Annotated in this window: 48 protein-coding genes, 3 tRNA genes and 3 pseudogenes; 39 read left to right on the top strand and 15 right to left on the bottom strand. The window is 68.1% G+C overall.

Annotated features, from left to right (window positions below; genetic code table 11):
• Positions 1-22: 22 nt before the first annotated feature.
• The 9 genes from HNO80_RS03025 to HNO80_RS02985 all read left to right on the top strand — a co-directional run bounded on the left by HNO80_RS03025 (position 23) and on the right by HNO80_RS02985 (position 10,717).
• Complete coding sequence (locus tag HNO80_RS03025) at positions 23-1,483, top strand: FAD-dependent oxidoreductase (RefSeq protein ID WP_175321365.1); 1,461 nt, start codon at positions 23-25, stop codon at positions 1,481-1,483.
• Positions 1,484-1,599: 116 nt separating this feature from the next.
• Entirely contained in the window at positions 1,600-3,015 is a 1,416-nt protein-coding gene (locus HNO80_RS03020) for a GAF domain-containing protein (RefSeq protein ID WP_175321364.1), read from the top strand.
• A 165-nt stretch (positions 3,016-3,180) separates the two neighbouring features.
• Positions 3,181-4,704, top strand: coding sequence for an acetaldehyde dehydrogenase ExaC (gene exaC, locus HNO80_RS03015; protein ID WP_175321363.1), 1,524 nt, complete (start codon positions 3,181-3,183; stop codon positions 4,702-4,704).
• A gap of 88 nt (positions 4,705-4,792) precedes the next feature.
• Positions 4,793-5,200, top strand: a complete 408-nt coding sequence (locus HNO80_RS03010; protein WP_175321362.1) for a DUF779 domain-containing protein — start codon at positions 4,793-4,795, stop codon at positions 5,198-5,200.
• 174 nt (positions 5,201-5,374) lie between these two features.
• A complete protein-coding gene (locus HNO80_RS03005) occupies positions 5,375-6,943 on the top strand; it encodes an amino acid permease (protein ID WP_175321361.1) in 1,569 nt (522 codons plus the stop codon).
• 274 nt (positions 6,944-7,217) lie between these two features.
• Entirely contained in the window at positions 7,218-8,204 is a 987-nt protein-coding gene (locus tag HNO80_RS03000; protein WP_175321360.1) for an ABC transporter substrate-binding protein, read from the top strand.
• A 14-nt stretch (positions 8,205-8,218) separates the two neighbouring features.
• Positions 8,219-9,061, top strand: a complete 843-nt coding sequence (locus HNO80_RS02995; RefSeq protein WP_175321359.1) for an ABC transporter permease — start codon at positions 8,219-8,221, stop codon at positions 9,059-9,061.
• Positions 9,058-9,831: an ABC transporter permease gene (locus tag HNO80_RS02990; RefSeq protein WP_175321358.1), complete on the top strand. Its 774-nt coding sequence runs from the start codon at positions 9,058-9,060 to the stop codon at positions 9,829-9,831. The genes HNO80_RS02995 and HNO80_RS02990 overlap by 4 nt, the downstream gene beginning before the upstream one ends.
• Positions 9,821-10,717: an ABC transporter ATP-binding protein gene (locus HNO80_RS02985; protein WP_217500514.1), complete on the top strand. Its 897-nt coding sequence runs from the start codon at positions 9,821-9,823 to the stop codon at positions 10,715-10,717. The genes HNO80_RS02990 and HNO80_RS02985 overlap by 11 nt, the downstream gene beginning before the upstream one ends.
• 101 nt (positions 10,718-10,818) lie before the next feature.
• Here the strand turns inward: HNO80_RS02985 and HNO80_RS02980 are convergent, their stop codons facing one another.
• The 4 genes from HNO80_RS02980 to HNO80_RS02965 all read right to left on the bottom strand — a co-directional run bounded on the left by HNO80_RS02980 (position 10,819) and on the right by HNO80_RS02965 (position 16,147).
• Complete coding sequence (locus HNO80_RS02980; protein WP_349627181.1) at positions 10,819-12,840, bottom strand: DUF6541 family protein; 2,022 nt, start codon at positions 12,838-12,840, stop codon at positions 10,819-10,821.
• Positions 12,841-12,847: 7 nt separating this feature from the next.
• On the bottom strand, positions 12,848-14,053 hold the full coding sequence (locus HNO80_RS02975) for a polysaccharide pyruvyl transferase family protein (RefSeq protein WP_175321356.1): 1,206 nt from the start codon (positions 14,051-14,053) through the stop codon (positions 12,848-12,850).
• Positions 14,054-14,146: 93 nt separating this feature from the next.
• Positions 14,147-15,655, bottom strand: a complete 1,509-nt coding sequence (locus tag HNO80_RS02970) for a catalase (protein ID WP_175321355.1) — start codon at positions 15,653-15,655, stop codon at positions 14,147-14,149.
• Positions 15,656-15,679: 24 nt separating this feature from the next.
• Positions 15,680-16,147 carry a Fur family transcriptional regulator gene (locus HNO80_RS02965; protein WP_175321354.1) on the bottom strand — a complete coding sequence of 156 codons (468 nt, stop codon included), beginning with the start codon at positions 16,145-16,147 and terminating at the stop codon, positions 15,680-15,682.
• Positions 16,148-16,228: 81 nt separating this feature from the next.
• On the opposite strand from HNO80_RS02965, the gene HNO80_RS02960 reads away from it, so the two are divergent.
• Positions 16,229-17,500, top strand: coding sequence for an MFS transporter (locus HNO80_RS02960; RefSeq protein ID WP_175321353.1), 1,272 nt, complete (start codon positions 16,229-16,231; stop codon positions 17,498-17,500).
• 64 nt (positions 17,501-17,564) lie between these two features.
• Entirely contained in the window at positions 17,565-18,437 is an 873-nt protein-coding gene (gene htpX, locus HNO80_RS02955; RefSeq protein ID WP_175321352.1) for a zinc metalloprotease HtpX, read from the top strand.
• A gap of 24 nt (positions 18,438-18,461) precedes the next feature.
• On the opposite strand, the gene efeB is transcribed toward htpX, so the two are convergent.
• The 4 genes from efeB to HNO80_RS02935 form a co-directional block, all read right to left on the bottom strand.
• Positions 18,462-19,733 (bottom strand): iron uptake transporter deferrochelatase/peroxidase subunit, encoded by a 1,272-nt coding sequence (efeB, locus tag HNO80_RS02950; RefSeq protein ID WP_175321351.1) that lies wholly within the window; start codon positions 19,731-19,733, stop codon positions 18,462-18,464.
• Complete coding sequence (gene efeO, locus HNO80_RS02945; RefSeq protein WP_175321350.1) at positions 19,730-20,917, bottom strand: iron uptake system protein EfeO; 1,188 nt, start codon at positions 20,915-20,917, stop codon at positions 19,730-19,732. The genes efeB and efeO overlap by 4 nt, the downstream gene beginning before the upstream one ends.
• A 36-nt stretch (positions 20,918-20,953) precedes the next feature.
• A complete protein-coding gene (gene efeU / locus HNO80_RS02940; protein WP_175321349.1) occupies positions 20,954-21,817 on the bottom strand; it encodes an iron uptake transporter permease EfeU in 864 nt (287 codons plus the stop codon).
• 203 nt (positions 21,818-22,020) lie between these two features.
• Positions 22,021-22,512, bottom strand: a complete 492-nt coding sequence (locus HNO80_RS02935; protein ID WP_138768479.1) for a YajQ family cyclic di-GMP-binding protein — start codon at positions 22,510-22,512, stop codon at positions 22,021-22,023.
• A 199-nt stretch (positions 22,513-22,711) separates the two neighbouring features.
• Here HNO80_RS02935 and HNO80_RS02930 point away from each other — a divergent pair, with 199 nt between their 5' ends.
• Positions 22,712-22,966 carry a hypothetical protein gene (locus tag HNO80_RS02930; RefSeq protein ID WP_175321348.1) on the top strand — a complete coding sequence of 85 codons (255 nt, stop codon included), beginning with the start codon at positions 22,712-22,714 and terminating at the stop codon, positions 22,964-22,966.
• 150 nt (positions 22,967-23,116) lie between these two features.
• Positions 23,117-23,198: transfer RNA gene (locus HNO80_RS02925), tRNA-Tyr, on the top strand.
• Between the two features lie 101 nt (positions 23,199-23,299).
• Here HNO80_RS02925 and HNO80_RS02920 read toward each other — a convergent pair.
• A pseudogene (locus HNO80_RS02920) lies at positions 23,300-24,014 on the bottom strand (alpha/beta fold hydrolase).
• A gap of 146 nt (positions 24,015-24,160) precedes the next feature.
• Here HNO80_RS02920 and HNO80_RS02915 point away from each other — a divergent pair.
• The 8 genes from HNO80_RS02915 to trxA all read left to right on the top strand — a co-directional run bounded on the left by HNO80_RS02915 (position 24,161) and on the right by trxA (position 28,804).
• A complete protein-coding gene (locus tag HNO80_RS02915; protein WP_175321347.1) occupies positions 24,161-24,553 on the top strand; it encodes a DUF7793 family protein in 393 nt (130 codons plus the stop codon).
• Positions 24,554-24,673: 120 nt separating this feature from the next.
• A complete protein-coding gene (locus tag HNO80_RS02910) occupies positions 24,674-24,850 on the top strand; it encodes a DUF1059 domain-containing protein (RefSeq protein WP_175321346.1) in 177 nt (58 codons plus the stop codon).
• Positions 24,847-26,004, top strand: coding sequence for an EAL domain-containing protein (locus HNO80_RS02905; RefSeq protein WP_175321345.1), 1,158 nt, complete (start codon positions 24,847-24,849; stop codon positions 26,002-26,004). The genes HNO80_RS02910 and HNO80_RS02905 overlap by 4 nt, the downstream gene beginning before the upstream one ends.
• Positions 25,997-26,551, top strand: a complete 555-nt coding sequence (locus HNO80_RS02900; RefSeq protein ID WP_175321344.1) for a GNAT family N-acetyltransferase — start codon at positions 25,997-25,999, stop codon at positions 26,549-26,551. Before HNO80_RS02905 ends, HNO80_RS02900 begins: the two co-directional genes overlap by 8 nt.
• 21 nt (positions 26,552-26,572) lie before the next feature.
• Positions 26,573-26,977: a VOC family protein gene (locus tag HNO80_RS02895; RefSeq protein WP_175321343.1), complete on the top strand. Its 405-nt coding sequence runs from the start codon at positions 26,573-26,575 to the stop codon at positions 26,975-26,977.
• 30 nt (positions 26,978-27,007) lie between these two features.
• Positions 27,008-27,736, top strand: a complete 729-nt coding sequence (locus HNO80_RS02890; RefSeq protein ID WP_175321342.1) for a Type 1 glutamine amidotransferase-like domain-containing protein — start codon at positions 27,008-27,010, stop codon at positions 27,734-27,736.
• A 47-nt stretch (positions 27,737-27,783) separates the two neighbouring features.
• A complete protein-coding gene (locus HNO80_RS02885) occupies positions 27,784-28,329 on the top strand; it encodes an acyl-CoA thioesterase (protein ID WP_175321341.1) in 546 nt (181 codons plus the stop codon).
• 67 nt (positions 28,330-28,396) lie between these two features.
• Positions 28,397-28,804 carry a thioredoxin gene (trxA, locus tag HNO80_RS02880; protein WP_175321340.1) on the top strand — a complete coding sequence of 136 codons (408 nt, stop codon included), beginning with the start codon at positions 28,397-28,399 and terminating at the stop codon, positions 28,802-28,804.
• Between the two features lie 110 nt (positions 28,805-28,914).
• On the opposite strand, the gene HNO80_RS02875 is transcribed toward trxA, so the two are convergent.
• A complete protein-coding gene (locus HNO80_RS02875; protein ID WP_175321339.1) occupies positions 28,915-29,193 on the bottom strand; it encodes a putative quinol monooxygenase in 279 nt (92 codons plus the stop codon).
• A gap of 112 nt (positions 29,194-29,305) precedes the next feature.
• Between HNO80_RS02875 and HNO80_RS02870 the strand changes: the two genes are divergently transcribed.
• Complete coding sequence (locus HNO80_RS02870; RefSeq protein WP_175321338.1) at positions 29,306-30,982, top strand: AMP-binding protein; 1,677 nt, start codon at positions 29,306-29,308, stop codon at positions 30,980-30,982.
• Between the two features lie 335 nt (positions 30,983-31,317).
• A complete protein-coding gene (locus HNO80_RS02865) occupies positions 31,318-32,034 on the top strand; it encodes a putative endonuclease domain-containing protein (RefSeq protein ID WP_349627179.1) in 717 nt (238 codons plus the stop codon).
• Positions 32,035-32,114: 80 nt separating this feature from the next.
• Here HNO80_RS02865 and HNO80_RS02860 read toward each other — a convergent pair whose 3' ends face one another.
• Positions 32,115-33,095 carry a DNA-3-methyladenine glycosylase family protein gene (locus HNO80_RS02860; RefSeq protein ID WP_175321337.1) on the bottom strand — a complete coding sequence of 327 codons (981 nt, stop codon included), beginning with the start codon at positions 33,093-33,095 and terminating at the stop codon, positions 32,115-32,117.
• A 174-nt stretch (positions 33,096-33,269) separates the two neighbouring features.
• Here HNO80_RS02860 and HNO80_RS02855 point away from each other — a divergent pair, with 174 nt between their 5' ends.
• Positions 33,270-33,722, top strand: a complete 453-nt coding sequence (locus HNO80_RS02855) for a VOC family protein (protein WP_175321336.1) — start codon at positions 33,270-33,272, stop codon at positions 33,720-33,722.
• A 7-nt stretch (positions 33,723-33,729) separates the two neighbouring features.
• On the opposite strand, the gene HNO80_RS02850 is transcribed toward HNO80_RS02855, so the two are convergent.
• Positions 33,730-34,863: an SLC13 family permease gene (locus tag HNO80_RS02850; protein WP_175321523.1), complete on the bottom strand. Its 1,134-nt coding sequence runs from the start codon at positions 34,861-34,863 to the stop codon at positions 33,730-33,732.
• A 131-nt stretch (positions 34,864-34,994) separates the two neighbouring features.
• Here HNO80_RS02850 and HNO80_RS02845 point away from each other — a divergent pair, with 131 nt between their 5' ends.
• The 6 genes from HNO80_RS02845 to HNO80_RS02820 all read left to right on the top strand — a co-directional run bounded on the left by HNO80_RS02845 (position 34,995) and on the right by HNO80_RS02820 (position 41,750).
• On the top strand, positions 34,995-36,380 hold the full coding sequence (locus HNO80_RS02845) for a cystathionine beta-synthase (RefSeq protein WP_175321335.1): 1,386 nt from the start codon (positions 34,995-34,997) through the stop codon (positions 36,378-36,380).
• A gap of 17 nt (positions 36,381-36,397) precedes the next feature.
• On the top strand, positions 36,398-37,612 hold the full coding sequence (locus HNO80_RS02840) for a cystathionine gamma-synthase (protein WP_175321334.1): 1,215 nt from the start codon (positions 36,398-36,400) through the stop codon (positions 37,610-37,612).
• A 6-nt stretch (positions 37,613-37,618) separates the two neighbouring features.
• Positions 37,619-38,896 carry a glycosyltransferase family 87 protein gene (locus HNO80_RS02835; protein WP_175321333.1) on the top strand — a complete coding sequence of 426 codons (1,278 nt, stop codon included), beginning with the start codon at positions 37,619-37,621 and terminating at the stop codon, positions 38,894-38,896.
• A gap of 145 nt (positions 38,897-39,041) precedes the next feature.
• Positions 39,042-39,557 carry a winged helix-turn-helix transcriptional regulator gene (locus HNO80_RS02830; RefSeq protein WP_175321332.1) on the top strand — a complete coding sequence of 172 codons (516 nt, stop codon included), beginning with the start codon at positions 39,042-39,044 and terminating at the stop codon, positions 39,555-39,557.
• The gene (locus tag HNO80_RS02825) at positions 39,554-40,918 is read left to right on the top strand and encodes an MFS transporter (protein WP_175321331.1); all 1,365 of its coding nucleotides are present in this window, start codon (positions 39,554-39,556) and stop codon (positions 40,916-40,918) included. The genes HNO80_RS02830 and HNO80_RS02825 overlap by 4 nt, the downstream gene beginning before the upstream one ends.
• Positions 40,919-40,940: 22 nt before the next feature.
• Positions 40,941-41,750: an SDR family oxidoreductase gene (locus HNO80_RS02820; RefSeq protein ID WP_249777133.1), complete on the top strand. Its 810-nt coding sequence runs from the start codon at positions 40,941-40,943 to the stop codon at positions 41,748-41,750.
• 15 nt (positions 41,751-41,765) lie between these two features.
• Here HNO80_RS02820 and HNO80_RS02815 read toward each other — a convergent pair whose 3' ends face one another.
• Positions 41,766-42,953, bottom strand: coding sequence for an acyl-CoA dehydrogenase family protein (locus HNO80_RS02815; protein WP_175321330.1), 1,188 nt, complete (start codon positions 42,951-42,953; stop codon positions 41,766-41,768).
• Positions 42,954-43,127: 174 nt separating this feature from the next.
• Here HNO80_RS02815 and HNO80_RS02810 point away from each other — a divergent pair, with 174 nt between their 5' ends.
• From HNO80_RS02810 to HNO80_RS18125, 6 genes and pseudogenes are all read left to right on the top strand, one after another.
• Complete coding sequence (locus tag HNO80_RS02810) at positions 43,128-43,775, top strand: MOSC domain-containing protein (RefSeq protein WP_175321329.1); 648 nt, start codon at positions 43,128-43,130, stop codon at positions 43,773-43,775.
• A 430-nt stretch (positions 43,776-44,205) separates the two neighbouring features.
• On the top strand, positions 44,206-46,239 hold the full coding sequence (locus HNO80_RS02805) for a DEAD/DEAH box helicase (protein ID WP_175321328.1): 2,034 nt from the start codon (positions 44,206-44,208) through the stop codon (positions 46,237-46,239).
• A gap of 271 nt (positions 46,240-46,510) precedes the next feature.
• Positions 46,511-46,582 (top strand) — tRNA-Thr (locus HNO80_RS02800).
• Positions 46,583-46,643: 61 nt separating this feature from the next.
• Positions 46,644-46,720, top strand: a tRNA-Met gene (locus HNO80_RS02795).
• Positions 46,721-47,398: 678 nt separating this feature from the next.
• Positions 47,399-48,058, top strand: coding sequence for an SDR family oxidoreductase (locus tag HNO80_RS02790; RefSeq protein ID WP_175321327.1), 660 nt, complete (start codon positions 47,399-47,401; stop codon positions 48,056-48,058).
• An 89-nt stretch (positions 48,059-48,147) separates the two neighbouring features.
• Positions 48,148-49,233 (top strand): annotated as a pseudogene (locus HNO80_RS18125) (cation:proton antiporter domain-containing protein); the annotation flags it as partial.
• A 56-nt stretch (positions 49,234-49,289) separates the two neighbouring features.
• Here the strand turns inward: HNO80_RS18125 and HNO80_RS02780 are convergent.
• Together HNO80_RS02780 and HNO80_RS02775 are read right to left on the bottom strand one after the other, a co-directional pair.
• Complete coding sequence (locus tag HNO80_RS02780; protein WP_175321326.1) at positions 49,290-52,430, bottom strand: M43 family zinc metalloprotease; 3,141 nt, start codon at positions 52,428-52,430, stop codon at positions 49,290-49,292.
• Positions 52,431-52,636: 206 nt separating this feature from the next.
• On the bottom strand, positions 52,637-53,869 hold the full coding sequence (locus HNO80_RS02775; RefSeq protein WP_175321325.1) for an ROK family protein: 1,233 nt from the start codon (positions 53,867-53,869) through the stop codon (positions 52,637-52,639).
• 89 nt (positions 53,870-53,958) lie between these two features.
• On the opposite strand from HNO80_RS02775, the gene HNO80_RS02770 reads away from it, so the two are divergent.
• The 3 genes and pseudogenes from HNO80_RS02770 to HNO80_RS17875 form a co-directional block, all read left to right on the top strand.
• Positions 53,959-55,665: a glycoside hydrolase family 13 protein gene (locus HNO80_RS02770; protein ID WP_175321324.1), complete on the top strand. Its 1,707-nt coding sequence runs from the start codon at positions 53,959-53,961 to the stop codon at positions 55,663-55,665.
• Positions 55,666-55,715: 50 nt separating this feature from the next.
• Positions 55,716-56,666, top strand: a complete 951-nt coding sequence (locus tag HNO80_RS02765) for an aldo/keto reductase (RefSeq protein WP_175321521.1) — start codon at positions 55,716-55,718, stop codon at positions 56,664-56,666.
• Between the two features lie 185 nt (positions 56,667-56,851).
• Positions 56,852-57,020 (top strand): annotated as a pseudogene (locus HNO80_RS17875) (CoA ester lyase); the annotation flags it as partial.

The raw sequence follows: 57,020 nt of genomic DNA, 5'->3' as shown, positions 1-57,020 counted from the left end.
CCAAGACTCAGAAGGGCTCCCGGTGTCCAACTCGGCCAAAACCTCGCCTAAAAGAACGTCCAAACGTCCCCTCCGCGTTGCGATTGTCGGCGCCGGACCGGCCGGCGTCTATGCCGCGGACATCCTGACCAAGTCCAATGAGGTCAAGGACGGCGACTTCAAGGTCAGCATCGACCTGTTTGAGGCGTACCCGGCGCCCTATGGCCTGATCCGCTACGGCGTGGCGCCGGACCACCCGCGGATCAAGGGGATCGTGAACGCCCTGCACAAGGTGCTGGACCGCGGCGACATCCGCTTCCTTGGCAATGTCAGCTACGGCCGGGACCTGACCCTGCACGACTTCCGCGCTTTCTACGACGCCGTGATCTTCGCTACCGGCGCCATCAAGGACGCGGACCTGGACATTCCCGGGGTCGGGCTCGAAGGCTCGTTCGGCGGGGCCGACTTCGTCTCCTGGTACGACGGGCACCCTGACGTTCCCCGCGACTGGCCGCTGGAGGCCAAGGAGATCGCGGTGATCGGCAACGGTAACGTGGCCCTGGACGTGGCACGGATGCTGGTCAAGCACGCTGATGACCTGCTGGTTACCGAGATCCCGGACAACGTCTACCAGGCGCTGAAGAACTCGCCGGTGACGGACGTGCACGTCTTCGGCCGCCGTGGTCCGGCCCAAGTGAAGTTCACGCCGCTGGAGCTGCGCGAGCTCAGCCACGCGAAGGATGTGGACATCGTGCTCTACCCGGAGGACTTCGAGTTCGACGAAGCCTCCGACGAGGCCATCCGCACGAACAACCAGATCAAGACGATGGTGAACACCCTCGGCAACTGGCTCGTTGAGGAGCACGCCGAGGCCGAGGAACCGTCCTCACGCCGGCTGCACCTGCACTTCCTGCACAACCCGGTCGAGATCCTCGGAGAAAAAACAGGCGACGCCGCGCATCCCGGCAAGGTGACGGGCATCAAATTCGAGCGCATGCGGCTGGACGGCACGGGTAACGTCAAGGGCACCGGCGAGTTCGTCGACTACCCGGTCCAGGCCGTCTACCGCGCCATCGGCTACCACGGCTCCCAGCTGGACGAGCTGGAGTACGACGCGCGGCGCGGCGTCATCCCCAACGAGGGCGGCCGCGTGCTCGGTGCCGACGGCAAGCCCGTGCCCGGCATCTACGCCACGGGCTGGATCAAGCGCGGCCCGGTGGGCCTGATCGGCCACACCAAGGGAGACGCGCTGGAGACCATCGGCTTCCTGCTTGAAGACCGGCTGACCCTTCCGCCGGCCCAGAACCCGGATCCGCAGGCCATCATCGACCTGCTCGAAGAGCGCGGCATCGAATACACCACCTGGGAAGGCTGGAACAAGCTGGACGCCCACGAGCTGGCCCTCGGCGCGGCGTGGACCGCAGCCAACGGCCCCGACGGCGTGGTACGCGAACGCATCAAGGTCGTGCCGCGGGAAGAGATGATCCGGATCTCCCGGGACTGAGCCGCGCTGGCGGATCCTCTGGCGGGGGTCCGCAACGCCCCGTACACTCGATGAAACGACGCTGCCTCCGGCATGCCGTCGCGCGCCAATGAAGGTGCCCGCCAGGTGGGAGTTCAATGAGGAATCCGGTCGAGCAGACGGCCCCGCGCGGTTCCGGCCACGGCCTGAGCCCGGAGCTGCGCCAGCAGTATGCCTACGCGGGGCATGAGCAACTGGGTTCCATGGGCCTGGGCGGGGAGCAGCCGCCCGGGCTCCGCAGCCTGATCCGGGAATCCTGGCAGCGCTCCGCGCAACTGCACGCCAACCCGGACAACCCCGAAGCCCCGCTGGCCATGGACCGCGAGGAACTCGAGGAATACCGCAGGCAGCACCCGCTGGCCGCGATCATGCCCGTGATCCACAAACTGCTGGTGCTGCCCAGCCACGACAGCGGCATGCTGGTGGCCGTTGGGGACGAGGTGGGCCGGCTGCTCTGGGTTGAAGGGGACCCTGCCATGCAGCGCCGCGCCGAGGGGATGATGTTCGTCCCCGGCGCCGACTGGTCCGAGGCCACAGTGGGCACCAGCGCCCCCGGCACCGCGCTCGCCCTGGGCCGCGGCATCCAGATCGCCGGCGCCGAGCACTACAAACGCTCCGTCCACCCCTGGAGCTGTACGGCCGTGCCGTTCCACGACCCGGATTCCGGGGCCCTGCTGGGCGTCGTCGACATCACCGGCACCGAATCCGCCGTCGCGCCGCACACCCTGTCCCTCGTCGAGGCGACCGTCGCCGCCGCGCAGGCGCACCTGCGGGTGGAGCGCCTCCAGCTTGCCGCCGCCCGGCAGGCCGCCCCGGCCCGACGCCGGCAGGCCGCCGCCGCTTCTGGCGCCGCTTCGGGCACCGCGGCCGGCGGAGCGCGGCCCGCCCGGGCGGGCTCCAGGGCGCCCGGCAGCCTGTACCGCAACAGCCTGCAGTTGCTCGGCCGCGACCAGGCCGTGTTGAGCATCGACGGCCGCACCGTCACGCTTTCGGCCCGGCACAGCGAAATCCTCACCCTGCTGAGCACGCATCCGGAAGGCCTCAACGCCGAGGAGCTGAGCTCGCTGCTCTACCCGCGCGACGGCTCCACCATGACGTTGCGCGCCGAGATGGTGCGGCTGCGCAAGGTCCTGCAGCAGCTCAATCCGGACGCCGTCCCGGAGTCCAGGCCCTACCGCCTGCCGGTGGACCTCGTGCCGGACTCCGGCCAGGTCCTCAGCTGCCTGCAGCGCGGCGCGCACCGGATCGCGCTGGAAATTTACCGCGGCGCGGTCCTGCCGCGCTCCGAGGCACCCGGGATCACCGAGCTCCGCAGCCGCGTCTCGTCCCTGCTGCGCGAGGCCGTGCTGACCGACGGCAGCGCCGAATCGCTGCTGAAATATGCCGAACTGCCGGAAGCTCGGGACGACGTCGAGGTCCGCACCGCCGCGCTGAAGTTGCTGCCGCCGCGCTCACCCAGGCGCGCCGCCGTCGTCGCGGACCTGGAGCGGCTCGAAGCCGAACTCGGCGCCTGAGCCGGCGGCGAGCCGCGGCGCATACCGCACCATGAGAGCCCGCGTGATCCGGCTCACATGGTTGCAACCTGCTCGCAACCTCCCCGCTCCTAGGCTGGTGCCAGCGGCGGCCGCAGAGATCCTGGCCGCTCCCGCCACCAATCTTGCACAGCAAAGGAGCTAGCAATGACTGTCTACGCACAGCCCGGTACCGAGGGCTCGAAGGTCACTTTCAAGGACCGCTACGAGAACTGGATCGGCGGCGAATGGGTTGCCCCGGTCAAGGGCCAGTACTTCGAGAACATCACCCCGGTGACGGGCAAGGCCTTCTGCGAGGTCGCCCGCGGCACCGCCGAGGACATTGAGCTGGCCCTGGACGCTGCGCACAAGGTCGCCCCGTCGTGGGGGAAGACCTCCGTCGCCGAGCGCGCCGCCATCCTGAACAAGATCGCCGACCGGATCGACGAGAACACCGAGATGCTCGCCGTCGCCGAGTCCTGGGACAACGGCAAGCCGATCCGCGAAACCCTCAACGCTGACATCCCGCTCGCCGCGGACCACTTCCGCTACTTCGCCTCCGCGGTCCGCGCCCAGGAAGGCCGGCTGTCCCAGCTCGACGACGACACCACCGCCTACCACTACCACGAGCCGCTCGGCGTCGTCGGCCAGATCATCCCGTGGAACTTCCCGATCCTGATGGCCGTCTGGAAGCTGGCCCCCGCGCTCGCCGCCGGCAACGCCGTCGTCCTCAAGCCGGCCGAGCAGACCCCCTCCTCGATCCTGGTGCTGATGGAGCTGATCAGCGACCTGCTGCCGGCCGGCGTCATCAACGTCGTCAACGGCTTCGGCGTCGAGGCCGGCAAGCCGCTCGCCTCCAGCCCGCGGATCCGCAAGATCGCCTTCACCGGCGAGACCACCACCGGCCGCCTGATCAGCCAGTACGCGTCCCAGAACCTGATCCCGGTCACCCTGGAACTGGGCGGCAAGAGCCCCAACATCTTCTTCAACGACGTCGCGGACCACAACGACGCGTTCTACGACAAGGCCCTCGAAGGCTTCACGCTCTTCGCCTTCAACCAGGGCGAGGTCTGCACCTGCCCGTCCCGCGCCCTGGTCCAGGAAGGCATCTACGACTCCTTCATGGCCGACGCGCTGGCCCGCACCCAGAAGATCATCCAGGGCAACCCGCTGGACACCGACACCCAGCTCGGCGCCCAGGCCTCCAACGACCAGCTCGAGAAGATCCTCTCCTACATCGACATCGGAAAGCAGGAGGGTGCCAAGGCGCTTACCGGCGGCGCCCGCGCCGAACTGTCCGGCGACCTCGCCGGCGGCTACTATGTCCAGCCCACCATCTTCGAGGGCCACAACAAGATGCGGATCTTCCAGGAGGAGATCTTCGGCCCGGTGGTTTCGGTGACCCGCTTCAGTGACTACAGCGACGCCATGGGCATCGCCAACGACACCCTCTACGGCCTGGGCGCCGGCGTCTGGTCCCGCAACGGCAACGTCGCCTACCGCGCCGGCCGCGAAATCCAGGCGGGCCGGGTGTGGGTCAACAACTACCACGCCTACCCGGCCGGGGCCGCGTTCGGCGGGTACAAGTCCTCCGGCATCGGCCGCGAGAACCACGCCATGATGCTGGACCACTACCAGCAGACCAAGAACCTGCTGGTCAGCTACAACGAGAACAAGCTCGGCTTCTTCTAGGCCGACGCGGCGGGGCGGACCGGACCGGTTCGCCCCGCCTTGCCTTTTCGCCCGTGACAGCCGTCGCCTACCTACAGGAGAAGCTCCGATGACCCAGACCAGGCTCGACGCCGCCGTGACACAGGCCGGCGAGGACTTTTCCCGCGTGGCGCTCACCCCCGAGGCGGTTGAGCTGCTGCGCAAGCTCTGGCTCCAGCACGGCCCGCTCATGTTCCACCAGTCCGGCGGCTGCTGTGACGGCTCCTCGCCCATGTGCTACCCGGCGGGGGAGTTCCTCACTGGGGACTCCGACGTGCTGCTGGGCCTGTTCGACATCTCAGACGGCCTGCAGCCGCAACCGCTGGAGTTCTGGATGTCCAAAGAACAGTTCAACTACTGGAGCCATACCCATTTGACGGTCGACGTCGTGCCCGGCCGCGGCAGCGGCTTCTCGGTCGAGGCACCCGAGGGAAAACGCTTCCTGATCCGCTCGACGCTGATGGACTGGCCCGCCTAAGCCACTGAACCCCTGGGCGCGAACGTACACTTGGGGCCCTCGCAGGAGGGGCCCGAAGTGTACGTTCGCGCCTTTTTGTGTCTCACGATGTGGGATTAAAGCGGCCGTCCAGTGGATGGACACTACTATTAATAGGTCTGTTTCCAACCAGCTACCGAGATTTTGGACTTTCCTATGAACCTTTTCCGGACCAAATCCATCGAGCAGTCGATCGCCGACGCCGATGAGCCCGGACGCAAGCTGAAACGCTCGCTCAGCACCTGGGACCTGATGATCATGGGCGTCGCCGTTGCGGTCGGCGCCGGCATCTTCTCGGTCGGGGCCAAGGCCGCCGCCAACTTCGCCGGCCCCGCCGTCACCATCTCCTTCGCCATCGCCGCGGTCACCTGCGCCCTGGCGATCATGTGCTACGCCGAATTCGCCACCGCCATCCCGGTGGCCGGCTCCGCCTATGTCTTCACCTACGCCACCATGGGCGAGGTGCTCGCCTGGATCATCGGTTGGAACCTCATCCTCGAGCTCTTCACCGCCGCCGCCGTGATCGCCAAGTACTGGGGCATCTACCTCAGCAAGGTGTTCGCGCTGATGGGCCTGGACGTTCCGCCGTCGATCTCCGTGGCCGGTGTCGACCTCTTCTGGGGCGCCTTCCTGATTGTCGCCGTGTTCACCGTCCTGCTGGTGCTGGGGACAAAGCTGTCCGCCCGCGTCGGCAACGTCTTCACGCTGATCAAGATCGCCGTCGTGCTCTTCGTCATCGTTGTCGGCTTCAGCTACGTGAAATTTGAGAACTACGCCCCGTTCGTCCCGGCCTCCGAGCCCACCGGCGGTACCGGCGCCACGGACGTGCTCAAGCAGTCCTTCTTCGGCTTCCTCACCGGCGCGGCCCCGGCCCAGTACGGCACGCTGGGCATTTTCGCCGGCGCCGCCCTGGTGTTCTTCGCCTTCATTGGGTTCGACGTCGTCGCCACCTCCGCCGAGGAGGTCAAAAACCCGCAGAAGACGCTGCCCCGCGGCATTTTCGGCGGCCTGGCGATCGTCACCGTGCTCTACATCCTGGTCTCGCTGGCCCTCACCGGCATGGTGTCCTACACCAAGCTGGCCGAGGCGAAGAACCCGACGCTGACCACCGCCTTCGAGGCCGTGGGCAACACCGACGCCGCGAAGGTCATCGCCTTCGGCTCCCTCGTGGGCCTCACCACGGTGATCATGGTGCTGCTGATGGGCCTCTCGCGTGTTGTCCTGGCGATGAGCCGCGACGGCCTGCTGCCGCGCTCGCTCTCCAAGACCGGCACCATCCGGGCGACCCCGGCACGCCTGCAGATCATCTGCGGCACGGCCGTGGCGGTCGTGGCCGGACTGACCAACGTGGACCTGCTCGAGGAAATGATCAACATCGGCACGCTCTCCGCGTTCGTGATGGTCAGCCTCGGCATTCTGGTGCTGCGCCGGAAGCGGCCGGACCTCAAGCCGGCCTTCCGCGTGCCGTTCGGCAAGGTGCTCCCGGTCGTCTCGGCTGTCCTGTGCCTGTACCTGATGACGAACCTGGCGGTGGAGACCTGGATCTTCTTCGCGATCTGGCTGGTCATCGGCATTGCGATCTACTTCGCCTACGGCCAGCGCCACTCCCGGCTCAACGAGAAGTTCGCCGAGGCAAGGGCTGCCGTCAACGGCCCGGCTGCCACGGCTCCCGCGGACGGCAAGCCGGCTGCGGACGACGACGCGGAGTCGCTCAGCCGCTCGTAGCTGCAACGCTGCACTTCAACGCGGTTATTCAACGCGGGGTCACTACGGCCCGTTCGGCCTGTCCGGACGGGCGTAGGGGCCCCGCGTTGCTGCGTAACGGGAGGTATTGCCGCCGCCTCTACCGCACTCGTCTCGGAGCTGTAACAATGCGCCTAATGTGGTTGACCTCACAGTACCCTTAGGTCAGACTTGATTTTGAACGCTTGTTCGAAGAGCGAACACTTGAGGTTTGGGGGCTTGTCACTCCCACGCCAATGCGCACATAGGAGTGAACATGAAACGTCGTATTATCGCCGTGCTTGCGGCCGCGTCGGTCCTGGCCCTCTCGGCTTGCGGCAGCGGATCACCCAGTTCCACCGGCGGGGGCACCGCCTCCGGCGGCGCCACGGGTGGCGGGAATCTGACCAAGGTCAGCGTCGGCGTCATCCCGATCGTCGACTGCGCCCCCATCTACCTGGGCAACAAGCTGGGATTCTTCAAAGACGAAGGCCTTCAGCTGGACATCCAGACGGCCACCGGCGGGGCGGCGATCGTCCCCGGCGTGGTGAGCGGCAGCTTCGACTTCGCCTTCTCCAACCTGATCTCTGTCATGGTGGCGAAGGACAAGGGCCTTGACCTGAAATTCGTCGCCAACGGCGCCTCAACCACGGGCGAGAAGGGTAAGGACATCGGCGGCGTCGTCGTCCCGGCCGGTTCCAGCATCCAGTCCCCGAAGGACCTTGCGGGCAAGACCGTCTCGGTGAACAACCTCTCCAACATCGGGGACACCACCATCAAGTCGGTCGTCGAAAAGGCCGGCGGCGACCCCTCGAGCGTGAAGTTCGTAGAGGTGGCCTTCCCGGACGCCCCCGCAGCGCTGGCCAACAAGCAGGTGGACGCGGCCTGGATCCTGGAGCCCTTCCTGTCCAAGGCCGTTGCGGAGGGCGGCAAGATCATTTCCTCCAACTTCGTGGACATGAGCCCTGAGCTGGACATCGCCGGCTACTTCACCAAGGCGGACACCATCAAGGGCAAGGCCGAGCTGACCCAGAAGTTCACCCGAGCCATGAACAAGTCGCTCGAATATGCCCAGGCGCACCCGCAGGAAGTCCGCGACATCGTGGGCACCTACACCAAGATCGACGAAGCCACCCGGGCCAAGATTGTCCTGCCCCGCTACCGTGTGGAGTTCAACAAGGACGCCTTCAAGACCCTCGGTGACGCCGCCGCTAAGTACGGGACGCTGTCCAAGGCCCCGAACGCAGGCGACCTCCTCCCGTGAGTTCCGTAAGTTCCATGAGTTCCGACGCTGTGGCGTCCGGCGGTTCCGCCCCCGGCGGGGGACGGAGCCGCCGGTCCGGCCACAAACTTCCAGTGAAGCAGTTGCTCGGTGTTGTCGGGATTATTGGGTTCTTGGGAACCTGGGAACTCATTCCTCGGCTGGGAATTGTCGACGAACGCTACCTTCCGCCGGCCAGCGAGGTCATTGCCGCCCTGGCCCTCGACTTCGGCCTGGCGGCGTTCTGGGTCTCGGTCGGTGAAACCATGAAGGCCTGGTTCCTAGGCCTCGCCATCGCGGTTGCCCTCGCCGTGTTGCTGGGCTTCATCATCGGATCCAGCAGCTTCCTGCGCAAAGCCACCAACTCCACCGTCGAGTTCCTGCGCCCCATTCCGTCCGTGGCCCTCATCCCGCTGGCCGTGCTGCTCTTCGGTGTGAAGATCGAGTCGTCCCTGATGCTGATCACCTATGCCGCCTTCTGGCAGGTCCTCATTCAGGTCCTCTACGGGGTGGCCGACGTCGACATGGTCGCCAACAATACCGCCAAGACCTACGGGCTGGGGTGGATGGCGCGGATCCGTTACGTCGTGTTCCCCACCGCGCTGCCCTACTTGATGACCGGTGTCCGGCTCGCAGCCACGGTGGCGCTGGTCCTGGCCATTACGGCGGAACTCGTGATCGGCTCGCCGGGGCTGGGCCGTGAAATCGCCCTCGCGCAATCCGGTGGCGCCATCTCCGGTATGTACGCCCTGGTGCTCGCCACCGGCCTGATCGGCGTGCTGATCAACGTTCTGATGCGCTTCATCGAAAAGAAGACCCTGTCCTGGCATTCCTCGGTCCGTTCTGAGGTGATCGTATGAAAGTACTGAAAACGGCGGCCTACGTGCTGGCGCTGCCAGTTCTGCTGGTTCTGGCCTGGTGGGTCTCGACCCTCGGAACGGTCAATTTCTTCGTTCCTACCCCGGCCGCCCTGGTCAACAAGTTCGGCGAGGTCTGGTTCGGCCCCCGCTTCTTCTCGGATGTGCTGCCCAGCATCGCCCGTCTCCTGATCGGCGTCGTCGCGGCGATCGTGATCGGCGTCGTGGGCGGGGTGCTGATCGGCTCGGTCAAATGGCTCCGCGCGTTGCTGGAACCCACGCTCGAATTCTTCCGCGCCATCCCGCCGCCCGTCCTGGTCCCGGTCCTGATCCTGCTGATGGGCATCACCGACTCCATGAAGATTGCGGTCATCATCTCCGGCTGTGTCTGGCCGGTGCTGCTGAACACCATTGAGGGTGTCCGCGCCGTGGACGGGGTCCTCTCGGATTCGGCCCACACCTACGGCATCGACGGCTGGGCCCGGGTGCGTTACCTGGTGCTGCCCTCGGCCAGCCCGCAGATCCTCGCCGGCGTGCGCCAGTCGCTGTCCCTGGGGCTGATCCTGATGGTCATCTCCGAAATGTTCGCCTCGTCCTCCGGGCTGGGCTTCACCATTGTCCAGTTCCAGCGGTCATTCGCCATCCCCGAAATGTGGTCCGGCATCGTGGTCCTCGGCCTGCTGGGCGTGGCCATGTCATTCATCTTCCAGTGGGCCGAGCGGAACATCCTGCGCTGGTACCACGGCCAGAAAGAGGTAGAAAATGCAGCCTAGTGCAGCGCAGGCGGCCCCGGAGGCGATGCTCTCCGTCCGCGGACTGAAGAAGGTCTACCAGACCGACGGCGGCGACGTCGAAGCGGTGCGGAACCTCACTTTCGATCTCCGCGCGGGGGAGCTGGCCTGCCTCGTGGGCCCTTCGGGGTCCGGCAAGACCACCCTGCTCAAGTGCATCTCGGGCCTGATGGCACCCACCGAGGGGGAGGTGCTCCTGGACGGCAAGCGGGTGTCCGGGCCGCCGAAGAAGATGGCGGTGGTGTTCCAGGAATACGGCCGCTCGCTGTTCCCCTGGATGCGGGTCCGGGACAATGTGGAGCTGCCGCTGAAGAACCAGGGCGTGCCCAAGGCCGAACGCGACCGGCTTGTCGACGAGGCCCTGGAGGCGGTGGGCCTGGCCCACGTGCCGCGCTCCTACCCCTGGCAGCTTTCCGGCGGCATGCAGCAGCGCGTGGCGATCGCCCGTGCCATCGCGTACCAGCCCGAGGTCCTGCTGATGGACGAGCCGTTTGCCGCCGTCGACGCGCAGACCCGCGCGGACCTTGAGGACCTGATCCGGGTGGTCTGGAAGAAGCTCGGCGTGACCGTGCTTTTCGTGACCCACGACATCGACGAGTCCGTCTACCTCGGTGAACGGGTCATCATCCTCTCGAGCTCCCCGACGGTGGTGCAGGAGGACATTGTGATCGACCTTCCGGCCGAGCGGGACCAGCTGAACACCCGTTCGCTGCCGCGCTTCACCGAACTCCGCCACCACGTCTATGAGCAGATCCAGCTCGCCAAGAAGGGCCACCGCCCAGCGGCGGCGGGCGCCCCGGCAGCTGCTACTGCGGCAGCGTCGACGCCGGCGGCCCCGACGGCGGACTCCGGCGCCAGCGGCGCCTAGCCGCCCCGCCCGTCCGGGACACCGACGAAAAGAACACCCCGCCGCGGTTATCCGCGGCGGGGTGTTTCTTAGCTGGAAGCGCTGGGCGGCCGCGTACCCGTCTAGCCGCAGGCCGTGATCTTGTACAGGGTGCGGCCATCCGCGGCCGCGACTTTCTCGAAGCCGCGGCCGGTGGGCACGTTGTAGAAGCCGGGCCATCGCTTCAGGCTCGCACTGCCGTGGGATGCGCCTGGCGCGTCCTCATAGAAGTGTGTGGCTCCGACCTTGAGCACGGCCTCGCAGACCGACTTGTCGGTCGCAAGCCGATTGAACCCGGTGCGGAGCAGCTCCTTGGCTGCACTCCCGGACGTCGGGGCCCCCAGCTGCGTGTACACCACATGCCGGCCCGTGAGGGCGTAGAAGTAGGTTTCGCCGTTGAACGGGTCTCCGATCACCACTGCGTCCGCTGGAAGCGTCGCGCCGGCCCGTTGGATGAAGTCCTGTTCGCCCCTGGAGAGGACGCCGGTGCCAGGCTTGGCGGCTACCACGTAGTTCTGTGCGGCCACTGCCACCCGCTCCGCGGACCGGTAGCTGCCCGATCCCCAGTACATTCCGCACGTTACGACGGCAACGGACAGGCCAACGAGGAGCGCCGGAAGGGGCCACCGGCCACCGGTGCGGGCCGACGGCAGCCGCACCGACACTGCGCGATGTGCGGCCCTCGCCAGTACCGCAATGGCCAGGGCCGCCAACAGGCTGCCTGTCATCGCGATGAACGGGGCGATCCTTTGCGTGTCCTTGTACCAGACGCCAGTCAGCCACCGCAGCGCGTTTTCCGGTCCGGCGGCGAGGACATAGAGTGCGACAAACGCCAGCCAGGAGACGGCAAGCGGCCTCGCATCCCTGATGAAGAGCGCCGCGGCACCGCCAAGGATGACAAGCAGCCCCACCGCGAGGTTGAAATCGTCCGGGGCAGGCAAAGAAATGGCGGGGAACCTGGGAAGGTCGAAGAACGCGAGATACAGCGAATCCGGGACTTTGGCCCGCACCGCACGCGGGTACGCCATCACACTGACGAGCAACCGGGAGTGGGTCAGCACACCTAAGGCCGCCGCGCCAGCAGCAACCGCCGCGCCGCCCACCACTGCCGCAATCCAGGGGCGGCGTCGTGCGCACCGTATCAAGAGCGGCAGGGTGCGGGCTGCCACAAAGGGCAGGACGGCAACTGCGGTGGCAAAAACGGCACTCGGATGTGCGGCAGCACAGCCGCCGAGTGCAGCGGCGAGGACGGCGGCCAGGAGGACATGCTCGCGGGCTGGCGTGCCGGCCCGGTCCGCGGAGGTCAGGCACCGCAGAATCAGGACGCTCAGGGCCAGAGCTGCCGGGACCAATGCGGTGGCGAGACCGTTGGGCCACTGGCCGCTGCGGAGCAGTTGCGAGTAAGGGAAGCTGACGAACGAGGCCGCGAACAGCGGCGTCAGTGCCCAGGCCGCCGGGTGCCGCGGCAGGACTGCGGAGGCCAGAAACGTCAGGCCGATTGGCCAGATCATGCCGCCGATGACGATCGATGACAGGTTGGCCGTTTCCGTCACGCTGCCCGGGACCAGGGACACTACGCTGTGCCAGCCGGAGGGGTAATACGTACCGGCCCCGAATATCGGAGCGACTCCCCATGGGGTGGCGCTGCCGGACTCTTGAATCCACCGCAGCACGTTCAGATGGAAGATCGGATCCCAGCCCTGCGAAGCCGTGGCGGGGTCGCCGATTCCCCGGAGCAGCGCCACGCACGTCACCACTGAACCGATGGCCACGCCGGCACCGACCGCGAGGTTCACCTGTAATCCGAGGCCAGCGGGCCACAGCGGCGCGCGGAAGCTGAACCGTCTTCCTAGCAACCAAGCGGCAAAGACCGGCGGAACGGCAGTAAGGGCGGCCGAGGGCGCGCTCCACGGGAGGCCCATGGCGTCCAGCACCAGGCTACCGGCCAGGAATATCAGCAGGGTCACGGCCGGGCCGAGAGCAAGGGCCGCGGGCAGGCCCGGTTTCAGCGGCAGGAGCACCAACAGTCCCGGGAGGAAGAATGCAGTGACAAGGAGAACTAAGGTCAGAGCGTGCGGCAGCAGCTCAAAAAGCCAATTCAACATGGACGTGTCAGCGCGCTCCGGACCGGATCTTGTTCTTCAGGGACGCGCCCAACGCCTTGTTCAGAAGCTTGGCGGCGCCGGCTGTCAGGGTCCCGCTCTGGCCATCCAGCTGCGGATAGAGATGGTTAGCCTCGGCACGTTTCCGAGCGGTGAGTGCCGGCAGGTCATCCCGTAGCTGCCCGCGCTGCTGTGGGATTGTGGCACCGTCGCCGTCCAGGGCAAGGGACCAGCCGCTACCCAGGGAGGTCAGTGACTCGTGCTTGACGTCGTAGTAGCCCTTTTTCACTCCGACCGCAATGCCTCGGGCACCTGCGGCTGCGGCGAGCAAGTGGAGGTGGAAACGGGTTGTGACCCAGGTTTGCTCGGCGGAAAGCGGGAGGCCATCGGTCCACACCCGAGCGAAGGGCACGAACCGGGACTCCGGGATGAGATCAGCCATGCGTTCGTAGGCAGCATGATCGACGCCGGGAATCGCCTCGACGTAATAGGCCTTGATTCCCCGGCGGCTGGCGAGTTGGATTTCTGACCGGGCCAGTTCCACCGCGGCCTGGAACCGTCCGGGATCGGCCATGTCGCTTTGGATACACACGTAGAGACCTGCAGGGGCCTCGTTGCGCCCGATTTCCCCGGCGATCCCCAGGAAAGCGTCATCGAGGCCGAGTTCCAACCCGTGGGCCGCCGCGCTGGGTACGTCGCGCGCCCGGGCGTATTCAAAGCGCTGAAACAGGGGAGTTTCCCCCGGGAGCGGGTCAACTGCCGGCATGAGACCCTGTCCGGTAGCGAAGAGCCGGGCGCCGGTCAGTTCGCTGACGGCCCGCATGCCGACGAGCAGGCCCGCGTGGTGCGGCCAGGTGTCGTTGACGTACCCGCCGCCGATCAGGTGGAGCGACTCGGCTTCCCGCATCTTGAGGATGCCCAGATCGTACGCCGGGGTGCCGAAGCCGGTGACGCGTTCTCGGATGTTTTTCGCGGCCACGTCGGCCGGAAGTTCGCCGTTCTCGTGCACCAGGCGCCAGAGGGTGTTGGTGATCCGGAGCCGGGGGTGCAGGCCCTCGAACAGGACCTGGGCCATCCCGGGCTGGGGGCAGTCAAGCCAGACGTCGGCGTCGGGCCGGGCCGCGGCCAGGTGTTTGAGCCACGCGGCGGCAATAAACTCGTCGCCGAAGTTGGGGTGGCCGGAGGTGCCGACCAGGTAAATGATTCCCGAATTCATTCACCAGACTATAGCGGCGCACTCCCCCCGGGAGCGAAAGAACACCCCGCCGCGGTCATCCGCGGCGGGGTGTTCTTTTCGTGCTGGGAAGGACTAGCCGATCTTGTTGGCAGCCTCAGCGTCCGAGGTGGCGGCACCGGCGGCGGCACCCAGGTTGGCGCGCAGCTTCGCGCCGAGCTCGGCGTCGACGTTGGTCCAGTACTGGATGGCGCGTTCCTTGATGTCGGCGCTCTTGACGCCGCCCACCGCACCGGTGAGGGTGTCCAGCAGGCGGGCCTTGGCGCCGTCGTCGAACACTTCGCGGTACAGCGTGCCGGCCTGGCCGAAGTCGCCGTCCTCAGCGTGTAGGGAGTGCGCGGAGAGCGTCAGCTCGCCGTCGTTCTCCCAGCCGCCGACCGGGTTCTGCGGTTCCACGGCAGCCGGGCCGCCGAAGGAGTTCGGCGCGTACACCGGGACCGAGGGGGCGTTGAAGTGGTACCGCGCCGCGCCGTCCTGGCTGTAGTTGTTGACCTGGCTCTTGGGCAGGTTCACCGGGAGCTGGGCGTGGTTGGTGCCCACGCGGTAGCGGTGCGCGTCGGCGTAGGAGAAGATGCGGGCCTGCAGCATCTTGTCCGGGGAAGCGGCGATGCCCGGCACGAAGTTCGACGGCGCGAAGGTGGCCTGTTCGATCTGCGCGAAGTAGTTCTCCGGGTTCTTGTTCAGCTCCATGGTGCCGACCTTGACCAGCGGGTAGTCGCCGTGCGGCCATACCTTGGTGACGTCGAACGGGTTGAAGCGGTAGGTCTTGGCGTCCTCGTACGGCATCACCTGGACGTGCAGGTCCCAGGAGGGGAAGTTGCCCGCGTCGATGTTCTCCTGCAGGTCGCGGATGTAGAAGTCCGCGTCCGCGCCGGCCAGCTCTTCCGCTTCGTCGCCCGTCAGGGACTTGACGCCCTGGTTGGACTTGAAGTGGTACTTGACCCAGAAGCGCTCGCCCGCCGCATTGATCCACTGGTAGGTGTGCGAGCCGTAGCCCTGCATTTCACGCCAGGAGGCCGGCAGGCCGCGGTCGCCCATCAGCCAGGTGACCTGGTGGGCGGACTCGGGGGAGAGGGTCCAGAAGTCCCACTGCATGTCGGCGTCGCGCAGGTGGGTGCCCGGGAGGCGCTTCTGCGAGTGGATGAAGTCCGGGAACTTGATGCCGTCGCGGATGAAGAACACCGGGGTGTTGTTGCCGACGAGGTCGTAGTTGCCCTCGGTGGTGTAGAACTTCACGGCGAAGCCGCGCGGGTCGCGGAGTGTGTCGGCGGAGCCTGCCTCGCCGGCGACGGAGGAGAAGCGGATGAGCATGTCCGTCTCGGCGCCCGGCTGGAACAGCGCGGCCTTGGTGTACTGGGAGACATCCCCCGTGGTCGTGAACGTGCCGAAGGCGCCGCCGCCCTTGGCGTGCACGACGCGCTCCGGCACGCGCTCGCGGTTGAACTGGGCGAGCTTTTCGATCAGGTAGTGATCGGTGAGGATGATCGCGCCGTCGGCGCCGACGGACTGCGAGTGGGCATCGGACGTGACCGGGGCGCCGGACTGTGTCGTGGACACTGCGGGCGCAGAGATGTTCTGAGTCATCGTTCTCCTATTTCTTGTTTGTACTTAATTACGTTCGGAGGGAAGTTGTTGGGCGCGCTGGCAGTCCTCGCAGATGCCCTGGTACAGGACGTCCGCGATCTGGATGGTCATGGGCTTGGAGCCCGCGTCCCAGTGCGGGGTGAGGCACGGCGCGTGGCCGACGGCGCATTCGACGTCCTCCACCCGGCCGCAGCTGATGCAGACGGCGTGGTGGTGGTTGTCCCCCACGCGCGTCTCATACAGCGCGGGGGAGTGCGGGGGTTCGAAGCGGCGCAGCATCTGCAGCTCGGTCAGGTCGCCGAGGACCACGTAGACGGACTGCGCCGTAAGTTCGGGCAGCTCCTCGCGGGCTGCGGCAAGGATGCTCTCCGCCGGCGAATGCGGGTGGCGTTCGACGGCGGCCAGCACGGCCAGCCGCTGTTTGGTGACCCGGCGGCCGTGGGCATGCAGGGCGGCGGTCCATGCCGCGCTGCCGCCCACCGAATCCGTCATGGCCCCATTCAAGCACTTATTTTGAGCTGGTCACAATAAGGTTCGGCTTATTTCGCTTTTGTGTCCCACTAGAGTTGCCGGGTGGGGAAATTCCTGGCGGACATCACGCCGTTACGCGAAAGCCCGGCCTTCCGCCGTCTGTGGCTGGGATCCGCCGCCTCGGCGTTGGGCAGCCAGCTCACCCTGGTGGCCGTGAGCCTCGAGGTCTACCGGCTCACCCAGGACAGCCTGTACGTGGGGCTGCTGAGCATCTTCGCCCTGGTCCCGCTGGTGTTCGGCGGACTGCTCGGCGGATCCATCGCGGATGCCCACGACCGCCGCAGGGTCGCGCTGCTCGCCTCCGCGGTGCTGTGGCTGACCACTGTCGGCCTGGCGCTGCAGGCCTGGCTGCAGCTGGGCAACGTCTGGCTGCTGTATCTCCTCGTTGCGGTGCAGAGCGGCGCGCAGGCCATCAACCAGCCGGCCCGCAGCGCCATCATCCCGGTCCTGGTCCGGAAGGAGCTCCTGCCCGCGGCGAATGCCCTGAGCATGATGATCTTCGGCCTGACCATGACCGCCGGCCCGCTGCTGGCCGGCGTGCTGGTCGCCACGATCGGCTTCGCCTGGACCTACACGATCGATGTGGCCAGCTTCGCGTTTGTCGTCTGGGCCCTGCTGAAGCTGCCGCCCATGCCGCCGGGGCAGGAGTCGCACCGGGCCGGCCTGCGCTCCGTTGCGGAGGGCTTCCGCTTCCTCGGCACGCGTCCGAACCTGCGCATGACCTTCGTGATCGACCTCGTGGCCATGATCCTGGCGCAGCCGCGGGCGCTGTTGCCGGCCATCGCGGCACTCATGATCGGCGGCGGCGAAGCCACGGTCGGCGTGCTGCTGGCCTCCACCGCCGTCGGCGCCTTCCTGGCCGGACTCTTCTCCGGCCCCCTCGGCGCGGTCCGGGCACAGGGCGCGGCGGTGGTCTGGTCTGTCATGGGCTGGGGCGCCTCGATCGCTGGGCTGGGCCTCGTCGTCGTGCTCGCCGGCCGGTCCGGCGCCGCGGGCGTGACCCCCTGGCTGGTGCCTGCCGCCGTGTGCTGCGCGCTCGCCGGCATCGCCGACTCCGTCAGCGCGGTCTTCCGCACCACCATCCTGCAATCGGCCACCCCGGACCACCTGCGCGGCCGGCTGCAGGGCGTCTTCGTGGTCGTCGTAGCGGGCGGCCCCCGGGTGGGGGACATGCTGGCCGGCGGCGCGACTAAGCTGCTCAGTGAAGGCTGGGTTCTGCTCGCCGGCGGGGTGCTCTGCGCGGTGGTGGCTTGGCTCGTGGCGCGCTGGCAGTCCGGGTTCCTGAAGTACGACGCGCGGAACCCGGTTCCCTAGCGGTTCGTTTCCTAGATGGGTGATCTATGGGACACCCGATCGGCGGCATGGCTTGGGAGGATCAGTGCATAACCATCACAACGGCTTGAAGACGGCGGCCCTGTTCGGCGTGCTTTGGGCGGTGCTGCTTGGCCTGGGCGCGTTGATTGGATCCGGGATGCGGAGCTCGGCGCCCATCTGGATCATGGCGCTGATCGGCGTCGGCACCACCGCCTACGGGTACTGGAACAGCGACAAGATCGCGATCCGGTCCATGCAGGCCTATCCGGTGACCGAGGCCGAGGCGCCGGTGCTGCACCAGATCGTCCGGGAGCTCTCCGCCCGCGCCAAGCAGCCGATGCCACGGATCTACATCTCACCGACCATGGCACCGAACGCCTTCGCCACCGGCCGGAATCCGCAAAATGCGGCGGTCTGCTGTACGCAGGGCATCCTGCAGCTGCTCGACGCCCGCGAACTCCGCGGCGTGCTCGGCCACGAGCTGATGCACGTCTACAACCGGGACATTCTCACCTCGTCGGTGGCTGCCGCCGTCGCGGGCGTGATCACCTCGGTGGGCCAGATGCTGCTGTTCTTCGGCGGGGGCGGCGACCGCCGCAACGGCAATCCCCTCGCCCTGCTCGCGATGGCCCTGCTGGCGCCGTTTGCCGCGTCGCTGATCCAGATGGCCATCTCCCGGACCCGCGAGTACGACGCCGACGAGGACGGTTCGGCGCTCACCGGCGACCCGCTGGCGCTGGCCTCGGCGCTGCGCAAGATCGAGCAGGGCGTCCAGCTCGCGCCCCTGCCGCAGGACCAGCGGCTGGTGAACGCCTCGCACCTGATGATCGCCAACCCGTTCCGCGGCGGCGGCATGGCGCGGATGTTCTCCACGCATCCGCCGATGAGCGAGCGGATCGGCCGGCTGGAGCGGATGGCGGGGCGTCAGCTCGGCTAGGCCCGCCGGGCAAGCTGCGCCGCGTTAGCCGGCGAACAGCCCCTGGCCCACATACCCGCCGGGCCGGACTCCCGGCGGGACGGCGAACAACCCGGAACCGGTGTGCTCGAGGTATTCCACCGCCAGGGTGTCCTTCCGGGCCATCGCCAGCTGCATGGGCACGTAGTGGGTGCGCGGATCCTTGACGAAGGCGATGAAGAAGAGCCCGGCGTCCAGGTGCCCCAGCCCGTCGGAGCCGTCGGTGTAGTTGTAGCCGCGGCGGAGCATGCGGACGCCGTCGTTGTGTGAGGGATGCGCCAACCGCAGGTGGGAGCTGGGAGCGATCAACGGCTCGCCGGCCCTGCCTTGGGCGTCAAAGTCCGGGGCGCTGAACTCGGCCCCGCCGGACAACGGTGCGCCTTCGGCCTTGGTCCGGCCGATCAGCTGTTCCTGCTCGCGTAGCGACGTCCGGTCCCAGGTTTCGATGTGCATGCGGATCCTCCGGGCGACGAGGTAGCTTCCGCCCTCCATCCAGGCGCCGGCCGGGTCCGCCCCCGCGGGTACCCAGACATGGTCGTGCAGGAGGCCGGCGTCCTCGGATTTCACGTTGCTGGTGCCGTCCTTGAAGCCGAAGAGGTTGCGGGGCGTCTGCTGGGCGCGTGACGTCGAGGAGGTGCGCCCGAAGCCCAGCTGGGACCAGCGGACCTGCGCCCGGCCGAAAGCGATTCTGGCCAGGTTGCGGATGGCGTGGACGGCCACTTGGGGGTCGTCCGAGCAGGCCTGGACCACGATGTCTCCGCCGGTCCGTTGCTCTTGGAGCTTGTCGCCGGGGAAATGCGGCAGGTCAATGAGCGCAGCGGGCCGCCGCCCCTCGAGCCCGAAACGGGCCTTGCCGCCCTTTTCAAAGAGCGAGGCGCCGAAACCGAACGTCAGGGTCAACCGACCGGCCGCGAGGCCCATCGCTTCACCCGTATCTTCCGGAGGGGCATCGTAGGGGCCGTCCACTGCACCGGTGGCGCCCGTTTCACGGCCCGCCGTCAGGGCGGCGGCAGCCTCGGTCCACTCCTTGAGCAGGCCGATCAGCTCTTTCCGGTCTTCCGTCACGAAGTCAAAAGCCGCCATGTGGAGCCGGTCCTGGGCGGGGGTTGTGATGCCCGCCTGGCGCTCGCCGTGGAACGGGATCGTCCCGCCCGGGGCGTCAGCAGCGGGTCCGCCGGGTGCGTCACGGCCGAAGACGCCGGCTGCAAGCCCGGCAGCTGCACCGATGCCGCCGGCCCCGGCCAGGGATAGGAGCCCGCGGCGGGAAACTGTGCTCACAGGACGACGGCCGCGGTCAGCCGGGACAGGGGTTCGCCGAGGGTGTCCACGAGTGCCGCAAGCTTCCGCACGTCAGCCGGGGTGAGTTCGTTGTAGTAGGAGAACCCTGCGCCCTTGGCATGGGTCTTGAGCTCGGCCTGCAGCGAGGCGAACTTGGTCTCGAGGTCCTTGGCCAGTGCGGGGTCTTTCTTCTCCAGGACGGGGCGGAGGTTCTCGAAGGCGATCCGGGCGCCGTCGACGTTGGCCTGGAAATCCCAAAGGTCCGTATGCGACCAGATTTCCTCTTCACCGGTCACCTTGCCGGTGGCGACCTCATCGAGGAGTTCCTTGGCACCGTTACCCAGCTTGTCCGCGGTCAGCGTGAGGGTGCGCGTGCGCTGGTAGAGGTCCTCGGTGTCCGCCACCAGCTGCTTGGACAGCGCGCCGCGCTGCGCGCTGGTCATCGCCGTGTAACCGGCGGGGGGAAAGAGGTCCTTTTCGGCGCGATGCCAGCCGGTCCACGCCTCCCCGGGTTCCAGATCGGCCTGGCGAAGATCCAGTTTCGGGTCGAGGTCGCCAAAGGACTCGGCCACGGGTTCGATCCGTTCCCAATGCATGCGCGTGGGGGCATAAAGCCCCCGGGCCTTCCCGGCGTCGCCCGCCGCGAAGGCCGCCGCGAAGGCCTTGGTTCCGGCCAGCAGCTGCTCGGTCTGGTCTTTCACGTACGCGGTGTACTGCCGGGTGGCGGTGTCGTTGAGTTTCTGCACGTCGTCGCCTGCCGTCACGGGCTGGTCCGAGCCGGTGACAGTGAATGCGGCGCGGAGGCCGTCCCCCTCCATCCCTGGTTTGCAGGCGGTGAGGTACTTTCCGGGCGGAGCCGTGACCACCAGGTTGCGGGTGATGCCCGGGCCGATATTTTCCACTTCGGCCACGATCCGAAGCCCGTCCTCGGCGAGCAGGTAAAACTCGGTGACTTTGTCGCCGTCGTTCCTGATGGCGAAAGTCAGGTGGCCACTGGGAGCCTCGGCCGTGGAGACTTTGCACTCGCTGTTGGTGCTGGAAACCGTGATCGCTTCGCCGCTCTTGGAGGCGGTGGGCGCGGCGTTGTCCGTGCAGGCAGCGAGTGTGAGGGGCAGCAGCGCCGCGGTGGCGGCCACCCCCAGCCGGGCCGAAAAACGGCGCGGCGAGGTATGGAAGGCAGTCATGGGGATCCTTTTAGGGTTTTTTGGGGGTCAGGAGGTTCAGGCGGCGACGGAGGCTGATCCGCCGGGAGCTGCGGCCGTCACGGCAGCGGCGCGGCCCAGGCCGAGCCGGTATGAACGCAGGTATAGCGACATCACGGGCACCACGTAGAGGATCCAGGCGGCGGCCTCAAACCAGGTGGTGGCCGGGGAGAAGTTCAGGGTCCCCTTCAGCAGCGTCCCGTACCAGGACGACGGCGGAACGGCCGCTGAGACGTCGAACGCGAGGGAGTGCAGGCCCGGGAGCAGCCCGGCTTCCTGGAGGTCGTGGACGCCGTACGCCAGGACCCCGCCGGCCACGACGATGAGCGCCGCGCCGGTCCAGGTGAAGAACTTGGTCAAGTTCACGCGCAGGGCGCCTCGGTGCAACAGGTAGCCGAGCCCGGCGGCTGCGGCCAGCCCCAGGACCGCCCCGAGCAGCGGGGAGGACGACTGTCCGGTCGACTGTGCGGCGGCCCAGATAAACAGGGCTGTCTCGAGCCCTTCCCGTCCGACGGCCAGGGCGGCCACGGCCACGAGCCCCCAGACTGCGCCGTCAGCCACCTGGTCGATCTTGCCGCGCAGGGCGCTGCCGAGGCTCCGGGACGTGCGGGCCATCCAAAAGACCATCCACGTTACGAGTGCGACGGCGGCAATCGACAGGCTGCCACCGATCGCTTCCTGGGCCTGGAAGGTGAGTCCGCGTGGGCCGAAGGTCAGTAGGGCGCCAAAACCGATGGAGACCGCGACGGCTACTCCGACGCCGGCCCAGATGCGGGGAATGAGCTCTGTCCGGCCGGTCCGGGTCACGTAGGCCAGCAACAGGACAACGATCAGGGCAGCCTCAAGCCCCTCTCGCAGGCCGATCAGGAAGTTCGCGGTCATATGCATTCTCTCGGGTAAAAGTGGCTAACTAAGGTTCACCTAAGAACCAAGGTAACCCTTACCCGCTGAAATACGTAAATCAAACGTGACCTAATTGCCGTCAGGGCCCGATGCTGCTCCGCAGCCGGGCCGGTTCGGGCGCAAAAAAGCCGGGCCCCGGCGTCGTTTGTCACGCTGGAACCCGGCCGTGCGGTGCTGGGTACTTAGCTGCGGAAGTTCACGAACTGGAGATCGGCCTCGTCGAAGCCTTTCAGCAGGTTCATGGTTTCCTGAAGGTCGTCGCGGGACTTGGACGTCACGCGCAGCTCGTCGCCCTGGATCTGGGACTTGACCGACTTGGGGCCCTCGTCGCGGATCAGCTTGTTGATCTTCTTTGCGAGGTCCTGGGCAATGCCCTCCTTGATGGTGGCCTCGAGGCGGAATTCCTTGCCGGACGGGTAGGGCTCGCCCGTGTCGAGGGACTTCAGCGAGATGCCGCGGCGGATCAGCTTGGACTGCAGCACGTCAAGGACGGCCAGCACCCGCTCCTCGGAGTTGGCCTTCATCAGGATCTTCTCGCCGCTGAAGTCGACCTCGGCGCCGACGCCCTTGAAGTCGTACCGCTGCGCCAATTCCTTCTGCGCCTGGTTCAGCGCGTTGGCGACTTCCTGCTTGTCGACTTTGCTGACGACGTCGAATGTGGATTCGCCTGCCATGACTGTCCTCCTGATGTTGTCCGGACGCCCTGCTGGAGGGCGGTGTTTTCTGCATTCCAGCCTAGTACGGATGCTCCGGATGTGAAGGTGCCTCGGGGCGGCCGGTCTTCACAGTTGGCTCAAAGCTGAACCCCGGGGGGAACGAAGCTTGGCCCGGGAGAGTTGGAACCGTTGGAAGAGCCGCTTGAAAGGCAAGCACATGAACCGCAGGACCATCCGTAACGTCAGCAGCACCACCGCCGCAGCTGCGGGTTCCATCACGACGGCGGTGACGTCGGTGGCCGCCGCGGCCCTGGCGGCCTCCATCATCCTCAGCCCGGCCGCGGACGCTTCCGCGCGCCTCGACGGCGTGCAGGCGGACCTGGCCCGGGCGGTGCAGCTGAACCAGGTCACCGCCGAGCAGGCGGCGAAGTTCGAGGCCAAACTCGCCGGCCGCATCCTCGGAGAAGCCTGATATTCCGGTCCTCCCGGGGCCGCGCGGCGCCGATTCGATTCTTCGGCGGAAGTTCTGTAAAGTTGTCTTGCCCGCGGTTGCTGGAAGCGGAACGCACTGGAAACAGGCGTTCCGAAGATGGAAGCCGCGAGTGATCTTCTTTTGAAGTTCGGCAGATTACCCGAGCGGCCAAAGGGGGCTGACTGTAAATCAGCTGGCAACGCCTACGGGGGTTCGAATCCCTCATCTGCCACCCTCGAGAAAGCCTCCGGAACCAGACGGTTCCGGAGGCTTTCTTGTTTTATTGCGCAGCGACTGCTCCGTAGGCGCCGTTATGGGACGTGAAAACGGCAGTTATGGAGCAATCGGCGTGCGGTCCACGGCGGCGAGGATGGCAGCACCCAGTTCCGCGGGCCGGGTGAACTGCGGCCAGTGCCCGGTCGGCAGGTCCATGTATTCGACGTCGCGGATCCGTGCCAGCTCCGCGACATACGGCTGCCCCGCGGCAATCCATTCCAGCAGCACCGACGACGGAAGTTCGCAGGCGATGACAGTCACCGGAACGTCGTAGCGGCGTTCATCGTGGAGCCTCTGCTGGTCGTAGGCGACGCCCTTGGGTTCCGGGATGGCGCGGGCACGGAAGGCGGACCGGAGCTCCCCGTCCAGGTCAACGAGGTCCTCGTCCTCGAAGAGTTCCCACGGCGGCAGCGGCACCTCGTCGCCGTCGGCCGGCAGCTGGTCGTTGACGACGCCGCCGTCCCCCCAGCGGGCCGCTGTCCACGTAGATGGCGCGGGCAACGCGGTCCGGTCGCGCATCCACGGCGCCATGGATGATTGCGCCGCCGCCGGAGTGGCCCACCAGGACGACCGGGGCGTCCACGCTGTCCACGGCGGCGACTACGGCGTCGATGTGGGTGCGCAGGCCGATGCCGGCGCGCGGCGCGTCAGCCGATTCCAGTCCGGGCAGCGTGAGCGGGTGGACCCGATGCCCCGCGGCGACCAGCGGCGGCGTGACCTCCGACCATGACGACGCGTCCAACCAGAAACCGGGAACCAGGATGATGTCCATGACGGCACCCTACGCGGTCCGGCCGCTGGCGAAGACGCGCAACGCGAGGGTTTTCCGCCGCCGAACGTCATTTTCCGGTCGAAAACGTGCCCGGCGTCACATCTTGGTCCGCTGAGGCGCTACTCTGACGCAGGAGGGGGAATCACATGGAGATAGTCCTGGCAGCTGGCACGGGGACGCTCAACCTGGATGAGAGCGGAATTCTTCGGCTGGTCTGGGCCGCCGGGTCCATGCTCGATACGGCGGACGCCGTCGAATCCGTCGTGGCCATTTCAAAAATCAGCGCCGGGCGGATGCTGCCGTTGCTGATCGACATCAGCGACGTCAAGCTGACCGCAGGAGCCCGCAACCATTACCTGGATAGCCGCTTCGTTTCCTCCGTGGCACTCGTCGGCGAATCGAACGTGGACCGGGTTGTCGCCGCGTGGATGCGCCGCGGAAACGACTGCCCGCAACGCTACTTCACCTCCCGCGCCGACGCCCTGGATTGGCTGGGCGAACTGGCCGCCAGCGACGGACCGCAAAGCGTCGCCGGCTGATCCGTCCGCGGCCCCGGAGGCTCCGGCATCCCCGCCGACACCCGGGCGGGTAATCGGCCGATCCGGCACTACTGCGGAGTAGGGTTAGGCGCGTTGATCGAAAGAGCCTGAGGAGCTGAAATGAAGTCGTTTGCATGTGGTGACGTTGTTCCCGGTTGTGAAGCCCGCTGGGTCTGCAGCACCGACGACGAAATCCTGGTCCAGGTCGGCGCCCATGCCGCCTCCGTGCACGGCCTGACCGAGCTTCCCGCCGAGCTCGTCGCCTCGGTGCACAAAGCAATCCACCCGGTTAGTTGATTCCTGCGGCGGGCGGTCCACCTCCGGGGGCCGGCGCCACTGCGCCGCCGGACTGGGACGGGCTGCTGGCCTCGGCCTGCCGCGGCAAAGGCTTGGCGGCTGCCTACCAGCCCATCGTTGATACCGCGCGTGGAGCGGTGGTGGGCTATGAAGCCCTGGCCAGGTTTCCCGGCTATGCCGAGAAGAACCCCGAAGTCTGGTTCGCCGCTGCGCGTCAACACGGGAAAGCCGCCGAACTCGAAGCGGCGGCGCTGCGCACCGCGCTCAAGGCACGTGCCGCCCTGCCGGCCAACTGCTTCCTGACCCTCAACGTCTCACCGGAGCTGCTGACCTCGGAATGCATCCGCAGCGTCTGGCGCGACGAGGGCAAATTGGGCGGCCTCATCGTCGAACTGACAGAGCAAACACCGATCGACTCGTACGTGGAGCTGGAACCGGACCTGAACCAGTTGCGCGCCGCCGGTGCCCTGATCGCCGTCGACGACGCCGGAGCCGGCTACGCGGGACTGCGCCACCTGCTGGCCCTGCGGCCCGCCCTGATCAAGATCGACCGGGACCTGATCCAGGACGTCGACCGCGATGAGGCGAAGCGTGCCCTCATCGGGATGCTCGGCGCGTTTGCGAGCCGGGTCGACGCGTGGATCCTGGCCGAGGGCGTCGAACGGGCCGAAGAGCTTGAGGCGCTGGTCTCGCTGGGCGTCCCGCTCGTGCAGGGCTACTACCTCGCCCGGCCTGCCCCGCCCTGGGCCGGCATTGATCTTGACCTGGCGCACCGCCTCGCCAGCGCCCGTCCCGTGGCCCACAAGACGGTCATCCGCGACGTCGTCGAACCGGCGACGACGGCGGGCAGTGTCACCCAGGCCGCTGACGCGTTCGCGGCGAACCCGGCGCTCGAGGCCGTCGTGCTGCTCGGCGAGCACCTGCGGCCGGTCGCGGTGTTGGATGCCGGAGCGTCCGCACTGGGCGTGGTGAGCCCCGGGATGCGCGTGAACCTCGATACCCCGCTCAGCCAGGCCCTGGCCCGGTCCATGACGAGGCCCAAGAACCAAAGATTCGACTCGCTCCTGGTGACGGACAACGCGGGGCGCTTCGCCGGCGTTGCCAGGATGGAGCGGATGATCATTGCGCTCGCCGGAACGGCAAGTGATGAATGAGGACCGACGCACGCTGGCGGGAGAGCTGCCCGGCGATGTCCACATCAGGCTGCTGCGCGGCTCCGACGCCGAACGGCTGGGTGCCGCGTACCGGCGGAACCGGGATCATCTTGCCCCCTGGGAACCGGCCCGGACCGCCGAGTTCTTCACCACGGAGGGGCAGAGCGCCAACATCGGCGGCAAACTCGCCATGTTCGCCGCCGGAACCGGCGTTCCGTGGATCCTGCTGTCCGGCGAGGAGGCCGTGGGGACGATGACGCTGAGCGGCATCGTGCGGGGCCCTTTCCTCAGCGCCAACCTCGGGTACTGGGTGGACCGGGAATTCAACGGCCGCGGCATCGGCTCGGCCGCCGTCGCCCATGTTGTCGGTGCCGCCCGCACCGCGCTGGGCCTGCACCGGATCCAGGCGGCCACGCTGCCGCACAATGCCGCTTCCCAGCGGGTGCTGCAGCGGGCCGGTTTCCAGGAGATCGGACATGCCCAGGAGTACCTGCAGATTGCGGGCGCCTGGCAGGACCATGTCCTGTTCCAGCGCATCCTGCACTGAGGCACGTGCGAGACTCACACAGTGACTGACGAATCCTTCGGCGCCCTGCACCACGTCGAGCTCTGGGTGCCGGACCTTGCGCGGGCCCGGGACGAATGGGGCTGGCTGCTGACCAGGCTCGGCTACGGGCAGTACCAGGACTGGCCCCGCGGGCGGAGCTGGCGGCGCGGAGCCACCCACATCGTCGTCGAGGAGTCCCCGGACCTGAGCGGCCGGACCCACCACCGCACCGCGCCCGGGCTGAACCATCTGGCCTTCCGGGCCGGACCGCCGGAGCACGTGGACACGCTGGCCGCGGACGCCCCAGACCACGGCTGGACCGAGCTGTTTCCGGAGAAATACCCGCACGCCGGCGGCCCCGGACACTACGCTGCCTACCTGGTGAACTCGGACGGCTTCGAAATCGAGCTGGTCGCCACCGACTGACCCGGCGGCCGGGCAGGTACCGTGATACCCATGAGCATCATCCTGGTGGGCGGCGGCCCCGATACCGTGACCACCCCGGTTATCTTTGACCGCTTCGTCAAGGATGTCCGGAACCGCGCCGGGGGGAGTAAGCCTCCACGGATCGCCGTCGTGCTGTTCGACCGCGAAGGCAGCTCGGAGTATTTCCTCCCCGCCTACCTGGAGCCGCTGCAGAGCCGCACGCCCGGCCAGCTAACACCGATCCTGCTGCGCTCGAATGAGCCAGTGGACCCGGAAACGTTCGACGACGTCGACGGAATCGTCGTCGGAGGCGGCCCCACCCCGGACTACCTGGCCGGCCTTCAGGGCTCGGCGGCGGCGATCCGGACGGCGGTCGCGGCCGGCGTGCCTTATCTGGGGTTCTCCGCGGGGGCGATGATCGCGCCGCAACGGGCACTTGTGGGCGGCTACCGGATACGGGGCATCGAGGTGTGCTCGGAAGAATGCTCCGAAGGCCTCGACGAACTCGACGTCCGCGACGGCCTGGGCCTGGTGCCGTTCGCCGTCGACGTCCATACCGCGCAGGCAGGCACCCTGAGCCGCGCGGTCGCGGCGGTTGCGGAGGGCCTGATGGACCGGGCCGTGGCGGTGGACGAGAACACCGCGCTGGTGCTGCGCCACGCGGACCTCGAGGACCTGGAGGTGATCGGTACCGGGAACTGCTGGACCATCCGCGGCTCCGGCCGCAAGGCCACGGTGGCCATGCTGTCCGCCGGCTGAGCGGCCCCTCCTTGGCACCCTTGTTACTCACGGGTAACATAGCGTCCATGCACCTGCTGCTCCGCACCCTCATCCTGCTCATCAAGTCCGCCCGGCGCTCCCCGCTGAGCATCTGGGACACGTCCTCGCTGCCGCTCCGGGTCCTGCCGACGGACATCGACATCGCCTTGCACGTCAACAACGGCATGTACTTCTCGCTGATGGACCTGGGCCGGTTCGACCTGATGGCGCGGAGCGGAACCTGGAAGTCCATCCGCCGGCGCGGCTGGACGCCGGTGGTGGCGGGGGAGACCATCGCCTTCCGCCGCTCCCTGCAGCTATGGCAGCAGTACACGATCGAGACCAAGGTCATCGGCCTGGATGAGAAGGCCATCTACTTTGAGCAGCGCATGGTGGTCGACGGCGAAATCTACGCGCGCGCCCACATCGCCACCCGGCTGGTCCACAAGGGCAAACCGGTCGGCCAGGAAGAAATCATCCACGAATTTGGCGCGCCCCCGGCGGACCTGGAGCTGCCGGAATGGATCCACGAGTGGCGGGAAACGAACGCGCTGCCGGGTGCCCGCCGTCCCGCCCCGCACGTCTGGGCCTAGCCCGCCCGGGATGTGCCAACAGCGAAACGCAGGGGACTTTCACGGGCGGCTCGCGTACCGTTGACGCATGGCTACCGTAGACATTACAGGTGAACAGTTCGCATCGACCGTCGAGGATAACGACATTGTCCTCGTAGACTTCTGGGCCGAATGGTGCGGCCCGTGCAAGCAGTTTGGCCCCACATACTCGGCCGTTTCGGAGAAGCACCCGGACGTGGTCTTCTCCAAGGTGGACACCGAGGCGGAGCAGCAGCTTGCCGCCGAGGCCGGTATCACCTCGATCCCGACGCTGATGGCCTTCCGCGAAAAGGTGCTGGTGTTCTCCCAGCCCGGTGCGCTGAACGCCCAGCAGCTGGAACAGGTGGTCGACGCCGTCAAGGCCCTCGACATGGAGGAGGTCCACGCGCACGTGGCCCGTTCCCAGGCCGAGGCCGCCGCAACCCAGCAGGACGGCAGCCAGATCCCGGACATCTAAGCCGGCCTAAAGCAACTCACGGCAACTTAAAAATGCGGGGTCACCCCGCGCCGATCCCGGACGGGATTACCGGCGCGGAGTGACCCCGCATTGCTGTTGACGAGGCGGGCTTAGAGCTTTTCCAGCTTGACCGGCTCGGCCAGCAAGGCGCTCAGGGACTCATTCAGGTCCTGGACCGTAGTGCCCTTGGAGTGCTTGTCCAGATCTTCCTGGGAAGCCCACTGCTCGGTCAGCACCAGCTTGTCCTCGCTCGCCTCCGTCAGCTCATAACGGATGCAGCCGGGTTCGTTGACGACCTCGTCGATCGCGATTTCGAGGGCAAGCTTCACACGGAAGAATTCGCCCTCGTTGGGAATGAAAGTGGCCTGCAGGTCAATGGGTGCGCTCATGGTTTTTACCCTACCGGGCGGCCGCCCCGGCGGCGGAAGATGTCCCGAAGATTTCCTAGGACATCCACGCTTTGCCCTTCTCTTGCCGGCGGGCTGTTGGTAGCGTCACACCATGCTTGCGTACACAGCCGGGGACACTGACGTCCCGCTGATCGATGAAACCATCGGCGACCATTTCGAGCGGATCGTCGCCCGGTTCCCGTACCACGACGCGCTGATTGAGGCCGCGGCGGTTCCCGGCGGGGAGGCCCGGCGGTGGAGCTACACCAAGATGAACGACGACGTCGACCGGCTGGCCCGCGCGCTGCTGGCGCTCGGCGTCGCCAAGGGAGACCGGATCGGCATCTGGAGCCCGAACTGCGCCGAATGGACCATTCTGCAGTACGCCACAGCGAAGGTCGGGGCGATCCTGGTCAACGTCAATCCGGCCTACCGCAGCCACGAGCTGGAGTTTGTCGTCAAGCAGAACGGCATGCGGATGCTGGTGGCGGCGCCGTCGGACAGGAACAGCGACTACACCGTGATGGCCCGGCAGGCGCTGGCGGAATGTCCCGAGTTGCGCGAACTCGTGTTCCTGCCCGATTCCGGCCAGCCCGGCCTCACCGCCGGGGTCCCGGAAGGCGAGGCGGAGCGGACGTTCGCCGAGCTGCTGAGGCGGGCCGACGACGTCGCGCACTCCGGCCTGAAGGCGCGGATGGCCGAGCTGGACCCGCACGACGCGATCAACCTGCAGTACACCTCCGGAACCACCGGTTTCCCCAAAGGCGCCACCCTGACCCACCACAACCTGCTCAACAACGGCTTCGCCATCGGCGAGCTGCTGGCCTACACAGAGCACGACCGGGTGGTGCTGCCGGTGCCGTTCTACCACTGCTTCGGAATGGTGATCGGCAACCTGGCCGCCTTCAGCCACGGCGCCGCCACCATCATTCCGGGCCGCGGGTTCACGCCGGCCGCCGCGCTGGAGGCCGTGCAGGACTTCGGCGGAACGTCGCTCTATGGCGTGCCGACCATGTTCATCGCCGAACTCGCGCTGCCGGACTTCGCCTCCTACGACCTCTCGACGCTGCGCACCGGCGTCATGGCGGGCTCGCTGTGCCCCATCGAGGTCATGAACCGGGTGATCTCGGAAATGAACATGCGCGACGTGGCCATTTGCTACGGCATGACGGAGACTTCGCCGGTCTCCACCATGACCCGCGACGGGGACACCATGGCCCAGCGCACGCAGACCGTGGGCCGCACCATGCCGCAGCTGGAGAACCGGATCGTGGACCCGGTGACCGGGGAGGTGCTGCAGCGCGGCGAGGTCGGCGAGTTGTGCACCCGCGGGTACTCCGTGATGCAGGGCTACTGGAACCAGCCGGACAAGACGGCAGAGGCGATCGACGCCGAGGGCTGGATGCATACCGGCGACCTGGCGCGCATGGATGAGGACGGCTACCTGGTGATCGAGGGCCGGATCAAGGACATGGTGATCCGCGGCGGCGAGAACGTCTACCCGCGCGAGATCGAGGAGTTTCTCTACACCCACCCGGATATCCAGGATGTTCAGGTGATCGGTGTCCCTGACGCCACGTACGGCGAGGAACTGATGGCCTGCGTGATCCTCAAGCCCGGAGCCGGCAGGCTGGACGCCGCGGGGCTGGCAGAATTCTGCCGGGGCAAGCTGGCGCACTACAAGATCCCGCGCTACGTGGACGTCCGGGAAAGTTTCCCGATGACCGTGTCCGGCAAGATCCGCAAGGTGGACATGCGCCAGGAAGCCGTCGCCCGGCTGCATCTCTGACCGCAACGCGGGGTCACTTACGGCCCATCGCGGGGCCGTGGATGGGCCGTAACTGACCCCGCGATGCTTCGAGTTAGGCAGGCCTGTGGATAACTCAGGCAGCGAGCCTAATCCGCGGCCACAATGGTGCCCATGGTCCGCATTGTGCCGCTCCCCGAAAGTCTCTTCCAGACGCCGTTCACGGTCTACGAATCCCGTGCGGTCGGCGTTACGTCCAAGCGACTCCGGGCGAAGGACCTGTCCGACGGCGGCCGTCTCATCTATCTGCCGGCCGGCCGGCACCTGGAGATCTTCGAACGTGCCCGGGTACTCAGCGCAGCCACGCCCGGCGCCTGGTGTCCCACGAGACCGCCGCCGTGCTCACCCGGCTCGGACTGCCGCCGTGGCTGGGCGGGTGTTCCACCATCCATCTCAGCAAGCCGCACGAACTGCCTCGCGTCCGCCGGGCCGGGGTTACGGGACACCGCGTGCGGTGTATCCCCGGCGAGCTGACCGACGTCGACGGCGTCCCTGTGACGGCACCGCCGCGGACCTGGCTGGATCTCGCCTCGGGCCTGCCTCTCAACTACCTCATCGCCCTGGGCGACCAGATCATTCGGATACCCCGGCCTGGCCTGGAACAGCGCTCAGAGCCCTACGCGTACAAGGACGGACTGCGGCTACTCATCCGCCAGCATCCCAACATGAAGGGCGTCGAGAAAGCCCGGGTGGCCCTGGACGAGATGCGGGTGGGGGCGGATTCGTTCCCGGAGACCTTTCTGCGGCTGGCGCTGATGGACGCGCGATTACCGGAGCCGGAGCTTCAGATCAGGCTGGACCCTGACGACCGGCGCTCGCCGGCCGCAGACCTGGGCTACCGGAGGTACCGCATCGCCATCCAGTACGAGGGCGCCCACCACCTCACCCGGGAACAACAATCCAGGGACATCCGGCGGGACGAAGCGTTCCGCGGCGCTGGCTGGGCGTACTTCAAGGCCAACGCCGATGACCTCGCCGATGGCTTCGAAGCCCTCGTTGGCCGGATCAAGAAGACCCGGCTCCGCTCGGTCTAACGCAACACGGGGTCAGATCGCGCCTATAAAGGCGCCCCGGATGGGCCGGATGTGACCCCGCGTTGCTAGAGCGGCGCCGGTCAGTGGCCGCGGTGGTCCTGGATCGTCATCCGCGGCCCAAAGACCGGCTTGCGGAAGCCGCTGAGGCCGATCATGCGCACCACCCGCTGGCGGTGCCCGGCCCAGGGCGCCAGCAGCCTCAGCATGCCGGCGTCGTCCGTCCGCCGCCCGGTCAGGGCCGCGCCGACGTAGGCGGCCAGGTGGTAGTCGCCCACCGCGATCGAGTCCGGACAGCCGTGCGTGCGCTGCACCACCTCGGCCGCCGTCCAGACGCCGATCCCGGGAAGTGTCTGCAGTTTCGCGGCTGCTTCGGCCGCCGGCAGCGCCGCCAGCCGTTCCAGCGCGGCCGCAGAGCGCAGCACCCGCATGACGGTGTCCGATCGTTGCGGGCCCACTCCGGCTTTGTGCCATTCCCAGGACGGGATGCGCAGCCACTGCTCGGGCGTGGGCTGGACCAGAAGGTTGGCGGGGGCCACGGTGCCGGCGCCGGGCGCCGCTGTCCCGAAGCGGTACATCAGGTAGCGGTAGCCGCGGCGCGCTTCGATCACCGTGACCTTCTGCTCGAGGACCGTCGGCACCAGGGAATCGACCATCCGCCCGGTGGCCGGCAGCCGGACGGCGGGGTTCCGGCGTCGTGCTTCGACAACCATCCGGGGGAGCGTGGCGTGGAAGCCAGGTTCGTCGAAGGCCGTCCAGTCGTCGTCGCGTCCCAGCATTCGCGGAACGGCCTCGATCGCCGCGGCCGCCCCGGGCCCCCAGGCGCGCGCCTCGATCCAGGGTGCGGCCGCCGGACCCGCGGAGGCCAGACGCAGCGTGGCCGGACCGGCCGCCGTCGTGAACGCCATCCAGAAGCCGTCCGCGGTGACCCGGATGGACGGATCGCCGTGGCCCCGGCGGAGCGTGCCGAGGGTCTGCAGGAGATCGAACGGGCCGCCCGGGTGCCATCGCAGCGAGGCGTCCGCCGCGGCGGGCACGCCGGCGGGGAGCTTTGCGGTGGTCACCCGAATATGTTCCCACGCCAGTCCGACGGCCGGCACATCCGGGCAGTTGGGCGGCGGGATGCGCGCAACCGGACGGCCCTTATCCGCGGCCCCGGACGGGACTAGAATCCGGTGCGTGGCCCGGACTTCCCGCGCCGCCCCGGGATCGGTTCCCTTGATGGTCAGGAGAGTGTGATGGCTGGTGGAGTGGTGCACTTCGAGCTTCCCGCGGACGACGAGAACCGTGCGCGTGAGTTCTACAGTTCGGTGTTCGGCTGGGGTTTCCAGGTCATGCCGGAGATGGAATACAGCCTGGCGCTGACCACCCCGATGGACGAGGAGGGCCGGCCCGCGGTCTCCGGGTCCATCAACGGCGGCCTGTTCCGCCGCGGCGAGCTCACCGCCCCGGTGGTGACCGTCGACGTCGACGACATCGACGCCGCCTTGGAGCAGATCGTGGCCCGGGGCGGTTCGGTCCAGCGGGAAAAGATGGAGGTGCCGGGGTCCGGTTGGAACGCGTATTTCACGGACACCGAGGGCAACGTGGTGGGGCTCTGGCAGAACGCCGCGCCCGCGGCACCGGCCGCTGCCGGCGGCAGCACCGGTGAGGCGGCCGGCGAGACCGCCGGAAACGACATCGGGGCCTGACCCGGGCCTAGTGCATGCCGCTTGCCAGCCACAGGGCCACGACCGCCAAGGGAACCGTGAGGACGACGGCGGCGAGGCCGGCAAGCGCGAAGCCGCCCCAGCGGATCTCGACGTTGAGGGCCCGCAGCCGCTCGTGCCAGAGCAGGGTCGCCAGGGACGCCCAGGGGCTCACCAGCGGGCCGAGGTTCACGCCGATCAGGAGGGCCGCGAGCCGCACCGGCGAGCCGCCCGCCGGTTCCAGCGCGAGGTAGGCCGGCAGGTTGTTGACGGTGTTCGCCGCTCCCACCCCGAACCCCGCCAGCTGGAGCAGCGCGGGCAGGCTCTCCCCGGACCCGGCGACGCCCGCCAGGGCCTTGGTCAGGCCGTTGGCGTGCAGCGCCTCGACCACCATGAACAGGCCGACGGTGAGCATGAGCGGCCGCCACGGGACCATGGACCAGCGGAGGGCCGAGCGGCGGCGCCACAGGAACAGCGCCAGCAGGACCGCGGCGGCGGCAGCGGCGGGAAGCTGTACCGGCACGCCGGACACCAGGGCAGGGAGCAGGAGCAGCATCACGCCGGCCGAGGCATACAGCAGCACCTTGTCCCGCACCCGGTGGACGGGCTGGGGGCCGTAGCGGCCCCGCAGATCCTTCCGGAAGGCCAGCCAAAGCAGTGCCAGGGGGAGCAGGATTCCCACCAGCGCGGGGGCCCAGACCAGCGAGGCGAAGGCGGCCGGGCTGAGGCCCAGCCGGGACTGGGCCAGCAGGTTGGTCAGGTTGGACACCGGCAGCAGCAGCGAGGCCGTGTTCGCGAGCCAGATAGTTGTCAGGGCGAAGGGCAGCGGCTGGATCCGGGCGTGGACGGCCAGGAGTACGACGACGGGCGTAACCAGCACCGCTGTCGTATCCAGCGACAGGAACACGGTGGACACGCAAGCCAGCGCGATCACCAGTAGCCAGAGCAGCAGCACGCGGCCCCGGCCCAGGGCGGCCAGTCGGTCCGTGACGGCCCGGAACAGCCCGGCGTCGTCCACCAGTTCCGTCACCAGGGACATGGCCACAACGAAGCCCAGCACGGGCACCGTGCGGCCGGTGAGCTCCTCGAACGCGGGCCAGGGCAACAGCCCGGTACCCAGCGCTGCCGCCCCGGCGAGGAGCATCCCGCCGGGGATCAGGTAGCTCCTCAGCGTCTTCAACCAGGTCCTTCGCTTCACCGCCTTATCGTCGCACCCGCGCCGCGGCGCCGGCGACGCGACGTGCCCGCCGCCCCGGAGACGGTAACTTTGTACTTATGAAGTACGCCCAGTCCGTCCTGGACCTCATCGGCAACACGCCGCTCGTCAAACTCAATCACGTGACCGACGGCATCGCCGCCACGGTCCTGGTGAAGCTGGAATACCTGAACCCCGGCGGTTCGATCAAGGACCGCATCGCCGCCAAGATGGTCGAAGAGGCGGAGCGCAGCGGCAAGCTCCAGCCCGGCGGGACCATCGTGGAGCCCACGTCCGGCAACACCGGGGTGGGCCTGGCCCTCGTGGCGCAGCAGAAGGGCTACCGCTGCATCTTCGTGGTCCCGGACAAGGTCGGCGAAGACAAGCGCGCCGTGCTCCAGGCCTACGGCGCCGAAGTCGTGGTGACCCCCACCGCCGTCGCGCCGGACAGCCCGCAGAGCTACTACGGTGTCTCGGACCGCCTGGTCACCGAGATCCCCGGCGCCTACAAGCCGGACCAGTTCTCCAACCCGGCCGCGCCGGCCAGCCACTACGAGTCCACCGGCCCGGAGATCTGGAGGGACACGGACGGCTTGGTCACGCACTGCGTGATCGGCGCCGGCACCGGCGGCACCATCACCGGCACCGGCCGCTACCTCAAGGAAGTCTCCGCGGACCGGCCCGAGGCCGACGGTGGCGTGGTCAAGATCATCGGGGCCGACCCGGCCGGCTCGGTCTACTCCGGCGGCACCGGCCGGCCGTACTTCGTCGAGGGCGTCGGCGAGGACATGTGGCCGGCCAACTACGACAAGGCCGTTCCGGACGATGTCATCGCCGTCAGCGACGCCGACTCCTTCGCCATGACCCGCCGCCTGGCCCGGGAAGAAGGCCTGCTCGTGGGCGGTTCCTCCGGCATGGCCGTCGTGGCCGCGCTGCAGGCCGCCAAGGACCTGCCCGCCGACGCCGTCGTCGTCGTGATCCTGCCCGACTCCGGCCGCGGCTACCTGGCGAAGATCTTCAACGACCAGTGGATGCGCTCCTACGGCTTCCTCGCCAGCGGCGACGAAGCCTCGGTGGGGGAGGTGCTCAAGGCCAAGACCGGCGAACTGCCGGACCTGGTGCACATCCACCCGAACGAGAGCGTCCGGGACGTCATCAACATCATGAACGAGTACGGCGTCTCGCACATCCCGGTACTGTCCCAGGAACCGCCGGTCGTGATGGGTGAGGTGCTCGGCGCCGTCGACGAACGCACCCTGACCGCCAAGCTCTTCCGCGGCGAGGCGAACCTCACCGACAAGATCTCCGAACACATGGAGGCACGGCTGCCCGTGATCGGTTCGCTCGAATCGATCTCGACCGCCCGCGAACTCCTCTCCGACACCGACACCCTGATGGTGACGTTCGTCGGCGCTCCGGTGGGGATCCTGACCCGCCACGACCTCCTCGCCTACCTCAGCAACTGACCAGCCCAAGGAGTCCCATGTCCCAGCCAGAAAGCTCTTCCGCGGCCAACGCCGGCTTCAACACCCGCGCCGTGCACGCCGGCCAGGCCTTCGAGCCGCGCACCGGCGCCGTGGTGCCCCCGGTGCACTTCTCCTCCACCTACGCGCAGGACGGCATCGGCGGCCTCCGGGCCGGCTACGAATACGGCCGCGGCACCAACCCCACCCGCGACGCCCTGCAGGAACAGCTCGCCGCACTGGAGGGCGGCTCGCACGCATTCTCCTTCAGCTCGGGACTCGCCGCCGAGGACTCCATGATCCGCGCCCTCACCCGGCCCGGAGACCACATCGTGCTCGGCAACGACGCCTACGGCGGGACGTACCGGCTGATCAGCCGAGTGTTGGGCGAGTGGGGGATCGGCAACACCCCGGTGGACATGTCCAACCTTGATGCCGTCGCGAAGGCCGTCGCAGCCGGCGGATCGAACGGCGGCGCGGCCGGCGGCAAGACCCAGTTGGTCTGGGTGGAGACGCCGTCGAATCCGATGATGAAGATCACCGACATTGCGGCCCTCGCCAAGGTGGCGCACGACGCCGGCGCCCTCCTCGTGGTGGACAACACCTTCGCCTCGCCGTACCTGCAGAACCCGCTGGCCCTCGGCGCCGACGTCGTGGTGCACTCCACCACCAAGTACATCGGCGGGCACTCCGACGTCGTCGGCGGCGCGATCATCGTCAACGACCCGGAGCTGGCCGAGAAGATCGGCTTCGTGCAGTTCGCCGTCGGCGCCGTGTCCGGGCCGATGGACGCCTTCCTCACCACCCGCGGACTGAAAACCCTGGGCGTGCGGATGGACCGGCACAGCGACAACGCCCAGGCCGTGGCCGAATGGCTGCTGCAGCGCCCCGAGGTGGAGGTCGTGCTGTACCCGGGCCTGCCCTCGCACCCGGGCCACGAACTGGCGAAGAAGCAGATGAAGAAGTTCGGCGGGATGATCTCCGTGCAGTTCAAGGGCGGCGAGGCCGCGGCACGCAAGGTGGCCGAATCCACCTCGGTGTTCACGCTGGCGGAATCCCTGGGCGGAATCGAATCGCTGATGAACTACCCCTCCGAGATGACGCACGCCTCGGTCAAGGGCACCGAACTGGCAGTCCCGGAGAACTTGATCCGGCTCTCCTGCGGCATTGAGGACGTAGAGGACCTGATTGCGGACCTCGAGCAGGCTTTCGCGCGCATTGAGACGGGCAGCTAGCCTCCGGTGACCATCACTTCCAGGGCCGCCAGCTCCACCACCCGCGGCTGGATCGCGACGGCGGCCGGCGCGGCCGCCGTCGTCGCCGCCCTGGTGGTGCTGTACTCGGCCTACATTCCGCTGATGAACGACTTCGAGGTCTATTTCTACGGCGGAAACCGTGTGCTGCAGACCGGGGAGGCCGGTGTAAACGAGCTCTATGCCCCGCGCGACGGGCTTCCGTTCACCTACCCGCCGTTCGCCGCGCTGATCTTCGCGGCCCTCGCCACCCTGGGCCAAGCCACCGGCAGCCTTGTCTTCATTGCTACCGCGCTGCTGGGCGCCGCCGTCGTGTCTGCGTGGCTGACCCGGCACTACTTCGGGCGGGGCCGCTGGCGCGACGCCGTCGCGGACTGGCGGTTCCGGGCCGTGGGCCTGGCCGGTACGGCGGCGATCCTGCTGATGGGGCCGTGGCGGGATACCTTCGACTTCGGCCAGATCAACATCATCCTGATGGGCCTGATCCTGGCCGACTTCGCGCTGTACGGAAAATCCCGGGCCGGCGAGTTCCGCTGGCCGGCGGGCCTGCTGATCGGGATCGCGGCCGGGATCAAGTTGACCCCGCTCGCCTTCGGCCTGTACTTCCTGGTCCGCCGCGACTTCAAGGCCCTCGGCTGGATGGCGGCGGGGTTCTTCGGCTCGATAGCACTGGCCTGGGCCATGCTGCCCACCGCTTCGGTGACGTTCTGGACCAAGATTCTGCCGGACACCGGACGGATTGGCGGCCCGGGTTATGTGGACAACCTCTCGGTCAAGGGACTGCTGCTGCACCTGGGCATGCCGGATTCGTCCCTGACCTCCGTGGTTTGGCTGGTGCTCGCGCTGGGCCTCGCCGCCGTGGCCGCGCTCGTGATCAAATGGGCGGTTGACGCGGACGAGAACTTCGTGGCGGTGTCCGCCACCGCGCTGCTGATGCTGCTGATAAGCCCGGTGTCCTGGTCCCACCACTGGGTCTGGATGGCCGTGGCGCTGCCGTGCATGGGGTTCGCCATCCACCGGGTCCCGTCGCGTGACGGCAAAATGCGGCTGGCCGGCTGGATCATCGTCGTCGCCTCCGCCGTCGCCTTCTACCTCACCCCCAAGTACCTCGCGGTGATGGCCGGCGCGCACGAGTGGGGCAAGGAACCCAATACGCAGTGGCAGCTCACGGTCGCGAGCCTGGGCGTGGTCTGCGGAATCGCGATGCTGGTCTACTGGGCACTGGCCTACCGGCCGTCCCGCGCCGGGCTCCGCGGGCCTCTCTAGCCCCGGCACCTTTGCGCGCGAACGGACACTTGCGGCCCTGGTTTGCGCGCGAACGGACACTTGGGGCCCTAATCCTGGGCCTAAAAGGGGCCCCAAGTGTCCGTTCGGCCTAGCTTTCTTCAAGAGAGTTAGCTAGCCTGCCGGTATGGCACTTCGATCCGACTGGTCCCGGCGCACCTGCAGCATGGCCCGCGGCCTGGACATCCTCGGCGACCCGTGGGGCATGCTGGTCCTGCGCGAAGTCTTTTTCGGTAACGGGCGCTTCGACGCCATGAAGGCACGGCTGGGTGCGGCTGACTCGGTCCTCACCCGTCGGCTGGCGGCGCTCGTCGACGCCGGCCTGCTCACCCGCCGCCCCTACGACGACGGCGGCCGCCGCCGCTACGAGTACGTGCTCACCGCCAAGGGCGAGGACGCCCTGCCGGTGCTCAACGCCGTCGTGATCTGGGCCGAGAAGCACCTGGCCGCGCCGTCCGAACAGGCGCATATGTTTGTCGTCCACAGCGGCTGCGGGCAGCGCACCTCCTCTGCAGACAGCTGCACGGCCTGCGGCGAACGGCTCACGGCCGAAAACACCAGCTGGCACAGCCTCACCCGGACCGCCGACCCGGTCCCCCTCGCCACCGCTCCGGCGACACGGAAGAACGGAACCGCAGCATGAGTGAGCCCCGCACCACGCCCCGCCCCTCCACCCGGCGCCCCTCCACCCGGCGCCGCATCCATCCGGCCTGGATCGTCGCCGCCGTCGCGTTCCTGGCACTGGTCGGCGCTGCCGGTTTCCGGGCCGCCCCGGGCGTGCTCATGGTGCCGCTGCAGAACGAATTCGGCTGGTCCACCACGGTCCTCTCGGCCGCGGTCAGCATCAACCTGGTGCTGTTCGGCCTCACGGCACCGTTCGCCGCGGCCCTGATGGAGCGCTTCGGCATCCGCGCCGTGACCGCCGTGGCGCTGGTGCTGATCGGCGCAGGTAGCGCCCTGACCGTCCTGGTCAACCAGTCGTGGCAGATCCTGCTGACCTGGGGCCTGCTGATCGGACTCGGCACCGGATCGATGGCGCTCGTCTTCGCCGCCACCATCGCCAACACCTGGTTCGCGAAGAGCCGCGGCCTCGTGATAGGCATCCTGACCGCGGGCAGCGCCGCGGGGCAACTGGTGTTCCTGCCCTTCATCGCCGCACTTGCCCAGCACCCGGGCTGGCGGCAAGCCTCGCTGCTGATCGCCGCCGGCGCCCTGGCGGTGGTGCCGCTGGTGCTGAAATTCTTGAAGAACTCACCGGCCGACGTCGGAGCGCTGCCGTACGGCGCCGAGAGCGAGGCCGCGATCAGCGATGCCGCAGAGGCGGAGGCCAACGCGGCGCCGGGCGAGCCGGCAGTCCCGGCCGAGCCCCGCCGGAATGCCGCCGTCCGCGCGCTCCAGGTGCTCAAGCGGGCCAGCAAGGTCCGGACGTTCTGGGCACTCGTGGCCGGCTTCGCCATCTGCGGAGCCACGACCAACGGACTGATCGGCACCCACTTTATCCCGTCCGCCCACGACCACGGCATGGCCGAAACGACGGCCGCCGGCCTGCTCGCCGTCGTCGGCATTTTCGACATTCTCGGCACCATCGCCTCGGGCTGGCTCACGGACCGCTTCAACCCGCGGATCCTGCTCGCCGTCTACTACCAGTTCCGGGGCATCGGGCTGCTGGTGCTGCCGCTCCTGCTCAGCGCCGAGGTCCAGCCCAGCATGATCGTGTTCGTGGTCATCTATGGCCTGGACTGGGTGGCCACCGTCCCGCCCACCGCCGCGATCTGCCGCCAGGTCTTTGGTGCGGACGGCAGCGTGGTGTTCGGCTGGGTGTTCGCCGCGCACCAACTCGGCGCCGCCGCGGCCGCGCTGGCCGCCGGTGCCGTCCGGGACGCCACCGGCCAGTACACCTACGCCTGGTTCGCCGCCGCGGCGATGTGCACCATCGCCGCCGTGATCAGCGCGACCATCCGCAAGGACGCCGGAAAGCAGTCGGCGGTCCCGGTCCCGGCCTAGGCCGGACGTTAGGCTGGGCACCATGGTTTCCACTCCGCCCAACCCCAATACCACGGACACGCCGGCCGCCGACGCCCCGCCGGTGCAGCGCAAGACGGCCCTGGTCACCGGCGTCGGAAGGCTCGCCGGCATCGGTGCAGGCATCGCGCGGCGGCTGGCCGCGGACGGCTGGGACCTGGTCCTCACCTACTGGCAGGACTACGACACCCGGATGCCCTGGGGCGTGCAGCCGGACGACGTCGAACGCCTCACCGCCGAGCTGCAGGCGACCGGCGCCGCGGTGGTGGCCGTGCCCGCCGACTTCGAGGATCCGCACGCCGTGGACCGGCTGATGGCCGTGGTGGCGGACGACGCCGGCACCCTGCAGGGACTGGTGCTGAGCCACGCCGAATCCGTAGACTCGGGCATCCTGGACACGTCCCTGGAGAGCTTTGAGCGCCACTTCGCCGTCAACACCCGCGCCAGCTGGCAGCTGATCGCCGCATTTGCCCGGCAGGCGCAGGCGGACGGCGGTGCGATCGTGGCGCTGACCAGCGACCACACCGCGTTCAACCTGCCGTACGGGGCGTCCAAGGGTGCGCTGGATCGGATCGTGATCGCGGCCGCAAGGGAGTTGGGCCCGCAGGGGATCAGTGCCAACGTGCTCAACCCGGGGCCGGTCGACACCGGCTGGATGGACCCGCAACTGCGCGAGGACCTGGCCCGCCAGCAGCCCGGCGGCCGGCTCGGCACCCCCGCAGACGTGGCCGGGACGGTGGCGTTCCTGCTCTCACCCGAGGGCCGCTGGGTGTCCGGGCAGCTGGTGAAGGCCGACGGCGGCTTCTCCGCCTGAGGCCGCGCCTCGCCTTTAGCGGAAGGCGGCCAGCCCGGTGATGTGCTGGCCGAGGACGAGGGTGTGCACCTCGTCGGTACCCTCATAGGTGCGCACCGATTCGAGGTTGGCGGCGTGCCGTAGCGGCGAGTAATCCAGGGTGATCCCGTTCCCGCCCAGGATGGTGCGGGCCTCGCGGGCAATCGCGATCGCCTCGCGCACGTTGTTCATTTTGCCCAGCGAAATCTGCTCCGGCCGCAGCTTCCCGGCGTCCTTGAGCCGGCCCAGCTGCAGCGCCAGCAGCGTGCCCTTCTGGATTTCCAGCAGCATGTTCACCAGCTTCTCCTGGGTGAGCTGGTACCCGGCCAGCGGCTTGCCGAACTGCAGCCGTTCCTGCGAGTACCGCAGCGCCGCCTCGTAGGAGTCCCGGGCGGCGCCCATCGCGCCCCACGCGATCCCGTAGCGCGCCTCGTTCAGGCAGCTGAAGGGTCCGCGCAGCCCGAGGGCGGCGGGCAGCTGCGCCTCGGGGCCCAGCCGGACCCCGTCGAAGCTGACATCGCACTGGATCGAGGCGCGCATGGAAAGCTTCTGCCCGATCGGCGTGGCGGTCACCCCCGGGGTGCCGGCGGGCACCAGGAAGCCGCGCACGCCGTCATCGGTCATCGCCCACACCACCAACACGTCCGCGACGGAGGCGAGCCCGATCCAGCGTTTGGCCCCGTCCAAAATCCAGCCGGCGTCATCGCCCGTCCCGTCCCGCCGGGCGAAGGTCTGCATGGCCGCCGGGTCCGAGCCGGCCGTGGGCTCGGTCAGGGCGAAGCAGCCGATCACTTCGCCGGCGGCCATCCGGGGGAGCCACTCCTGCTTCTGCTCCTCCGAGCCCCACAGGTGGATGGCGGTCATGGCGAGGGAGCCCTGCACAGAGACGAAGGTACGGATGCCGGAATCGCCGGCCTCGAGCTCCATCGCGGCAAGGCCGTACTCGACGGCGGAGCGGCCCGGGCAGCCGTAGCCCTCCAGCTGCATCCCCAGCACGCCCAGCTCGCCCAGTTCCGCTGCCAGTTCGAGCGGGAAGACGCCGTCGTCATACCAGGCTGCGATGCCGGGCCGGATCCGCTGGCTGGTGAAATCGCGGACCTTTTCCCGTACGGCCAGCTCCTCGGCGCTCAGCAGGGAATCGATCGCCAGGACATCGGACACGTCTGTTGCTGCAACACTGCTCATGGGAGCATCCTACGTTCCGTCCCGCGCCACCGGCCCTGACCTTCCTGTCCAGTTGCTTCCGGACCCGCGCTCGGAGCGCGGCCGGCACGCGGGTGTCGCGGCCGGGTCGCAGGGTCTGTGGGAAAGTAACCTGGCTGGAGCGTCGCCGCGTGCCCCCGGGCCTACACTGGTGCCATGAACACCGCTTCTGTGCTTGCCGTCTGCCGGGTGCACCAGCTGCTCAGCGACGAGGGAAGGCTGGGCGTGACCGCCATCGACAAGCGTCCCGTGGACGGACCCGTGAAAGTCCACCGGCTGGGCCTCCGCGGTGACATCCAGGCCGACCGCATCGATCACGGCGGCGAAGACCAAGCGCTGTACGCCTATTCCCAGGCCGACGCCGACTACTGGGCTGCGGAACTTGGACGGGACATCCCGCCCGGATATTTTGGCGAGAACCTCCGGGTCGCCGGCATCGACGCCACCAACGCGGTGATCGGCGAACGCTGGAAGATCGGGCTCGACGTCGAAGTGGAAGTCACCTCGCCCCGCCGGCCGTGCAGCACCTTCCAGCGGCGCGTGAACGAACCCCACTGGGTCAAGCGGTTCACCGAGGCCGGACTTGTGGGCACCTACCTGCGCGTGGTGCGCACCGGCAGCATCCAGGCGGGGGACCATATCCACCGGCTCTACGTCCCGGCGCACGGCGTGACGATCGGCAAATGGTTCTGCGACCCCACGGTCCAGGACATGGAGGCGCTGCGGGACGCCGACGCCGATGGCCTGATCCGGCTGCAGCCGGAGTACCGCCAGGAATTCGCGAAGCTGCAGCCGGCGGACTAGCACGTGCTCCGGGCGCGGCCCAGGTCCGGGGGCGCACAGCCCCGGGAGGTGCCGCATGTGCGCAAGGTCACCGCCGCCGTCGGCCTCTGCATTACCACCTGCGCTGCCGCATGCCTTACACTTGAAATATCCCCCACTCCGGAAATCCCTTATTCCTGCCCAATTTTTGAGGCAGGACTGGCAAGTGTTGGGGCCCGCTACTGTGATGCGGGCATTTTCATAGGGAGAGCCGGCTAAAGAAAACGCTGTACAGACTGCTGGGATAGCAGCCAAGAGTTGCAGCGGGAAGTCCTGCCACGGGATTGCGAAAGCGCCGGGCTTCTATGTGACCGGCCGGTCAACGTATGCCCGGCAATTACGGCACGTGTACTGCGGCTCCGCTCACCTCGGGTTGTGCCGCCTGGCCCCTATGGATGAGGAAGATTCCCCTATGCCCGAAAATCAGGACAACTCCGTCGACACCGAAAACACCCAGTCTGACGTCGAGTTCACCGAACCGGCTGCTGCAGAGGCAGCCGACACCACCGCCGAAAAGGCCGCTCACGCCAACGGCGACGACGAAACCGGACTCCGCTTCGTCGACCTCGGCATCGACGCCCGCGTCCTTGCCGCCCTGCAGGACGTCGGCTACGAGAAGCCGTCCCCGATCCAGGCCGCGACGATCCCGCTGCTGCTCGAAGGCCGCGACGTCGTCGGCCTGGCCCAGACCGGCACCGGTAAGACTGCAGCATTCGCAGTACCGGCGCTGTCCCGGCTGGCCGAACTCCACGACCTGAACGGCCCGTCCCGCAAGACGCAGGCCCTGGTCCTGGCTCCGACCCGCGAGCTCGCGCTCCAGGTCGCCGAGGCCTTCACCTCCTACGCCAAGCACATCGACGACTTCACCGTCCTGCCGGTCTACGGCGGCTCCGCCTACGGACCCCAGCTGGCCGGCCTGCGCCGCGGCGCCCAGGTCGTCGTCGGTACCCCCGGCCGTGTGATCGACCACATCGCCAAGGGTTCCCTGGACCTGTCCGAACTCCAGTACCTCGTACTGGATGAGGCCGACGAGATGCTGCGCATGGGCTTCGCCGATGACGTGGAGCAGATCTTCCAGCAGACCCCCGAGGGCCGCCAGGTTGCACTGTTCTCCGCCACCATGCCGAGCCAGATCCGCCGCCTCTCCAAGCAGTACCTGAACAACCCGGCAGAAGTTCAGGTCAAGTCCAAGACCACCACCGGCGCCAATACCCGCCAGCGGTACCTTCAAGTCATGGGCCCGCACAAGCTTGACGCGCTGACCCGCATCCTCGAGGTCGAGGAGTTCGACGGCGTCATCGCCTTCGTCCGCACCAAGATGGCTACCGAGGACCTGGCCGACAAGCTGCGCTCGCGTGGCTTCCAGGCCGCGGCCATCAACGGCGACATCCCGCAGCAGCAGCGTGAGCGCACGGTGGACGCGCTCAAGGAAGGCCGGATCGATATCCTCGTCGCCACCGACGTCGCCGCCCGCGGCCTGGACGTCGAGCGCATCAGCCACGTAATCAACTACGACATCCCGCACGACACCGAGTCCTACGTGCACCGCATCGGCCGCACCGGCCGCGCGGGCCGCTCCGGCGACGCCGTGCTGTTCATGACCCCGCGGGAGAAGTACCTGCTGCGTTCGATCGAAAAGGCAACCCGCCAGCCGGTCGAGCAGATGCACCTGCCTACCGCGGAGACGGTCAACACGCTGCGCCTGGGCAAGTTCGCGGAAAAGATCACCGAGACCCTCGAATCTGAGGACGTCTCGGCGTTCCGTGACCTGATCGCCTCCTACGAGGAAGAGCACAACGTTCCGGCCGCCGAGATTGCCGCCGCACTGGCCGTCATGGCGCAGGGCGGACAGCCGCTCCTGGTCAAGGAACTGCCTGCCGCTCCGGAATTCCAGAAGCGCGAGCGCTCCAAGGACGGCTTCGGCTCCCGCGGCCCGACCCGCACCCTGACCGAGGGCAACGCCACCTACCGGATCGCCGTCGGACGCCGCCAGCGCGTCATGCCGGGATCCATCGTGGGCGCCATCGCCAACGAGGGCGGCATTTCCTCGGCCCAGATCGGCGGCATCGACATCCGCTCGGACCACTCCCTCGTGGAGCTCCCGGCCGACCTGAGCCCCGACCAGCTGAAGGCACTGTCCCGCACCCGGATCGGCGGCGAGCTGATCCACCTCGAGCTGGACAACGGCCGCAAGCCCTCCGGTGACCGCGGCTCCTACCAGGGAACCCGCAGTGGGGACCGGGGCGACCGCGGCGGCTACTCCGGCGGCAGCGGCAACTTCAAGGGCAACGGCGGCTTCAAGCGCGAGTTCCGCAAGAACGACGGCGAGCGTTCCTCCGCTGACCGCGGCGGCCGCTCCTTCAGTGACCGCAACGAGCGCGGCGTCGGCACCGACACCCGCAAGCCCCGCACCGAAGGCGGCTTCAAGCCCCGTAACAAGTGGTAACCACTAGTTACTGAACAGTCCAGGACAGGCCGGCTCGCTTGAGCCGGCCTGTCCTGCGTTAAAGTCCGGACCGGTCCGTCCCGTTCCGGACGCGCGCCGGACCCGCGAGTCGGCTTCGTCACATCGGCGCCATGGAGCGGCCGGAACGGGTCCGCCGGGGAGGCCCCGGGCCCTCTGAGATCCCCGGAACGGCGCGGATTTTGGCTCAGAGGCCGGGGCAGGCCGGCCGATTTGTTGGGAGCCGAATCTTCCGGTAGAGTATTTACTCGTTGCCCCCCTAGCTCAGTGGTAGAGCGCGTTCTTGGTAAGAACGAGGTCACCGGATCGATTCCGGTGGGGGGCTCTGGATGAGGGCCTGCGTCAAGGCGGTTTTGACCGGCTTGACGCAGGTTTTTCTCATTCGTGGCGGTGTAGCTCAGTTGGTTAGAGCGCACGACTCATAATCGTGAGGTCGGGAGATCGAGCCTCCCCACCGCTACCAGATAAGACCCCCGGAATCCTTGAGATTCCGGGGGTCTTTCTGTATCTCTGGATTCGTCACCATCTGCCCCCTCTCGGTGGGAACTAACCGCGTGCCCTGCGCCGAATGCGTCATCCAACGGGTGAGATCTTGAGGCGGTGTGAAAGGCCGTCGGGACATCAGCGGAACCAGCACCAAGTGGGCGAACCACTCCCTTCCGGAAGGTGCAGTCGTTACTCTGAGCCATGGGAGAACCGGATGGCGGCGCAAGCCCTGAGGTCAAGCGCAGGCTCAAGCGCCTTGTCTCTTACGGGTGGGCTCTAGCTTTGGCAATGATCACGCTGAACTTCGTGCCAAGTGACGACGAGCCCTGGGGCTGGGTCAAGCTAGTGGTCCTTGCTGTTGGGACCACGGTCTTCCTAATCTGGGTGACCCGGTTTTCGTTGTGGCAACGGGATGAGTATTGGCGCGAACGCGGGAAGGATCCTAAGCATCCGGGTCGATTTCCCAGCGACCCGCTGTTATGACCACAGGCTACACAAAGTCGCCGTGGGCCCAGCCGGCGGTCCCTGTCCCGCCGTTGCTCTGTCACTTGTGGCTGTTCTGCCGCACCCATAACGGCCAAAAGTGATAGCGCAACGCGGCCCAATGGCTGCATACCGGGTGCGGCGACGGGGCTCTGTGGGACAGAATGGAACGATGACGCGAATCGCAATCATCGGCGGCCACGGAAAAGTGGCTTTGGAACTGTCCGGCATCCTCTCGAAAGACGGAGCCGAGGTGACCTCCATCATCCGCAACCCGGACCATCGCGAGGACGTGGCGGCCACCGGCGCCACCCCGCTGGTACTGGACGTGGAAAAGGCAACGACGGCGGAGATCGCCGAAGCGTTGAAGGGCCACGACGCCGTGGTGTGGTCCGCCGGCGCGGGCGGCGGCAGCCCCGAGCGCACCTACGCCGTGGACCGGGACGCGGCCATCCGCTCGATCGACGCCGCGGGCCAGGCCGGCGTCCGGCGCTACGTTATGGTCTCCTACCTCGGCGCCGGGCCGGACCATGGAGTCCCCGCGGACAACAGCTTCCACGCCTACGCCGAGGCCAAGGCCGCCGCGGACACCTACCTGCGCGGCAGCGGCCTGGACTGGACCATCCTGGGCCCCGGTGCCCTGACCGACGGTCCGGGCAACGGACTGCTGGACGTCAACCCCACAGACACCTCGGACGGAACCGGCACCTCGCGCTCCAACGTGGCGCTCGTCGCCGCGGCGGTGCTTGGTCTGCCGCGGACCGCAGGCCGGACCATCGAGTTCCGGGACGGAACCCTGCCGCTCGCGGCAGCCCTCGAACCGGCGAACTAAACCTGTGAGATAGTCCGCCGGGCTAAATCGGCGAACCAGCGCCCCGATAGGGTGGTGGGGGCGGCCGCCGCGTCGATCACCGTGTCCCGGCCGCCGTCACCCCGGGGGCCTGGCTCATGATCCCGGGCATCGGCATCGGCATCCCGGCCGCGATCGCGCTGGGCGCCATGGCGGCGCCGCCCGATCCCGTGGCGGTGGACTCCATCGCAGGCCGGGTCCACATGCCGTGCCGGCTCATCACGGTCCTGTAGAGCGAGGGCCTTCAACGACGCGGCCGCCATCCTCATTTTCCAGGCGGCCGTCGCGGCCTCCGTTTCCGGCAGCAGGGTGGGGCCGACGTCGTGCTCCAGTTCGCCGTAGGGGCGGCACTTGCCGTCGGCGTCGGGATAGGCATGGGCTGGCTTACGCGCCTCATCACGCGTCTGGTGCACTCGATGGTAGCCCGCAGCGCGGACACGCTGGTGGTCCCGTTTGCCGCCTACATCCTCGCTGAGGAGGTGCACGCCTCCGGCGTGATCGCCGTCGTCGTCACGGCCCTGGAGATCCAGCGGCATTCTCGGCCGCAGGAAGCCGCCGAGCGGGTCACCCGCACGGCGTTCTAGGATGCGAAGGAGGTCCTGATCCTGACATGGTGCGGCATGCGCGGCCTGGCCACCCTGGCGCTGGCGCTGGCCCTCCCGGCCACCCTGGCCGACGGGACCCCGTTCCCGGCCCGCAGCGGGCTGCTGGTGATTGCGTGCGCCGTGCTGCTGGCCACACTTGTGCTGCCGGGCCCGACGCTGCCGTGGCTGATGCGGGTCCTGAAGGCCTCGGAGGACGGGAGGACGGGTCGGTGGAGCGCGACGCCGCCCGCCTGCTGGCCTCCCGGGCGCAGCAGGCGGCGATTGCGGCGCTGAAGGACAACGAGCTAATGAAGGTGTTGCCGCAGGAAAAGGTGGCCCTGGTCAAAGAGAAGATGACCCGGCTGTACGCCGAACTCCTGGACGGCAGCCTGCGGAACGAGAGCGTCGCCGAAAAACGCAAGCGCGTCGCGAGCAGGCTATTGCCGTCCAGGCCATCGCGCTGGACGCCGCGCGTCAGGTCGTGGCGGCCGGAACGAACCCGACATGGACCCGGAGGTCGCGGAACGGGTGCTGCGCCAGCTGGAGCTGCGCACCATGATTATGCCGGAGTAGTGACCGGGGACGGGCGGTTGGCGTTCTAGCAAGGCCAACCGCCCGTCAATTCCGGGCTAGGGCGTGACCACGCTGCCTTGCGCGGCAGACCACGTGATGGTGCCTTTTTGGAACCGCTGGCTGCAGGCACCGTCGGCCAGGCCGCACACCTCAGGGGCAGCCGGGTAGCCGAGCCGTCCCCGTTCGTACCCGAGGCTGGCCCAGGTTGCGCGGATCGGACCGGTGGTGGCGAACGCGCCCACGCCCGGTGCCCAGTGGACGGAACCGCCCTGGAACATCTGGTAGCAGCCGCCGTTGAGCAGGCCGCAGGTTTCCTTGCCGGACGGGTAGCCGAGCTTGCCGCGTTCGTAGCCGAGGCTGCCCCAGGTGGAGCGTATGCCGCCCCAGGTGGCGTAGGCGCCGGTGCGGGGCGACCAGTGGATGGTGCCGCCCTGGAAGGACTGGTAGCAGCCGCCGTTGACCAGGCCGCAGACTTCCTTGCCGGACGGGTAGCCGAGCTTGCCGCGTTCGTAGCTCAGGCTGCCCCAGGTGGAGCGTATGCCGCCCCAGGTGGCGTGGGCGCCGGTGCGGGAGGACCAGTGGATGTCCCCGCCCTGGAACTTCTGGTAGCAGCCGCCATTGACCAGCCCGCAGACTTCATTGCCCGTCGGGTAGCCGAGCTTGCCGTTTTCCGCGCCGAGCCCGGCCCAAGTGGAGCGGATGCCGCCCCAGGTGGCGCGGGCGCCGGTGCCGGGCGACCAGTGGATGGTGCCGCCCTGGAACTTCTGGGAGCAGCCGCCGTTAGCCAGTCCGCAGACCTCGTTGGCCGCGGGGTATCCGAGTTTGCCCTGCGTGGCCCCCAGACTGGCCCAGGCGGCGCCGATCGGCCCCGCGGTGGCGACGGCACCGGACGCGGCGGTCCAGCGGATGAGGCCGCCCTGGAACCGCTGATCGCAGGTGTCCGGCTGTGCACATACGACGTTGCCGGCGGGGTAGCCGAGCTTTCCGGTTTCGTACCCGCGGGCGGCCCAGGCGGCACGGATCGGACCCCAGGTGGCGAAGGCGCCGATGCCGGGAGCATAGTGGATCGCACCGCCCTGGAACTTCTGCGAACAGCCGCCATTGACCAGCCCGCAGGTTTCGTTGGCGGTGGGGTAGCCGAGTCTTCCGTTTTCGTAGCCCATCTTTCCCCAGGTGCTGCGGATGGCGCCCAGGGTAGCGACGGCGCCCGTGGCCGACGTCCAGTGGATGGTGCCGCCCTCGAAGGACTGGTAGCAGCCGCCGCCGGCCAGTCCGCAGCTTTCCTTGCCTGCCGGATATCCCAGTTTGCCGCGTTCGTAGCCCAGCGCCGCCCAAGTGGCGCGGATGGCGCCCCAGGTGGGGACGGCTCCGGTGGCCGGTGACCAGTGGATGGTGCCGCCCTGGAACTTCTGGTAGCAGCCGCCATTGACCAGGCCGCAGGTTTCGTTGCCCAAGGGATAGCCGAGCTTGCCGGTTTCGGAGCCCGTGCCGGCCCAGGCGGTACGGATGCCGCCCAGGAGCGCGAAGGCCCCGGTGCTGCTGGTCCAGTCGATGGCGCCGTTCTGGAAGGACTGGGAGCAGCCGCCGCCGGCCAGCCCGCAGCGCTGGGCCCCGGTCGGGTAGCCGAGCTTGCCCTTTTCGTAGCCCAGCGCGCCCCAGGCCGCCTTGATTGCACCGAGGGTTGCGACCGCGCCGGTGCGGGGGCTCCAGTGCACGGAACCGCCCTGGAAGTTCCGGTAGCAGCCGCCGCCGGCGAGGCCGCAGCCGACGGCGGTCGTCGGGCTGCCGAGGGCAGGCGTGGCTGCGGCCGCTGCGGCGATGGCCTTGCCGACTATCGAGGCCAGCGACTCGACGGTCACGGAGGCGGACGTGGACCCGATTCCGTCGATCCGCACGCGCGTGCCGGCGTGGGTGGTGAACGTCTGCCCGGCCTGCCAGGCCTGGCGGGAGTTGTAGAAACCGTCGAAGGGCCGGGAGTCGGGCAGCAGGATCAGCGAGCCCGCCCCGAGCTGCTGGACAATCTTGACGCCGCTGTTGAGGTAAACGGCCTTGGCGGTGTCGTAGCTGACCGGCAGCCGCAGTTCGAGGAAATACACTTCGCCGCTGACGGCATCCCGGAACTTCACGGCCCGCCTTGCGGCGGTGCCGGCCCAGGCCGTCAGGGAAATCTTCTTCGCATCGGTGACGGTGCCGGCGTCGATGATTTCATCGCCGCGGCCGAAGCCGCCGTAGGCCCACAGGGTCGAGCTGATCGTGGGCTGGGAGGTCTGGGAGACGCCCATCAGGTCCAGGCTGTCGCCGTATTCACGGATGTAGCAGCTGCCGTCGGCGAATGTACCGTCCGCGTTTGTGGCGACATCCTGGGCACCGCTTCCGCACTGCAGGGCGTTTGCGTGCATCAGGCCGAGCACGTGTCCGAATTCGTGCGTCAGGACGCTGTTGGTCAGTGACGCCGGGAGCGGCATGATGACCCGGCCGCTGGTGCCCTGGTAGCTCCAGCCGGCACCGTAGGCTCCGTCCGACAGCGTGGGGCTGGAGACGAAGACGACGAGGGCGGTGTAAGGGTTGGGAGTCCAGCCGAGCTCATTGGAGATCGTGGTCATCATGTCCGGGTAGCTCTGGCCGGAAGTGGCCTTGCTGTTGCGGCTTTCAACCTTGGTCACGGTCATCGACAACCGCCCGTTGGACATGGTCTTCCAGTAGTTGCTGCTGGTGCTGATGGCGGCTTTTGCCGCGTCCAGCGGGATGGTCGCCTTCCGGTCCGCCAGCTGAACCAGGACCAGGCGCACCTTGATGTCGCCGGACCGGGCCAGCGAGTAGGACTCAGTAGTCAGCGACTTAGCCGCCGCGCCGGCGGGCGCACCCTTTTTGCCGACGGGGGGCGGATTTTCGAACGTGTGCGCAATGAACGGCTCGTCGGAGCCGGCCACCGGGAGGGACTCAATCGTCGTCTGCGACGACCCGGCCGTGGCGGAGGGACTTGGCGTCTGCTGGACCACCGTCGGCTGGACAGTCGTCACGCCGGGAGCCGGGGTGGCACTTGCGGGCGTCGGCGTTGGAGTTGCCGCCGGAGCCGCCGGCGCCGTGGTGACAGTGTCCGTCGCGTTCGGCGCCGGCTCCGCGAAGGCCGGCGCCGTTCCGAGAGCCGGGACCGAAGTCAGAGCAAGGACAAGCGCGGCAAGCAACGCAGTCTTCATCCGTAAAGAGTTCACGTTCATCTTTCATGAGACCGCCGCCCAGCGGACTGGTCAGCTGAGCGGCCGCAAGTGACCAGAGTGACGTAAGTCTACGGATGGGATAGCGCAATATCATTAAACCTGCGCCAAACTTTCGAGTTGGGTATCCAATCGTTGCCGAATCTTGAGCTGGCCTTCATGGGCAAAACAGCGGCCCGGAGACCTCGTCAGTCGGCCAGTTCCAGTTCCAGGGCGTTGGCCTCGACGAAGTCCAGGGCGTGCCGGACGGCGCCCACCGTGACGATCGTGTCGCCCAGCGGCGAGACCGTGACGCGCGGGGGAGTGGCGGTGAAACGCGGCAGCGCGGCGGTGATGCCGGGCACCAGTGCGCCGGCCGAATCCGCGACGGCGCCGCCGATCACCACCTGCTCCGGGTTGATCAGGCTTGCGATGGCAGCGATTACCCGGGCCATCCGCTCCGAGAGCCGGACCAGGATCGCGAGGGCCGCGGCGTCCCCGGCCGCGGCGTCCTCAAACACGCGCCGGGCACTCGCTTCGCCGCCGTCGGCCGGTCCGCCGCCCGCTGCCTGCCACTGCCGGGCCAGGCTCGCGATGCCGTCGCTGGATCCGACGCCCTCAACCATGTCCAGGAAGCCCATTTCACCGGCACCGCCGCCACGGCCGTGCAGCAGCCGTCCGGACTCCAGCACGCCCGCACCGAGCCGCTCGCCGGCCAGGAGCACCACGAGGTCATCCACGCCGGCACCGGATCCGCGCCAGCGTTCACCGAGTGCGGCCAGGTTGGCATCGTTCTCCAGCAGCACGGTCCAGCCGTGGAGGTCCTGCAGGGCCGAGCGGAGCCCGACGTCGAACAGGCTCCAGAAGTGCTGGGCGGCCAGCACGTTGCCGCCGCGGTCCACCGGAGCGGCGATGCCTGCACCCACGGCCAGAACCTTGCCCGGGACCTCACCGGCGGCCTCCAGCGCCTCTCGGCAGGCCCGGTCGACGACGCCGATCCGCTCCGCGGCGGGGATGTCCGCGGCACGGAAACTCCCGCTGGCGCGGCCGAGGACCGTGCCCCGGAGGTCCGCGACGGCCGCCGTGGTGGTGGCGGCGCCGATGTCGATGCCGAGTACGACGCCGGCCCTCGCCCGGAGCTCGAAACGCCGCGCAGGCCGTCCCTTCTGCGGGTTTCCTGCGGCGGGAGCGTCCGTCCGCGGGGCGTCCAGTTCACGGATCCAGCCGCGCCGGATCAGGTCCTCGCAGACGGCAATCACGGAGGCCCGGGTGAGTCCGGTCCCTGCCATCAGTTCCGTGCCGGTGGCCACCTCGGTGCTCCGGATAGCGGCAAGCACCGCCTGGGCGTTGACGCGGCGCAGCAGTTGGGGGGTCGCGGCGCCCTGCGGCTTCTTTGGAATCTTGACCTCCCTGTGAGTGCGGACCCATAATTGAACTTGCATTAGATTTAGCTTGTATCTAAATTATCAGACTCGCTTTTGTCAGACACCGCTTTTATCAGACACCGCTCCCCAGCCCCGAAGGATTCACCTTGTCGAACACCGCCACGCTGGCAACCCTGTCCGGTTCCGACCTCGCCGCAGACCCCAACTGGTGGCGCCAGGCCTCTGTGTACCAGATCTACCCGCGCAGCTTCGCCGATTCGAACGGTGACGGCCTGGGCGACATCAAGGGCATCACCGCCAAGGTCCCGTACCTGAAGGCGCTCGGGATCGACGCCGTCTGGCTCTCCCCGTTCTACCCGTCGGCGCTCGCCGACGGCGGCTACGACGTCGACGACTACCGCGACGTCGACCCCAAGCTCGGCACGCTGGCGGACTTCGATGAGATGTCCGCCGCGCTGCACGCCGCCGGCATCAAGCTGATTGCGGACATCGTCCCGAACCACTCCTCCAACCGCCACGTGTGGTTCCAGGAAGCCCTCGCCTCCCCCCGCGGCTCGGCCGCCCGGGAGCGTTATATCTTCCGCGACGGCAAGGGTGAGCACGGCGAGATCCCGCCGTCGGACTGGGAGTCCGTCTTCGGCGGCCCGGCCTGGGAGCGCATCACCGAACCGGACGGCACCCCCGGCCAGTGGTACATGCACATCTTCGCCAAGGAGCAGCCGGACCTGAACTGGTCCAACCGCGAGATCCGCGACGATTTCCTCAAGACCCTGCGCTTCTGGTCGGACCGCGGCGTGGACGGCTTCCGCGTCGACGTCGCGCACGCCCTGACCAAGGACCTCACCGAGCCGCTGCTGTCCAAGGTCGAGCTGAGCGAGGCCAACAGCGGCACCGACGGCTTCGATGACGGCTCGCACCCGTTCTGGGACCGCGACGAGGTGCACGAGATCTACGTCGAATGGCGCGAGGTCTTCAACGAGTACAACCCGCCGCGCACCGCCGTCGCCGAGGCCTGGGTGCACGCCTCCCGCCGCGCCCGCTACGCCAGCCCGGAGGGGCTGGGCCAGGCCTTCAACTTCGACCTGCTGCAGGCCGACTTCGACGCCGACGAGTTCCGCGAAATCATCACCCGCAACCTCGCCGAGGCCACCGAGTCCGGCGCCTCCTCCACCTGGGTCTTCTCCAACCACGACGTCGTCCGGCACGCCACCCGCTACGGCCTGCCCAAGGGCGGCGGACGGCACGCCAAGGGCCAGGACGGCAAGGGCTGGCTGCTGGCCGGCGCCCCGGCCGAGGAGCTCGACGTCGAACTGGGCCTGCGCCGTGCCCGCGCCGCAACCCTGCTGATGCTGGCCCTGCCCGGCTCGGCCTACCTCTACCAGGGCGAGGAGCTGGGCCTGCAGGAAGTCGCCGAGATCCCGGACTCCGAACGCCAGGACCCCACCTTCTTCCGCAACAAGGGCGTCGAGATCGGCCGCGACGGCTGCCGGGTGCCGCTGCCCTGGGCCCCGGAAGGCTCCTCCTTCGGCTTCGGCGACGGCGACGCCCACCTGCCGCAGCCGGCCTGGTTCGGCCGCTACGCCGTTGCGGCCCAGGACGGGACCGAAGGCTCCACCCTGGAGTTCTACCGCAAGGCCCTGAAGCTGCGCCGCGAGCTGCAGACCTCGGAGGAGCTGGAATGGCTGGGGACCGGCCACGCCGACGTGCTGCACTTCCGCCGCCACGGCGGCTGGCAGTCCGTAACCAACTTCGGGGACGACGCCGTCGAACTGCCCGCCGGCGAGGTGCTGGTCAGCAGCGGCCCGCTGGACGGCCAGCTGCTCCCGGGCAACACCACCGTTTGGCTTCGGTGAGTTCCGCGTCCGGTGAGGCCACGGGGCAGCCGGGGCGGCCCGGGCAGGAACTGAACCCCACCCAGGAGCTGATTTATGGCTGCATGGGCCTGGGTGGCAGCTGGTCGTCGGAGCCGTACTCGTCCGCGCACGTGGACGAGGCGGCTGCGGCTGTCGACGCCGCCCTCGATGCCGGCATCACGCTGTTCGACCACGCCGACATCTACCGCAACGGCAAGGCCGAGGCGGTCTTCGGCGAGGTGATGGCGCGGACCCCCGGCCTACGCGAGCGGATCCGGCTGCAGACCAAATGCGGCATCCGGCTGGGCGAGCAGGGCCTCGATGCGTTCTACGACCTGAGCCGGGACGGCATTCTGGACCGGGTCAACGACAGCCTGTCCCGGCTGCGGACGGACTACGTGGACGTGCTGATGCTGCACCGCCCGGACCCGCTGCTGGATCCTGCCGAGGTGGCGTCCGCCATCGGGCAGCTCATGGCGGAGGGCAAGGTCCGCGCGGTGGGTGTCTCCAACATGTCGGCACCGCAGATTGAGTTGCTGCAGGACCGGCTCGAGGTGCCCGTGGTGGCCAACCAGCTGGAAATGAGCCTCTCCGCGCGGGCCTGGCTGGAGAGCACCGTGCTGGTCAACCACGCCGAGGGAACGGACTACAGCTTCCCGCACGGCACCGTGGAGCACTGCGTCCGGCACGGCATCACCCTGCAGGCCTACGGCGCGCTCTCCCGCGGGCTCTACACCGGGGCGCCGGCGGCGAACCCGAGCGCCGCGGAGGAGGCCACCGCGGCCCTCGTCGCCGAGCTGGCTGCGGAGAAGGGCGCCACGGTCGAGGCTGTGCTGCTGGGCTGGCTGATGAAGCACCCGGCCGGAATTTCCCCCGTGATCGGCACCGCCAAGCCGGACCGGATCCGGGCCTGCGCCGGCGCCGCCGAAGTGGCCTCGGCCATGACGCGCACCGAGTGGTACCGGCTCTGGATCACGGCCCGGGGCAGCAACATCCCCTAGGCACGCACCGGCCGCGGCCGTGGTCGTGCCCCGCCCAACTGGCTCGCCGTTGTTGTCGTTATGAGCGCTCAAAAAGACAACAACTGCGAGTCAGTTGGGGTCCGCGGGTGATTTTGGTCGTATTGGTCGCCCTAAACGGAGGTATTACTTGGCGGCGGGCGGCCCCGGGCGGCTAGCGTAGAGGCATGACCTCTACCACCACCGCCGGGATCGTCCGGCCCCAGCGCAACGTCCCGGCCGAAATCGCCCGCTCCTGGCTGCTGGTCAACGCCATGAAGCCGGAACTCTTCGGACAGTCGGCGGAGTCCCGCGCGGACGCCATCATCCTGGACATCGAAGACGCGGTGGATCCCT

The sequence above is a fragment of the Arthrobacter sp. C9C5 genome, from assembly GCF_013359735.1.
In the GTDB taxonomy this organism is placed as follows: Bacteria; Actinomycetota; Actinomycetes; order Actinomycetales; family Micrococcaceae; genus Arthrobacter.
This window is presented reverse-complemented; position numbering and strand designations above follow the sequence as displayed.

Coding starts and splice junctions, on each gene's coding strand:
- HNO80_RS02910 (WP_175321346.1), top strand. CDS start 24,674: ATGAAGTCGTTTGCATGTGGTGACGTTGTTCCCGGTTGTGAAGCCCGC.
- HNO80_RS02850 (WP_175321523.1), bottom strand. CDS start 34,863: ATGCTCCTCGCCGGGGCGGCAGCGCTGGGTACCGGGCTGTTGCCCTGG.
- HNO80_RS02995 (WP_175321359.1), top strand. CDS start 8,219: ATGAGTTCCGACGCTGTGGCGTCCGGCGGTTCCGCCCCCGGCGGGGGA.
- HNO80_RS02855 (WP_175321336.1), top strand. CDS start 33,270: ATGGCTGGTGGAGTGGTGCACTTCGAGCTTCCCGCGGACGACGAGAAC.
- HNO80_RS02875 (WP_175321339.1), bottom strand. CDS start 29,193: ATGAGCGCACCCATTGACCTGCAGGCCACTTTCATTCCCAACGAGGGC.
- HNO80_RS02980 (WP_349627181.1), bottom strand. CDS start 12,840: ATGTTGAATTGGCTTTTTGAGCTGCTGCCGCACGCTCTGACCTTAGTT.
- HNO80_RS02810 (WP_175321329.1), top strand. CDS start 43,128: ATGAACACCGCTTCTGTGCTTGCCGTCTGCCGGGTGCACCAGCTGCTC.
- HNO80_RS02840 (WP_175321334.1), top strand. CDS start 36,398: ATGTCCCAGCCAGAAAGCTCTTCCGCGGCCAACGCCGGCTTCAACACC.
- HNO80_RS02870 (WP_175321338.1), top strand. CDS start 29,306: ATGCTTGCGTACACAGCCGGGGACACTGACGTCCCGCTGATCGATGAA.
- HNO80_RS02900 (WP_175321344.1), top strand. CDS start 25,997: ATGAATGAGGACCGACGCACGCTGGCGGGAGAGCTGCCCGGCGATGTC.
- HNO80_RS02780 (WP_175321326.1), bottom strand. CDS start 52,430: ATGAAGACTGCGTTGCTTGCCGCGCTTGTCCTTGCTCTGACTTCGGTC.
- HNO80_RS02845 (WP_175321335.1), top strand. CDS start 34,995: ATGAAGTACGCCCAGTCCGTCCTGGACCTCATCGGCAACACGCCGCTC.
- HNO80_RS02975 (WP_175321356.1), bottom strand. CDS start 14,053: ATGAATTCGGGAATCATTTACCTGGTCGGCACCTCCGGCCACCCCAAC.
- HNO80_RS02990 (WP_175321358.1), top strand. CDS start 9,058: ATGAAAGTACTGAAAACGGCGGCCTACGTGCTGGCGCTGCCAGTTCTG.
- HNO80_RS02830 (WP_175321332.1), top strand. CDS start 39,042: ATGGCACTTCGATCCGACTGGTCCCGGCGCACCTGCAGCATGGCCCGC.
- HNO80_RS02815 (WP_175321330.1), bottom strand. CDS start 42,953: ATGAGCAGTGTTGCAGCAACAGACGTGTCCGATGTCCTGGCGATCGAT.
- HNO80_RS02970 (WP_175321355.1), bottom strand. CDS start 15,655: ATGACTCAGAACATCTCTGCGCCCGCAGTGTCCACGACACAGTCCGGC.
- HNO80_RS02805 (WP_175321328.1), top strand. CDS start 44,206: ATGCCCGAAAATCAGGACAACTCCGTCGACACCGAAAACACCCAGTCT.
- HNO80_RS02985 (WP_217500514.1), top strand. CDS start 9,821: ATGCAGCCTAGTGCAGCGCAGGCGGCCCCGGAGGCGATGCTCTCCGTC.
- HNO80_RS02915 (WP_175321347.1), top strand. CDS start 24,161: ATGGAGATAGTCCTGGCAGCTGGCACGGGGACGCTCAACCTGGATGAG.
- HNO80_RS03010 (WP_175321362.1), top strand. CDS start 4,793: ATGACCCAGACCAGGCTCGACGCCGCCGTGACACAGGCCGGCGAGGAC.
- efeU (WP_175321349.1), bottom strand. CDS start 21,817: ATGACCGCGAACTTCCTGATCGGCCTGCGAGAGGGGCTTGAGGCTGCC.
- HNO80_RS02930 (WP_175321348.1), top strand. CDS start 22,712: ATGAACCGCAGGACCATCCGTAACGTCAGCAGCACCACCGCCGCAGCT.
- HNO80_RS03020 (WP_175321364.1), top strand. CDS start 1,600: ATGAGGAATCCGGTCGAGCAGACGGCCCCGCGCGGTTCCGGCCACGGC.
- HNO80_RS02965 (WP_175321354.1), bottom strand. CDS start 16,147: ATGACGGATTCGGTGGGCGGCAGCGCGGCATGGACCGCCGCCCTGCAT.
- HNO80_RS02885 (WP_175321341.1), top strand. CDS start 27,784: ATGCACCTGCTGCTCCGCACCCTCATCCTGCTCATCAAGTCCGCCCGG.
- HNO80_RS02825 (WP_175321331.1), top strand. CDS start 39,554: ATGAGTGAGCCCCGCACCACGCCCCGCCCCTCCACCCGGCGCCCCTCC.
- HNO80_RS02790 (WP_175321327.1), top strand. CDS start 47,399: ATGACGCGAATCGCAATCATCGGCGGCCACGGAAAAGTGGCTTTGGAA.
- HNO80_RS02820 (WP_249777133.1), top strand. CDS start 40,941: ATGGTTTCCACTCCGCCCAACCCCAATACCACGGACACGCCGGCCGCC.
- efeO (WP_175321350.1), bottom strand. CDS start 20,917: ATGACTGCCTTCCATACCTCGCCGCGCCGTTTTTCGGCCCGGCTGGGG.
- HNO80_RS02775 (WP_175321325.1), bottom strand. CDS start 53,869: ATGCAAGTTCAATTATGGGTCCGCACTCACAGGGAGGTCAAGATTCCA.
- HNO80_RS03005 (WP_175321361.1), top strand. CDS start 5,375: ATGAACCTTTTCCGGACCAAATCCATCGAGCAGTCGATCGCCGACGCC.
- exaC (WP_175321363.1), top strand. CDS start 3,181: ATGACTGTCTACGCACAGCCCGGTACCGAGGGCTCGAAGGTCACTTTC.
- HNO80_RS03000 (WP_175321360.1), top strand. CDS start 7,218: ATGAAACGTCGTATTATCGCCGTGCTTGCGGCCGCGTCGGTCCTGGCC.
- HNO80_RS02890 (WP_175321342.1), top strand. CDS start 27,008: ATGAGCATCATCCTGGTGGGCGGCGGCCCCGATACCGTGACCACCCCG.
- trxA (WP_175321340.1), top strand. CDS start 28,397: ATGGCTACCGTAGACATTACAGGTGAACAGTTCGCATCGACCGTCGAG.
- HNO80_RS02935 (WP_138768479.1), bottom strand. CDS start 22,512: ATGGCAGGCGAATCCACATTCGACGTCGTCAGCAAAGTCGACAAGCAG.